46 protein-coding genes and 2 tRNA genes (1 of these 48 running past the window's edge) are annotated in these 57,671 nt (G+C 70.1%); 34 read left to right on the top strand and 14 right to left on the bottom strand.

The genetic code is table 11. The features are described from left to right. The 7 genes in view from ACJ8AN_RS31475 to ACJ8AN_RS31445 are tightly spaced (at most 8 nt apart) and all read right to left on the bottom strand, a layout consistent with a single transcriptional unit that may run on beyond the window. Positions 1-469, bottom strand: partial view of a hypothetical protein gene (locus ACJ8AN_RS31475; RefSeq protein ID WP_407759224.1) — the 5' portion only. Its footprint begins 263 nt before the window's first position; 469 of the gene's 732 nt are visible here — the first part of the coding sequence; the start codon lies at positions 467-469; the stop codon falls past the left edge of the window. Continuing rightward, positions 466-693: a hypothetical protein gene (locus tag ACJ8AN_RS31470; protein ID WP_407759223.1), complete on the bottom strand. Its 228-nt coding sequence runs from the start codon at positions 691-693 to the stop codon at positions 466-468. The genes ACJ8AN_RS31475 and ACJ8AN_RS31470 overlap by 4 nt, the downstream gene beginning before the upstream one ends. Further along, a complete protein-coding gene (locus tag ACJ8AN_RS31465) occupies positions 690-1,487 on the bottom strand; it encodes a hypothetical protein (protein WP_407759222.1) in 798 nt (265 codons plus the stop codon). Before ACJ8AN_RS31465 ends, ACJ8AN_RS31470 begins: the two co-directional genes overlap by 4 nt. Beyond that, the gene (locus ACJ8AN_RS31460) at positions 1,484-2,188 is read right to left on the bottom strand and encodes a hypothetical protein (RefSeq protein ID WP_407759221.1); all 705 of its coding nucleotides are present in this window, start codon (positions 2,186-2,188) and stop codon (positions 1,484-1,486) included. Before ACJ8AN_RS31460 ends, ACJ8AN_RS31465 begins: the two co-directional genes overlap by 4 nt. Then, entirely contained in the window at positions 2,179-3,327 is a 1,149-nt protein-coding gene (locus ACJ8AN_RS31455; RefSeq protein WP_407759220.1) for a TadE/TadG family type IV pilus assembly protein, read from the bottom strand. The genes ACJ8AN_RS31460 and ACJ8AN_RS31455 overlap by 10 nt, the downstream gene beginning before the upstream one ends. An 8-nt stretch (positions 3,328-3,335) precedes the next feature. After that, positions 3,336-5,330 carry a pilus assembly protein TadG-related protein gene (locus ACJ8AN_RS31450; protein ID WP_407759219.1) on the bottom strand — a complete coding sequence of 665 codons (1,995 nt, stop codon included), beginning with the start codon at positions 5,328-5,330 and terminating at the stop codon, positions 3,336-3,338. Beyond that, entirely contained in the window at positions 5,327-6,253 is a 927-nt protein-coding gene (locus ACJ8AN_RS31445; protein ID WP_407759218.1) for a TadE/TadG family type IV pilus assembly protein, read from the bottom strand. Before ACJ8AN_RS31445 ends, ACJ8AN_RS31450 begins: the two co-directional genes overlap by 4 nt. A gap of 278 nt (positions 6,254-6,531) precedes the next feature. Between ACJ8AN_RS31445 and cpaB the strand changes: the two genes are divergently transcribed. From cpaB to ACJ8AN_RS31390, 11 genes are all read left to right on the top strand, one after another. Beyond that, positions 6,532-7,356 carry a Flp pilus assembly protein CpaB gene (cpaB, locus tag ACJ8AN_RS31440; protein WP_407759217.1) on the top strand — a complete coding sequence of 275 codons (825 nt, stop codon included), beginning with the start codon at positions 6,532-6,534 and terminating at the stop codon, positions 7,354-7,356. A gap of 51 nt (positions 7,357-7,407) precedes the next feature. Next, on the top strand, positions 7,408-8,253 hold the full coding sequence (locus tag ACJ8AN_RS31435; RefSeq protein ID WP_407759216.1) for a type II secretion system F family protein: 846 nt from the start codon (positions 7,408-7,410) through the stop codon (positions 8,251-8,253). Between the two features lie 9 nt (positions 8,254-8,262). Then, complete coding sequence (locus tag ACJ8AN_RS31430) at positions 8,263-9,153, top strand: type II secretion system F family protein (protein WP_407759215.1); 891 nt, start codon at positions 8,263-8,265, stop codon at positions 9,151-9,153. Between the two features lie 4 nt (positions 9,154-9,157). After that, on the top strand, positions 9,158-10,933 hold the full coding sequence (locus ACJ8AN_RS31425; RefSeq protein WP_407759284.1) for an FHA domain-containing protein: 1,776 nt from the start codon (positions 9,158-9,160) through the stop codon (positions 10,931-10,933). A gap of 146 nt (positions 10,934-11,079) precedes the next feature. After that, complete coding sequence (locus ACJ8AN_RS31420) at positions 11,080-12,816, top strand: FHA domain-containing protein (protein WP_407759214.1); 1,737 nt, start codon at positions 11,080-11,082, stop codon at positions 12,814-12,816. Next, complete coding sequence (xseA, locus tag ACJ8AN_RS31415) at positions 12,813-14,561, top strand: exodeoxyribonuclease VII large subunit (RefSeq protein ID WP_407759213.1); 1,749 nt, start codon at positions 12,813-12,815, stop codon at positions 14,559-14,561. Before ACJ8AN_RS31420 ends, xseA begins: the two co-directional genes overlap by 4 nt. An 83-nt stretch (positions 14,562-14,644) precedes the next feature. Then, a complete protein-coding gene (gene xseB, locus ACJ8AN_RS31410; RefSeq protein WP_407759212.1) occupies positions 14,645-15,001 on the top strand; it encodes an exodeoxyribonuclease VII small subunit in 357 nt (118 codons plus the stop codon). A 24-nt stretch (positions 15,002-15,025) separates the two neighbouring features. Further along, positions 15,026-15,415, top strand: a complete 390-nt coding sequence (locus tag ACJ8AN_RS31405; RefSeq protein WP_407759211.1) for a PleD family two-component system response regulator — start codon at positions 15,026-15,028, stop codon at positions 15,413-15,415. Position 15,416: 1 nt separating this feature from the next. After that, positions 15,417-16,307 carry a polyprenyl synthetase family protein gene (locus ACJ8AN_RS31400; protein ID WP_407759210.1) on the top strand — a complete coding sequence of 297 codons (891 nt, stop codon included), beginning with the start codon at positions 15,417-15,419 and terminating at the stop codon, positions 16,305-16,307. Continuing rightward, a complete protein-coding gene (locus tag ACJ8AN_RS31395; RefSeq protein ID WP_407759283.1) occupies positions 16,307-18,061 on the top strand; it encodes a 1-deoxy-D-xylulose-5-phosphate synthase in 1,755 nt (584 codons plus the stop codon). The genes ACJ8AN_RS31400 and ACJ8AN_RS31395 overlap by 1 nt, the downstream gene beginning before the upstream one ends. Continuing rightward, positions 18,058-18,798: a TlyA family RNA methyltransferase gene (locus ACJ8AN_RS31390; RefSeq protein WP_407759209.1), complete on the top strand. Its 741-nt coding sequence runs from the start codon at positions 18,058-18,060 to the stop codon at positions 18,796-18,798. Before ACJ8AN_RS31395 ends, ACJ8AN_RS31390 begins: the two co-directional genes overlap by 4 nt. 152 nt (positions 18,799-18,950) lie before the next feature. On the opposite strand, the gene ACJ8AN_RS31385 is transcribed toward ACJ8AN_RS31390, so the two are convergent. Both ACJ8AN_RS31385 and ACJ8AN_RS31380 read right to left on the bottom strand, forming a co-directional pair. After that, on the bottom strand, positions 18,951-20,522 hold the full coding sequence (locus tag ACJ8AN_RS31385) for a hypothetical protein (protein ID WP_407759208.1): 1,572 nt from the start codon (positions 20,520-20,522) through the stop codon (positions 18,951-18,953). Positions 20,523-20,561: 39 nt separating this feature from the next. Next, entirely contained in the window at positions 20,562-22,643 is a 2,082-nt protein-coding gene (locus ACJ8AN_RS31380; RefSeq protein WP_407759207.1) for an OmpA family protein, read from the bottom strand. Positions 22,644-22,828: 185 nt separating this feature from the next. Between ACJ8AN_RS31380 and ACJ8AN_RS31375 the strand changes: the two genes are divergently transcribed. The 9 genes from ACJ8AN_RS31375 (at position 22,829) to ACJ8AN_RS31335 (ending at position 31,680) form a co-directional block, all read left to right on the top strand. Beyond that, positions 22,829-25,330 (top strand): ATP-binding protein, encoded by a 2,502-nt coding sequence (locus ACJ8AN_RS31375; protein WP_407759206.1) that lies wholly within the window; start codon positions 22,829-22,831, stop codon positions 25,328-25,330. A gap of 21 nt (positions 25,331-25,351) precedes the next feature. Next, positions 25,352-27,226 (top strand): tetratricopeptide repeat protein, encoded by a 1,875-nt coding sequence (locus ACJ8AN_RS31370; RefSeq protein ID WP_407759205.1) that lies wholly within the window; start codon positions 25,352-25,354, stop codon positions 27,224-27,226. A 17-nt stretch (positions 27,227-27,243) separates the two neighbouring features. Further along, the gene (locus tag ACJ8AN_RS31365) at positions 27,244-28,080 is read left to right on the top strand and encodes a lysophospholipase (protein WP_407759282.1); all 837 of its coding nucleotides are present in this window, start codon (positions 27,244-27,246) and stop codon (positions 28,078-28,080) included. Between the two features lie 69 nt (positions 28,081-28,149). Further along, entirely contained in the window at positions 28,150-28,494 is a 345-nt protein-coding gene (gene bacN, locus ACJ8AN_RS31360; protein WP_331108085.1) for a bactofilin BacN, read from the top strand. A 48-nt stretch (positions 28,495-28,542) separates the two neighbouring features. After that, a complete protein-coding gene (locus ACJ8AN_RS31355; RefSeq protein ID WP_309888709.1) occupies positions 28,543-28,869 on the top strand; it encodes a polymer-forming cytoskeletal protein in 327 nt (108 codons plus the stop codon). Between the two features lie 3 nt (positions 28,870-28,872). Further along, on the top strand, positions 28,873-29,574 hold the full coding sequence (locus ACJ8AN_RS31350; protein ID WP_407759204.1) for a polymer-forming cytoskeletal protein: 702 nt from the start codon (positions 28,873-28,875) through the stop codon (positions 29,572-29,574). Positions 29,575-29,644: 70 nt separating this feature from the next. Beyond that, positions 29,645-30,487, top strand: a complete 843-nt coding sequence (locus tag ACJ8AN_RS31345) for a ParB N-terminal domain-containing protein (protein WP_407759203.1) — start codon at positions 29,645-29,647, stop codon at positions 30,485-30,487. After that, positions 30,488-31,054, top strand: a complete 567-nt coding sequence (gene pyrE, locus ACJ8AN_RS31340; RefSeq protein ID WP_407759202.1) for an orotate phosphoribosyltransferase — start codon at positions 30,488-30,490, stop codon at positions 31,052-31,054. It begins immediately after the preceding gene. Then, positions 31,051-31,680: a hypothetical protein gene (locus ACJ8AN_RS31335; RefSeq protein ID WP_407759201.1), complete on the top strand. Its 630-nt coding sequence runs from the start codon at positions 31,051-31,053 to the stop codon at positions 31,678-31,680. The genes pyrE and ACJ8AN_RS31335 overlap by 4 nt, the downstream gene beginning before the upstream one ends. 22 nt (positions 31,681-31,702) lie before the next feature. Here the strand turns inward: ACJ8AN_RS31335 and ACJ8AN_RS31330 are convergent, their stop codons facing one another. From ACJ8AN_RS31330 to nadB, 3 genes are read right to left on the bottom strand one after another with little or no spacing between them, the layout of a single operon-like run. Next, a complete protein-coding gene (locus ACJ8AN_RS31330) occupies positions 31,703-32,296 on the bottom strand; it encodes a TIGR00730 family Rossman fold protein (protein WP_407759281.1) in 594 nt (197 codons plus the stop codon). A gap of 2 nt (positions 32,297-32,298) precedes the next feature. Then, positions 32,299-33,027, bottom strand: coding sequence for a rhomboid family intramembrane serine protease (locus tag ACJ8AN_RS31325; RefSeq protein WP_407759200.1), 729 nt, complete (start codon positions 33,025-33,027; stop codon positions 32,299-32,301). 7 nt (positions 33,028-33,034) lie between these two features. After that, a complete protein-coding gene (gene nadB / locus ACJ8AN_RS31320) occupies positions 33,035-34,624 on the bottom strand; it encodes an L-aspartate oxidase (RefSeq protein WP_407759199.1) in 1,590 nt (529 codons plus the stop codon). An 88-nt stretch (positions 34,625-34,712) separates the two neighbouring features. Between nadB and ACJ8AN_RS31315 the strand changes: the two genes are divergently transcribed. The 10 genes from ACJ8AN_RS31315 (at position 34,713) to ACJ8AN_RS31270 (ending at position 48,312) form a co-directional block, all read left to right on the top strand. Continuing rightward, on the top strand, positions 34,713-35,402 hold the full coding sequence (locus tag ACJ8AN_RS31315; RefSeq protein WP_407759198.1) for a transglycosylase SLT domain-containing protein: 690 nt from the start codon (positions 34,713-34,715) through the stop codon (positions 35,400-35,402). Then, a complete protein-coding gene (locus ACJ8AN_RS31310; RefSeq protein WP_407759197.1) occupies positions 35,356-36,885 on the top strand; it encodes a tetratricopeptide repeat protein in 1,530 nt (509 codons plus the stop codon). Before ACJ8AN_RS31315 ends, ACJ8AN_RS31310 begins: the two co-directional genes overlap by 47 nt. 11 nt (positions 36,886-36,896) lie before the next feature. Continuing rightward, positions 36,897-37,586: a CDP-diacylglycerol--glycerol-3-phosphate 3-phosphatidyltransferase gene (gene pgsA / locus ACJ8AN_RS31305; protein ID WP_407759196.1), complete on the top strand. Its 690-nt coding sequence runs from the start codon at positions 36,897-36,899 to the stop codon at positions 37,584-37,586. A gap of 84 nt (positions 37,587-37,670) precedes the next feature. Then, positions 37,671-37,745 (top strand) — tRNA-Gly (locus ACJ8AN_RS31300). Between the two features lie 14 nt (positions 37,746-37,759). Further along, positions 37,760-37,834 (top strand) — tRNA-Gly (locus ACJ8AN_RS31295). Between the two features lie 130 nt (positions 37,835-37,964). Beyond that, positions 37,965-38,744 (top strand): ABC transporter permease, encoded by a 780-nt coding sequence (locus ACJ8AN_RS31290; RefSeq protein WP_407759195.1) that lies wholly within the window; start codon positions 37,965-37,967, stop codon positions 38,742-38,744. Continuing rightward, positions 38,745-40,085, top strand: a complete 1,341-nt coding sequence (locus ACJ8AN_RS31285) for an ABC transporter ATP-binding protein (protein ID WP_407759194.1) — start codon at positions 38,745-38,747, stop codon at positions 40,083-40,085. A 60-nt stretch (positions 40,086-40,145) separates the two neighbouring features. Continuing rightward, positions 40,146-43,952, top strand: a complete 3,807-nt coding sequence (locus tag ACJ8AN_RS31280; protein ID WP_407759193.1) for a glycosyltransferase — start codon at positions 40,146-40,148, stop codon at positions 43,950-43,952. Positions 43,953-44,017: 65 nt separating this feature from the next. Further along, positions 44,018-46,036, top strand: coding sequence for a methyltransferase domain-containing protein (locus ACJ8AN_RS31275; protein ID WP_407759192.1), 2,019 nt, complete (start codon positions 44,018-44,020; stop codon positions 46,034-46,036). Then, entirely contained in the window at positions 46,033-48,312 is a 2,280-nt protein-coding gene (locus ACJ8AN_RS31270) for a glycosyltransferase (protein WP_407759191.1), read from the top strand. Before ACJ8AN_RS31275 ends, ACJ8AN_RS31270 begins: the two co-directional genes overlap by 4 nt. Here ACJ8AN_RS31270 and ACJ8AN_RS31265 read toward each other — a convergent pair. Next, positions 48,309-50,567 (bottom strand): glycosyltransferase, encoded by a 2,259-nt coding sequence (locus tag ACJ8AN_RS31265; protein WP_407759190.1) that lies wholly within the window; start codon positions 50,565-50,567, stop codon positions 48,309-48,311. The two genes, ACJ8AN_RS31270 and ACJ8AN_RS31265, sit on opposite strands and share 4 nt — an antisense overlap. Positions 50,568-50,799: 232 nt before the next feature. On the opposite strand from ACJ8AN_RS31265, the gene ACJ8AN_RS31260 reads away from it, so the two are divergent. Continuing rightward, positions 50,800-52,779, top strand: a complete 1,980-nt coding sequence (locus ACJ8AN_RS31260; RefSeq protein ID WP_407759189.1) for a DUF6020 family protein — start codon at positions 50,800-50,802, stop codon at positions 52,777-52,779. A 14-nt stretch (positions 52,780-52,793) separates the two neighbouring features. On the opposite strand, the gene ACJ8AN_RS31255 is transcribed toward ACJ8AN_RS31260, so the two are convergent. Further along, positions 52,794-53,027 carry a hypothetical protein gene (locus ACJ8AN_RS31255; RefSeq protein WP_407759188.1) on the bottom strand — a complete coding sequence of 78 codons (234 nt, stop codon included), beginning with the start codon at positions 53,025-53,027 and terminating at the stop codon, positions 52,794-52,796. A gap of 42 nt (positions 53,028-53,069) precedes the next feature. Here ACJ8AN_RS31255 and ACJ8AN_RS31250 point away from each other — a divergent pair, with 42 nt between their 5' ends. The 3 genes from ACJ8AN_RS31250 to ACJ8AN_RS31240 all read left to right on the top strand — a co-directional run bounded on the left by ACJ8AN_RS31250 (position 53,070) and on the right by ACJ8AN_RS31240 (position 57,518). Then, positions 53,070-55,289 (top strand): DUF6020 family protein, encoded by a 2,220-nt coding sequence (locus ACJ8AN_RS31250; protein WP_407759187.1) that lies wholly within the window; start codon positions 53,070-53,072, stop codon positions 55,287-55,289. Between the two features lie 135 nt (positions 55,290-55,424). Then, complete coding sequence (locus ACJ8AN_RS31245; protein WP_407759186.1) at positions 55,425-57,266, top strand: hypothetical protein; 1,842 nt, start codon at positions 55,425-55,427, stop codon at positions 57,264-57,266. Positions 57,267-57,317: 51 nt separating this feature from the next. Beyond that, positions 57,318-57,518 carry a hypothetical protein gene (locus tag ACJ8AN_RS31240; RefSeq protein ID WP_407759185.1) on the top strand — a complete coding sequence of 67 codons (201 nt, stop codon included), beginning with the start codon at positions 57,318-57,320 and terminating at the stop codon, positions 57,516-57,518. The last annotated feature ends 153 nt before the right edge of the window (positions 57,519-57,671 follow it).

Genomic DNA, 57,671 nt, shown 5'->3' with positions numbered 1-57,671 from the left:
AGACCTGCTCCAGCGCGGCCTGCCAGGGGCCCACGTCCTCGGGAGTGGCGCCGCGGGACTGCAGCGAGTCGACCATCCGCTCGTGGAGCGCCCGCGTCACCTGGAGGATCTTCAGGTTGGCCGAGTCGGCGGTCCGCCCCGTCACGAGCCCATCGCGGTAGCCCCAGAGGGAGAGCACCAGGGCGCCGAGGATGAGCAGGGAGAAGTACAGCCGGATGCCGCGCCCACGCACGCCCTGCACCAGCACGGCCGTCATGCCCACCAGCGCGGCGAGCGCCGCCAGCACCAGCTCCGGACGAGGGGGCGGTCCGGCGTGGAAGGGCTGCATCTGGGTGCGGACCAGATGCGCCAGCTCGGGCCAGTCCGCCACGAGGCAGATCGCGGTGAAGCCCCCGAAGATGACTCCGTGGAGGACACGGAGCGGAACCGGGGAGGGAGGCCGCGTGGCGGAGGAGGCCCGTTTCTTCACGGGAACGGCAGGTTCAGCACGAAGTAGAACGAGTCGTAATAGACCTGATAGGCGCGCAGGAAGGCGTCGATGACGTTCATCTTCTCCTTCCCGTTACCGATGTCGACGCTCATCATCACGATGAGCATGAAGATCAGGATCCAGTTGAGGAAGGAGTACTCCACCATCGCTTGTCCGCGGGGGTGACGGCGGCGGATCTGGGGGCGGCGGGCGTTCATCTTCATGGGCGATTCTCCTCCGTACCCGAAGCGGTACCAGACTGTGGCTGTAGTTGGAAGTGGGGGGGCAGGTTGCTGGCGGGCTCCAAGGTGATTTTCCTGTCTCCCGGGGAGGGAGGAACCATGCGCGGCCGGGCGTCCAAGCCATGGTCGCGTACCTCCAGAGAGTATCGGATGGGAGGGAGCTCGAGTTTCGCCAGGTGTAGGATGGGGAGCTCGCGGCTGACCCAGTAGCGCTGGAGGACGAGCTGTCGATAGCGGACCTCGAGGGGCTCGGCCATCACCGTGCCCGCGTGCGTCATGAGCGGCGTGGGCGGCCCCCGGCGGAGCGTCGAGCCCTCTCCGGCGGGCAGCCAGGCCGAGGGATTCGGTAGGGCGGGGCGGGGCGGGGCCTTTCCGGGCGGGCCCAGGAAGAAGGGCAGGGCGTTCGTGTCCACCTCCTGCGGCTTCTCGAACCCCTGGGTGACGAGCAGGCGGGAGACCCCCTCCGCGCGCAGCCCCGTGTCGCGAGCCACCAGCATGAGGAACTGCGCCAGGGGGGCCTTCAGCTCCAGGTGCTGGCCAAACTCCAGCTCCACCCAGACGGCGTCCCGGCCCCGGGCGTCCTTCTGCTCGGCGACGACGGCCAGGCGCAGGAAGCCCGGTTGAGGCCCGCCATTCATCTCGTACGTCACCCACTCGCCCACGCGCGCATCCAGCCGCTCGGGAGCGGCCGCGAAGAGCATCCGGCCTTCGGGAGACAGCTCCAGGGGAGCGGCGCCCAACAGGGCCAGCGACAGGACGCAGACGAGCGCGCTCATGGCTTCTTCTCCCGCGCGTCCGCCCCGACCCACGTCTGCGACAGGGCCACCCGAGACGGCTCCAACTCCACCAGCGTGATGAGCGCCTGCTCGGCCGCTCGGGCGTATTCGAGGACGAGGGTGCGCTGTCCATCCAGCCGGCCCCCGGACTCGCGCACCGGCGAGTAGCCCGCGCGGGTGAACCGGGTAACGAGCTCCTGGCGCACCGCCTCCAGACCGCGCTCCACCACCTGCGTGCGGTGCAGCGAGCCTCCATCCGCGTCGCGCGAGCCCACGTCCGCGCTGAAGACCGAGCCCTCCACCTGGATGAAGGGACCCCCACCGGAGCCAGGAGGCTGCTCCTGGAGCCACAGGTCCTTGAGCACGCTGAAGCCCACCGTTCTTCCCCGGTGGGTGCGCAGCACCACGGCACGCTGGAGTCCCTCGCGCGTGTAGAAGGCCGACACCACCGCTTCCTGCGTCAGGTCTCCGTTCACGACGACCGGGTAGCCCTGCTTCGTCCACGAGTCGTGGAAGTACCTCGCCACCTTCACCAGGGAGTCCGTCGTGGTGAAGTAGGCCATGCGGTGGTACTGGCCGCCGATGAGCAGCTCCCTGCCGATGCGCGTGTGCACGGCGCCGGGGTAGACGGCGAGCTCCTGCTCCGCCCGCGACGGAGCCGCCCACAGCAGGAGCAGGAGGAAGAAGGTACCTACTCGCATGGGATCCTCTGCTCGTTCCTGTCGCGGGACAGCTGGGAGTCGAGGCCGGGCATGTTGGGTATGTCGGCCTGGGCGTTCTTGCAGCCCATGAAGAAGGCACCGCGAGCCATGAACATCTTCCGGTAGAGGGAGTGGTCGTACTCCTGGGTGTCGCGGAACGGGGCGGTGTCGAAGCAGCGCTGGGCGGGGTCGTCCAGGCCGGGGTAGGCGTTGAGGTTGTTGAGGCCCATGGGGGCGCCGTGCCGGGTCTTGTTGCAGCCGCGAGCGCTCTCTCCGGGCACGTAGTTATGGGACACCACGAAGGTGCCCAGGAAGTCGGGCATGAGGAAGCGGGCCACCGCGCCGAGCCGGTCCAGCCCCACCCGGTCCAGGTAGTTCCCCACGCCGAGGAACTTCATCCGGCCCACCTGCGAGGACAGGCCATGCGGCGAGCCATCCTCGTGCACGCCGGCCCGTCCGGACCTCATCACGGCATCCTCTCCGTCGGGCAGGTGCCAGCCGTTGGCGACGAGCGTGTAGCGGCTCTTCACCAGCAGGTGGCTCAGGTCCCTGCCGCCCCAGTTGTCCACATCGAAGAAACCGTGCTGCTCCCTCTGAAGGTAGCGCCGGGGCAGCATGTGGCTGACGAGCGTGCTGGAGACCTCCACTTCCACCTGTCCCCGCGTGTTGAAGCGGAACTGCTCCAGGAAGAAGCCGAGCGGCTTGCCCACCGCGGCGGCCGCCTCGGGCCCGGTACCACCCGGGCCACCCGGGAAGACGCGGCTCAGGTCGATACCCGCCACGGGCTGGTTCTGGATGCTCACCTCCGGAGGCGAGGCACGCAGCAGCAAGCCGAACCTGCCCTGGGGCTCGATGGAGTCGAGGTCCTCGTAGCGTTCAGCCGCCTCCTTCACGGTGGCGTTCCGAGCGGTGTCGAAGGCCTTGTCATGGTCCGCCGTCGCGTAGTCGCTCGAGGGGTAGCTGCTCAGCTCCCATGCGACGTACCGGCTGGCTTCCTGGAGCTTGAGCCGGGCCCGGATGACGTCACCCAAGAAGACGCTGAACATCAGGAGCGAGACCAGCAGTGGCACCACGAGCGCGAGCTCGACGGTGGCGGCGCCGCGAGGGACTGCCTTCGAATGCACGAGGAGTCGGAGCATGGCGGATCTCAGTGGGTGATGAGCTGCGCGGGCGAGTCCTGGAGGGCATCCGGCAGTGCGCTCACCATCGAGCCAACGAGCGGCAGCGAGTCCTTGCCCTGCCAGACGGCCGCGAGACGAGGCCGCCAGTACGGGTTGAAGAAATTGGGCTGCTCGGTCCAGTTGCCGGGCCGGTGGTAATACGTCTGGCCGCGCGAGATGACGTTCATCCCCGGCGCCAGCCCGAGCCCTCCGAGCGTCAGCGCCTCGCGGTCGCTCTCGAGGTCCAGCGTCGTGGGGGTCCCACCCAAGGAGAAGGTGAGCCGGCCCTGGGCATTGAGCTGGCCCGGGGTGCCCGGGTGCTTCCCCGTGCGCTTGTTGAGCAGCACCCAGGTGGAGGGCTGATTGAAGTCATCCCGGCGCCCAGCCATGGCGGCCATGCTCGGTGGATCATTCGTTCCTCCCGCGCAGTCCTTCGCGTAGTCGCCCGGCTCGAAGTGGGGGAAGGGGACGAGCCCCGGCCAGGGGTGGTTCTCGTCGTTCGGGTCGATGCGGACGTTGGCCACGTACACGGACATCTCGAAGAGGCACACGCCGGAGAGCTTCGCGAGGCACGGCCTGGACTCGGAGAGGCCCACGTTGCGGTCCTCCGGCTTCGAGGCCTCCCCGGGGAACACCACCCGCCAGTGGATGCCGTTCTCGCGCAGGTCCGTGCGGCTCATGGCCCAGATGCTCGTCTTCAGCGTGTCGTTCTTGTTCCCACGCGGATCGCCCCAGCAATCGCGCCAGGTGCGCGAATCCTTCGCGTCCGGTTGCCGGGGGCAGCGCAGCGGGTTGAAGAGCTGAGCACCTCCGACGTCGATGGAGGCCGGCCCGGGGAACGCGAAGGAGTAGGGGTCATCCGCGCCGAGCACATCCCCTTGCGCGAGCATGCCCATGGGGCGATCGGGCAGGTCGCGCGACTCGCGGAGGTTGTTGCGGCCCCGGGACGCCTTGCCCTGGGTCGCCTCCATGCCGCCCTGGCCGAGCCGGTAGGTGAGGAAGCGCGTCTGGCCCCACTTGGGGAAGCCATCGAGCACCGTCTTCAACGGCTCGAGCCACCGGGGAATGGGCATGAGGTCTCCCAGCCGCCGGTTCGTCACCATCGCCTCCGGGCAGGGGCCGCTCTTCGAGTCGCACGAGAAGCGCGTGGCGTTGGTGATGCTCGCCATCACCCGCTTGGCCCGGGCCACCTTGTCGGACTCGCCATGCTTCGTGGGATCCAACGGCGCGAACGGATTGACCGGGCTCGAGGGCGTACCGTTGGCCGCCTTGTCGTGTGCTCGGCTGTAGAGGCACTGGTTGATGGCCCCCGCCAGCGTCTGCGGCACGAGCGAGTCCACGTCGGGATCATTCGCCGCGATGATGGCGTTCGAGGTGCCCAGCACGTACGACGACGTGGACAGCATCACCGCCGTCGCCGCTCCGGCCATCACCGAGTTGAGCACCCGGTGTCCGGGCACCACCACCCGGCCGATGACCCGGTCGATGGGCTCCATCACCGGCTTCATGAGGAGCAACATTCCCCGGAGCACGGTGAAGACGAGGTCCAACCCCCGCATGATGGCGTGGATGGCGGGGAGGCCATCGAGCAGGGTGCACACGGCCGGCCAGAACACGCCGTTCCGGCTGTCCCGGGGGAAGCACGGGCCGATGGTGCGCATGAAGCCGTAGACGTCCGTGAGGAAGGCCTGGACGGAGAACAGGAACGAGTCCAGCGACTGCCACATCATCGCCGACACGTAGTGGGACACCTGCGTGCGGTTGGTGAACGCGTAGAAGTTGAACGCGCGCGCCTCCATGGCCGCCGTGGAGTACGCCGCCGCGTCCGCCGTGTTCTGCAGGCGGATCCGCTCGTGGACTCCCTGCCCGATGTTGACCGTCGTCACGAGCGCGAGGCTCAACACCAGCATCAGCACACAGGCGAGCACGAGGGCCTGGCCTTCCTGCCGCTCGAAACCGCGGCGCAGGGCGCGGGTCATCATGGCGACACCGCCCCTTCGTCCGGGTCCGGGTGCATCAGCCACTTGGAATAGACGTTCGACTGCATCCGCATGCTGTAGGTGGCCGTCAGCGGGATGAGGTAGTGCCGGCCCGCTCGCCCTGGGAGGAGTGGGAGGGTGCCGGTGGCTAGCCCCCACAGCACGGTCATCTCCGAGCGGTGGAGCGTGTCGTAGCCGCGCTGGCTCCCGAGCCCTCGCACGGGCGCGAGGCCCACCTCGCGAATGCCTCCCCGCCGATTCGTCAGCCGCGCCTTCGAGTCCAACGTCGGCGCGTAGAGGGAGCCTCCCAGCGCCACTCCCGCGTTGGCCGCCCACCACGCGGTGAAGACAATCCACTGGGCGAACGGCACCCGCAGCTCGTACCAGTAGCGCACCCGCACGCTCAGCACCGTGGCCTCGCGGTACGCGCCCTCGTCGCCCCCTCGCTCGGGCCCGTCGAAGTCCAGCTCCTCCCAGCGCCCGCCCGAGCCCGGAGACCTCCCGCCGCGCACCGCCGGGGACCCGGAGGGGCCCACCGTATCCACGCGCACCTGTCCGAAGAGGGGCGCCCCGTTCACCGACTCCGGCACCTGCGCGTCCTTCGTCGGCCAGGCGAGCGCCTGGAGCGCCTCGTCCTGGAGCCGCGCCCGCGTCCACGTCCGGGCCAGCCTCGCCAGTCCGTCCGTGCGGCCCAGCGTGGGCAGCAGCGCCACGAGCGCCGCGTCGTGCATGCGCTCGTTGCTCCCGTTCCACACGATGCCCGCCCGGGCCGCGCAGTACGCCGCGTACTCGGTCATCAGCTTCGCGTGCTGCATCTGCGTGAGCTGCAACAGGCCCAGGCCCAGGAACACCATCAGCGGCAGCACCAGGGCCGTCTCGAGCGCCGCCTGACCCGACTCCCCGGGTGGGTAGGATTCTCGTCTCATGGACGCCGCCCCGTAGCGACGTCCGTGCCAACCCTTACTTCCTCTTGGGACCAGGCAGGCGAGGGTCTCAGCGGGAGGACCGGCCCTCCCGGCCTCGGGACGGGATCCCGCCAAATCGGACCACACCGCCAGCCGAGGGAACGTGACTTTGACTATTTAGGTAAGTGCTGGATAACATCCCACCTGCTGGTGCCCCGGGCCCCCACCTTGCAACGCCGCTGCTCCTCCACCGAGTTACGCCCCCCCGGGCGCCCCCCGATTTTGGAGGTCCTTGAGACATGCTGAAGGGAAAGACTCCGCTCTTTATCGCGTTGGGGCTCGGCCTGCTGGCCGGCATCATCGCGTGGTCCGCCATCAAGAAGAAGGAAGCGGACGTGCGTCGCGGTTGGAACCTGGTGCCGGTGGTCGTGGCCTCCCAGGACATCCCCGAGGGCACCGTCATCTCCTTCGACATGATCAACCAGCGCTCGGTCCCCGAGCAGTTCGTCACCTCCTCCGTGGTGAAGCCGGACTCGGCCACCTACGTGGTGGGCCAGAAGGTCCTGGTGGCGCTGCAGCAGGGTGACCCGCTCCTGTGGAGCCAGTTCGAGACCACCAAGGCCGCCGAGCGCCTGTCCACCAAGGTGCAGAAGAAGGTGCGCGCCATCACCATCGAGTCCAAGCCCACCACGTCCGTGGGCGGGTGGATCCGCCCCAACGATCACGTGGACGTGATTGGCACCTTCCGCGATCCCCAGACGGACGAGAACGTGGCCGTCACGCTGCTGCAGAACGTGATCGTCCTCGCCACGGGCAAGGTGACGGGTACCACCAACGTCAACCTCATCCCCGAGCACCAGCGCGAGTACACCAACATCACGCTGATGGTCATCCCCGAGGAGGCCGAAATCCTCACGCTGGCCAGCGAGCTGGGCAACCTCACGCTCTCGCTGCGCAACGAGGAGGACGTGGACATGATCGAAGAGCGTGGCCGCGCCACCATCAGCACGCTGCTGTCGGGTGAGCGCACCCGCGTGCTCGAGCAGAAGCGCCGCGAGATCATCCAGATCATCAAGGGCGGCACCTCCGAGAAGAGCCCGGTGGGTTCCACGGGCGCTCCGTAACCCTTCCCGCCTCCTTCCTCCCCCCCCCGCAGCTGAAGGAAGTCCCCGCGCATGCTGGCCGGAATCGTCCTCCTCCTCGTCACCGGGTCGGTCTTCTTCTTCAGCCTGGTGATCTTCACCGTCCTGGCGAAGGCCTACGAGCAGTACCAGGAGCGGTACGTCGTCAAGTCGATGAACGACTTGAGCGACATGTTCCTCTTCATCGATGCCCGTCAGCTGCTGGTGCTCAACATCGCCAGCATGTGCTTGTTGGGCATCCTGTCGTACATCATCTTCAACCCCATCCTGTGCGTGGGGGCCACCATCCTCGGCTTCTTCCTGCCGATCATGCTGGTGAAGCACTACCGCAAGCAGCGCATCAAGAAGTTCAACGTGCAGCTGGTGGACGCGCTGCAGGCCATGGCCAACGCGTTCAAGGCGGGCCTGACGTTCCCGCAGGCCATCGAGCACGTGGCGCGCGAGGCCCAGCCGCCGCTGGCCCAGGAGTTCGGCCTGTTCGTGAAGGAAGTGAAGCTGGGCGTGCCGCTGGAGGAGGCGCTCGTCAACATGGGCCGCCGGGTGGGCAGTGACGACCTGGAGCTCGTGGTGGTGGCCACCAACATCGCGCGCCAGCTCGGCGGCAACATGGCGGAGATGTTCGAGACCATCTCCAGCGTCATCCGCGAGCGCTTCCGGCTCGAGGGCAAGATCGACGCGCTCACCGCCCAGGGCAAGCTGCAGGGCTGGGTGGTGGCGGCCATGCCGGCCATCCTCGGCATGGTGCTCAACTACATGCGTCCGGACCTGATGGAGCCCATGATGGACCACTGGTTCGGCTATGTGCTGGTGTCGATCATCGCCGTCATGGAAGTGCTCGGCGTGATCATCATCCGGCGCATCGTCAATATCGATATCTAAGGATCGGCCATGAGCGACGTCCTCACCTATACGTTGATGGGGGGCTCGGCGCTGATGTTCGCGGCGAGCGCGGGCTTCCTCGGCATCGGGGTCTACCAGAACTACTTCTCGGGCTTCGTCTCCGAAATCCGGGACGAGTCGAGCGGTGGCGTCAAGGGCGTGGGCTCGGTGACGATCCGCAAGCTCGGCTCGCTCAACCGGCGCCTGATGTGGCCGGGCTACGAGTCCAAGATGCGCCGCAAGCTCATCAAGGCCGGCGAGCCCCAGAGCTACAAGCCCGAGGACATCATGGCGCTGCAGGAGATTGGCGCCGTGGTGGGTCTGGTGGCGGGCCTCATCCTGTTCAACGCGGTGAACGAGAACCTGGCCTGGGCGCTCGTCATCGCGGCGTTCGGCGTGTGGTACCCGCTCATCTGGGTGAATGACCAGGTGAAGAAGCGCCACCTGCAGATCTCCCGCGCGCTGCCCTACAGCCTGGACCTGCTGACGCTGTCGGTGGAGGCCGGTCTGGACTTCACGGGCGCACTGGCCAAGGTGGTGGAGAAGGGCAAGGCGGGCCCACTGCGCGAGGAGCTGCAGATCGTCCTCAAGCAGTTGAAGATGGGCAAGACGCGCGAGGAGGGCCTCAAGGCGATGATCGTCCGCGTGGACCTGCCGCCGCTCACCACCTTCGTCACCGCGCTCATCCAGGCGGACAAGATGGGCACCAGCCTCGGCAAGGTGCTGCGCATCCAGTCCACCCAGCTGCGCATCGACCGCACCCAGCGCGCCGAGAAGCTGGCCGGTGAGGCGCCGGTGAAGATGCTCTTCCCGCTCATCGCGTGCATCTTCCCCACGGTGTTCATGGTCCTCTTCGGGCCCATCGTGTTCCAGTTCATGTTCGGGAACGTCGGGGGGTAGGACCCTGGGCTTCCAGCTCACCATCGCGAGGGGCCTGCAACAGGGGACGGTGCTTTCCTTCGAGCAGGCCGACGTGACCATCGGCCGCACCGCGGAAAACGACGTGGTGCTTCAGGACGGCGGTGTGTCGCGCAAGCACGTGCGCATCTCGGACCGGCTCGGGCGCTACTACGCCTCGGATCTGGGCAGCTCCAACGGCACGCAGCTCAACGACGCGCCGCTCTCCGGTGAGCACGAGCTGAAGAACGGCGATCGCATCTCCCTGGGGCCCGTGGAGCTCGTCTTCAAGGAGGTCGCGAGCGAATCGGACGCCACCCAGCTCGTGCTGCCCATGGCGCAGGAGGACGCGGACTTCACCCGGCCCATCCGCCGCAACCCCCACACGCTCTCGCGCGCGGAGACGGATGACGACATGCTGGCCCCGGTGTCGGACTTCTCCCCGGTGGAAGACGCGCCCGAGCCTCCCTCGCGCTCCAGCCCGCGTCCCTCGGCCCCACCAGCCCCCAGGGCCATGTCCCGGGCGGCGCTCGCCCGCGCCGAGACGCTGGGCGAGATGGAGATCGTCGTCCCGCCGCAGCCCGCGGCTCCCGTCGTCGAGCCCGAGCCCCAGACGCCGACGAACGTGTCCCGGGTCGAGGCCCGTGCGCCCGTCGAGCCCAGGACTCCGCCCCGTGCTTCCGCACCTGCCTCCCGGCCCGAGCCTCGTGTATCCGCGCCCCTGGCCCGGCCCGAGCCCCGTGCTTCCGCGGCCCCGGTCCGGTCCGAGCCGCGTACGCCGGCGAAGGCGGCCCCGGCTCCCGCACCGGCCGCGCGTGCTTCGTCCGGCGCGGCCGGCCTGTCCGCCGCCGACAAGGCCCGGCGCCGCCGTGAGTTGGGCGACACCCTGGGCGGTCAGCTCGCGCTGTGGTGGGTCGAGCTGCCCCGGGGCGGGAAGATCGCCCTGCTCACCGTGGCGACCTGCTTCCTCGTGGGCATGCTGGGCGCGCTCACCTACGTCTTCCGTTCCAAGCTGGAGCTGCGTTCCAAGGGCCCCGAGCCCGTGGCGCTGGGCCTCCAGGCGGTGCCGGACTCGTTCGGCCTGGGCGAGGGCGTGACGTGGGAGCAGCCGGACATGAAGGCCTTCGACTTCGAGTTCGTCTCGCCCACGCGCGCCGTCGTCGTGCTGCGCTACCAGGCCAGCGGCATCTCCAAGGAGGAGGTCTCCCTCTCCGTCAACGCCACCACCGTGGGCTGGGTACCGCCGGATACCATCAACTCCGCCGAGCGCGAGCTCCAGCTCATCATCTCCCCCACGGTGCTCAAGCGGAACGAGCGCAACCAGCTCGTCTTCGACAACGTGCACAACCCCCCCGGCCAGGACGGCTGGAAGGTGTGGAACCTGCGGCTGGAAGTCATCCCCGTGCCGGCCCTCACCCCCGAGGCGCTCTTGGAGGCCGCGCGCGACTCCGTGGCCAAGGCGCGCAGCTTCTACGACCGCAAGGACGTCGGCTCGGAGAACCTCTCGCTCGCCTGGGAGAACTACCGCTCGGCGTGGATTACGCTCGAGGCCCTGGACGAGAAGCCCGACCTCTACCAGGACGTGCGGTACATGCTGGGCCAGGTGGCGGTGGAGCTGGACCAGAAGTGTGGGCAGTTGTTGCTGGATTTCCAACGGAACATCCAGTTCAAGGACAGGAAGCGAGCGGCCCAGGTCCTCGCCGAAATCAACCGGCGCTTCCCTACACCGGCGCATCGCTGCCACAATCTGGCGGCCGAAAAGGCCAGCGAGTACAGGCTGTGAGGCCCGTACCCGTGCACGCAACGAAGTGGTGATCTGCCATGTCGAACGGTTCTCCTCCGCCACGCCGTCGTCCGACGACTGGCTCCTCCTCGGGCGCTTCCGCCGGCGGTGCCTCCTCCGGTGGTGCCACGGGTCAGCGACCCGCGGTGCGCAGGACCGCCACGGGTGCCATCCCCGCCGCCCGGCCCGAGCCCGCGGCGCCCCTGCCGGCCATGGGCACCAAGCTGGTGGTGTCCGGCGGCCCGCGCGCCGGTGACGAGTTCGCGCTGGAGGATGGCGAGTACGTCGTCGGCCGCGCCAACGACAACCCCATCTGCATCCCGGACACCTCGGTGTCGCGCAAGCACATCCTCATCCGCCGCCTGGGCGGAGGCTGGGAAGTGAGCGACCTGGGCTCCGGCAACGGCACCCTCCTCAACGGCGAGCCCCTCACCGACGCGATGCCGCTGTCGCACGGCGACACCCTCACGCTCGGCGACACGGAGGTCACGTTCAACGATGCCTCCAACGCCACGATGATGATGGCGATGCCCCCGGCGCGTCCGACCCGAGGGGGTGGCCGGGCCGCCCCCGCTCCCGCTCCCGCCGCCGAGGCAGGGGAGGGAGAAGAGGGCGAGGGTGGCGAGCTGGCCGTGCCGCGCCGTCCGCCTCCGCGTCCCGAGGGCCGCGTGCGCACCTCGCGGGGCCGCGCGGCGGCGGCGCCGGTGGATCCGAACGCGCAGAAGCGCAAGAAGCGCCTGCTGCTCCTCACCGCGGCCGTCTTCGTGATGCTGGTGGGCCTGCTGGCCGTCATGAAGATGAAGCAGCAGCAGGAGGCGGAGGCGCTGCGCCAGAAGGCGCTGGCCGCCCAGCAGCACCGCGCGGAGATCGACGCGCTCTTCCAGGACGCCAAGAACCTCATCCGCGACAACAAGTGGGCGGACGCCAAGGCGAAGCTCCTGGAGCTCCAGGAAGTGGAACCCAGCCACGGGCAGCTGCCGGACTACCTGGCGCGCGTGGAGAAGGAGATTCCGAACCAGGAGGCGATCGACGCGGCCAAGGGCGCGCTGGAGAAGGATCAGCTCGCCGCGGCGGCCTCCGCGATCAACAAGGTGAGCAAGGACACCGTGCTCTTCGAGCAGGTGCGCTCGCTGCACACGGCGCTCACCGCCAAGGCCGATAAGCGCGTGCGCGACGCGCAGGCCATGTTGGAGAACAAGCAGCTCGACCAGGCCAAGGCCGTCACCGACGACCTGCTCGGCGCGGTGCCGGAGCACCGTGACGCCAAGGTGATCAAGGAGCAGGTCGAGCGCGCCATCGCCATCCGCGACGCGCCTCCGCCGCCCCCCAGGCCCAAGGAGACGCTCAAGCCCTGGGACGAGGCCGCCAGCCTCTTCCGCGACGGTGATCAGAAGGGCGCGCTCGATATCGCCACCGACTGCGCCAAGAAGGCGTCCCAGTGCAAGGCGCTGGTGGCGCAGATGAAGGACTTCGACAACCTCTACAAGCGGCTCGAGGACCTGGACGCCAAGGGCCTGGGGCGCCTGCTGGACCTGGACAAGCGCATCACCAACGGCAAGGGCAGCAAGATGGCGCGCAACGCGGGCACGCGCGCGGCCAACATCTTCTTCAAGCAGGCCTCGTCCTCGAAGGCGTCGGGCCAGTACGGCCGCGCCATGGAGAACGCCCAGCGCGCCCTCCAGGCCGACCCCAGCCACAACGGCGCCAACAACATCGTCAACGAGCTGCGCGCCAAGGCCAAGGACCTGTACATGCAGGCCTACGCCCTCAAGGACGCCAATCCCGAGGACGCCGTGCCCATGTTCCGTGACGTCATGACCATGAGCACGCCCGACGACGAGACGTACCAGAAGGCCAAGGGCTGGGTCGAGAAGCTCAAGTGACGAAGAAACGTCGAGCCACCGGAGAGGCCCCGCCGGAGCCCGTCGCCGGACAGGGAGACCTCTTCGGCGGCCCGCTCGGCGCCCCCAAGAAGGCAGCGGCGGCCGCGGCCTCCAAGTCGTCTCCGCCTCCCGAGCCTCCACCCCGGCCCGCCGAGCCGGTGCCTCCCTCGGAGCTGCGGGACGTGTCCGCGTCCCTGCCGTCGCTGCCCGGTGCGCCCTCGCGCCCGGCGCCCCCCGCGCGCACGGTGCTCACCGTGGGCGAGCTCACCCAGCAGCTCAAGGCCACGATTGAATCGCGCTTCCCGCGTGTGCTGGTGCGCGGCGAGGTGTCCAGCTTCCGCGGCCCCAACGCCCGCGGCCACCTGTACTTCACGCTGAAGGACGCGGAGGCCTCGCTCGACGTGAAGATGTGGGCCTCGCAGGCGGCGCGGCTGCGCTTCGCCCTGCGCGACGGTCTGGCCGTGGTGGCCGAGGGCAGCGTGGACGTGTATGCGCCCGCCGGCCGCTACAGCCTCATCGTCTCCAAGCTGGAGCCGGAAGGGGAGGGTGCGCTCGCGCTCGCCTTCGAGCAGCTCAAGGCGCGGCTCGCGGCCGAGGGCCTCATCGGCGACAACCGCATCCGCGAGCCCCGTCCGCTGCCCTTCCTGCCCCGGCGCATCGGCGTGGTGACGAGCCGCACCGGCGCCGCGCTCCAGGACTTCCTGCGCGTGCTGCACTCGCGCAACCCACGCCTGTCCGTGCTGCTGTGCGACGCGCGCGTGCAGGGCGAGGGCTCGGCCGAAGAGGTGGCGCGCGGGATTGAGCGCCTGTCGCGCACGGACGTGGACGTCATCGTCGTCACGCGCGGCGGTGGCTCGAAGGAGGACCTCTGGACGTTCAACGAGGAGCGGGTGGCGCGCGCCATCTTCGCCTCGCCCGTGCCGGTGGTGTCCGCCATCGGCCATGAGATCGACTTCACCATCTCGGACTTCGTGGCGGACTGGCGCGCGCCCACGCCCAGCGCGGCGGCCGAGCGGCTCGCCCCGGTGCTGCAGGATCTGGAGTACTCGCTGGCCACGCAGTCGCTGCGTCTGCGCAAGGCGGCCGAGCGCCGGGTGCTGGAGCTGCGCGAGCGGCTGGGCTCGCTGCGCGGTGGGGTCGAGGACCCGCGGCGGCGCCTGTCCACGGAGCGGCTGCGGTTGTCGGACGCCGAGGACGCGATGACGCGGGTGCTGCGCCAGGTGCTCCGCGAGCGGCGCGAGGAGCTGAAGGCCCACTCCGAGCACCTGCAGCGGCAGCGTCCCCAGGCCCGGTTGGCCGAGCAGCGGGCGCGGCTGGTGCAACTGTCCGCGCGGTTGAAGGACGCGGTGCGGGCGGACGTGGCGGAGCGGCGGGCCCGGGCGGCCCAGAGCCGGTTGGAGCTCGAGCGCGTGTCGCCCACGGCCCGGGTGGCCGAGCTGCGCGCCCGGCTGGCCCACCAACAGGCGCGGATGGTGGCCCTGGAGAAGGACACCCTGGCGGTGGCACAGCGGCACTTCCAGCGCCTAGAAGGCCGGCTGGATGCCATGAGTCCGCTGAAGGTCATGTCCCGCGGTTATGCCGTCACCTTCCGTACTCGCGACGGGGGCGTGGTGCGTTCCATCGCGGACGTCCAGCCCGGCGAGGTGCTCGGCATCAAATTCGCCAGCAACGGGGCCAGGACACTCCAGGGCTGCGAGGAGATTGAGGCCACCGTCACCGCGGTGAAGGGTCCGGTGGATTGCTGACGTCCGGGTGCACGTCCCCCTGGCACCCGGGCAGGCCACTCCTCTAGAGTCCCGCGGCTTTTTCTCGTCGAGGTGGACCGGCAGTGGCGAAGGACAGCAAGGGCAAGGCGGCGGAAGAGGTCCCCGAGCAGTACGGGGACGTGGTGCAGCGTCTCGAGGACGTGGTGGCACGCCTGGAGGGCGGCACCCTCACGCTCGAGGAGTCGCTCAAATCGTTCGAGGAGGGCATCAAGCTGGTCCGCCGGGGTGAGCAACTCCTCAACGCGGCGGAGAAGCGGATTGAAGAGCTGCTGAACGAGGACGGCCGGGACACGGTGGTGCCACTGCAGGCGGGCGTGAAGCCGCCGGCGGTGCCCTCGGCTCCGGCCGCTGCTCCGTCGCGGGGAAGCTCGGGGGCCGCCCGGTCCACCCCGCCCCCCGAGGACGACGTGCCGTTCTAGTCCCTCGGGAGTATCCGTATCCCCATGCCGAAGCCCAAAGTCACCATCGTCGACGACGACCGCGATACGCGGGAGTTGCTCTCGCTCGCCCTGGAGTCGGAGGGCTTCGAGGTCAACGCCGCGGCCAACGGGCTGCGGCTGATCTCCTCCCTGCAGCTCAAGCGGCCGGACGTCATCCTCATGGACGTGAACATGTCCTGGATCGACGGCTTCGAGCTGTGCAAGGCGGTGAAGAAGAACGAGCAGTTCCAGGACATCCCCGTCGTCTTCATCAGCGGGCGCGGGGAGCCCGAGGACAAGCGGCGTGGCCGGGAGGCCGGTGCCGCCGACTATTTCGTCAAACCCCTGGATCTCGACGCCCTCATGAAGCGGCTGCGCGAGCTCATCCAGCCCCCCGCCCCCGAGGTGCCCTGACATGTCGTCTTTCGATCTCGACTCGTACCTGCAGACCCAGGTGGCCCGCGTGGAGAAGTTGCTGAGCTCGCGCTCGGACGAGCTGGGCAAGCACGTACCGGCGCGCCTGCACGAGTCCATGCGCTACTCGCTGCTGGCCGGAGGCAAGCGGCTGCGGCCGGTGCTGTGTCTGGCCTTCGCCGAAGCGGTGATGAAGCAGAGCACCGTGTCGCGCGTGGTCGAGGACAGCGCGTGTGCGCTCGAGTTCATCCACACCTACTCGCTGGTGCACGACGACCTGCCGTCCATGGACGACGACGACCTGCGCCGCGGCCGACCCACCAACCACAAGGTGTACGGCGAGGCCATGGCGATTCTGGCCGGTGACTCGCTGCTCACGGACGCCTTCGCCCTGGTGGCGGGCGGCCCCGAGCCGGTGCGTGGCGAGCTGTGCCGCGAGCTGTCCGTGGCCGCGGGCTCCTCGGGCATGGTGGGCGGGCAGGTGATGGACATCGCCGAGGACCGTCCGGCGAGCATCGAGTACCTCACCCAGCTGCACCGGCTGAAGACGGGCGCCCTCATCCGCGCCGCGTGCCGCATGGGCGTGCTCGCCGCCGGTGGGGACGCGGACGCGCTGGCGCGCGCGGATACGTACGGGGACTCGGTGGGGCTCGCCTTCCAGATCGCCGACGACGTGCTGGACGTCACGGGCGATGCGTCCTCCATGGGCAAGCCGGTGGGTGCGGACGCCGCGGCCGGCCGCTACACCTTCCCGGCGGTGCTGGGACTGGAGCAGTCCAAGCAGCTCGCGGCGCGCAAGGTGGCCGAGGCCATCGCCGCCGTGAAGACGCTGGAGCCGCACGATGGCCCGCTGGCGGCGCTCGCGCGCTACTCGGTGGAGCGCAGCTCGTGATGGAGCGGCTCCTGCCGCGCATCCAATCTCCCGGGGACGTGCGAGCGCTCCCCGAGTCCGAGCTGCCCCGGCTGTGCGAGGAGCTGCGTGAGGACATCGTCTCCCTGTGTGGCCGCGTGGGTGGCCACCTGGGAGCCTCGCTCGGCGCGGTGGAGCTCATCGTCGCCATGCACCGCGTCTTCCACTCGCCCCAGGACGCGCTCATCTTCGACGTGGGCCACCAGGCCTACGCGCACAAGCTGCTGACGGGCCGGCGCGAGCGCATGGGCACCCTGCGCCAGGCCGGTGGCATCGCCCCCTTCCTCGAGCCGCGCGAGAGCCCCCATGACGCGCTGGCCGCGGGCCATGCGAGCACGGCCGTCTCCGCCGCGCTGGGCATGCTCGCGGGCAAGCGCCTGCAGGGCAGACCCGGCCATGTGGTGGCGGTGGTGGGGGACGGGGCGCTCACCGGTGGGCTCACCTTCGAGGGGCTCAACAACACCGGGGGCACGCACCTGCCGCTGGTGGTGGTGCTCAACGACAACCAGATGTCCATCTCCGCCAACGTGGGCGCCATCCCCGCGTTGCTGCGCACGCGCGAGGCCCGGGGCTTCTTCGAGGGGCTCGGCTTCACGTACCTCGGGCCGGTGGAGGGGCATGACCTCGGGGCGCTGACGCACGCGCTGCGCGAGGCCCGCGCCTCGACGCGTCCGGTGGTGGTGCACGCGCTCACGCAGAAGGGCAGGGGCTTTCCCCCGGCCGAGGCCGACACGCAGACGCGCGGCCACGCCATGGGCCCCTACGAGTGGCGCGACGGGAAGCTGGTGCGCTCGCGCGGGGGCCAGCGGACGTTCAGCGAGGCCTTCGCCTCGGCGCTGGAAGAGGTGATGGCCCGGGACGCGCGCGTGGTGGCGGTGACGCCGGCCATGCTGGAGGGCTCGGCGCTGGTGGGCCTCAAACAGCGCTACCCCGAGCGCGTCTTCGACGTGGGCATCGCCGAGCAGCACGCCGTCACCTTCTGCGCGGGCCTGGCCGCCACGGGGCTGCGGCCGGTGTGCGCCATCTACTCGACCTTCCTCCAGCGCGCGTACGACCAGGTCATCCACGACGTGTGCCTGCCGGGAGTGCCGGTGCTGTTCGCCGTCGACCGGGCCGGGCTGGTGGGCGCGGATGGCGCCACGCACCAGGGCACCTACGACGTGGCCTCGCTGCGACCCATTCCGGGCCTCACGATGATGGCGCCGGTGACGGGCGAGGACGTGACGGCGATGCTCGCCACGGCGCTCTCCCTGCCCGGGCCCTCGGTGATGCGCTTTCCTCGCGGCACCCTGCCCACGCTGCCTCCGGAGCTGAGCCCGGGCGCGGGGCCGGTGCGTGGGGCGCGCTGGCTGAAGCGGGCGGAGCAGGCGCGGGTGGCCTTCATCACGCTCGGGCCGCTGGGACTGGCGGCGCTGGAGGCCTCGGCGTCGGAGCCGGGCTGGAGCGTGCTGGACGCGCGCTTCGTCACCCCGCTCGACGAGGCGGCGGTGCTGGAGGCGGCCGCGTGCGGGCGCGTGGTGGTGGTGGAGGAGGGGACGACGCACGGCGGGCTGGGCGGCGCGGTACTGGAGCTGCTCGCCGCGAGGGGCGTGTGCGTTCGGGTGAAGCTGCTGGGCATGCCGGACACCTTCGTGCCCCATGGGGACGCGCGCGTGCAGCGGGCCGAGCTGGGCCTGGATGCCGAGGGCCTGCGGCGCGCCGCCCTGGCCCTGCTCGTGGAGGAGGTCCTGCCGTGAAACCGCGCAAGGAGCGCCTCGACGTGTTGGTGGTGGAGCGGGGGCTCGCCGAGTCCCGCACCAAGGCGCAGGCGCTCATCCTCGCCGGCCAGGTGGTGGTGGGGGACCAGCGGGTGGACAAGCCCGGCGCGCTGGTGCCCGTGGAGTCCGAGCTGCGCCTCAAGGGCGAGGTGCTGCCCTACGTCTCTCGGGGCGGGCTGAAGCTGAAGGCCGCCATCGAGCGCTTCGGTCTGGACATGCGCGGCCGGGTGGGCGCGGACATCGGCGCGAGCACCGGCGGCTTCACCGACTGCCTGTTGCAGGAGGGCGCCACGCACGTGCACGCCATCGACGTGGGCTACGGCCAGCTGCACGAGAAGCTGCGCACGGATCCGCGCGTCCGCTCGCGCGAGCGCGTCAACGCCCGCTACCTCACCGCCGAGGACCTGCCCGAGCCGGTGGACGTGGTGGTCATCGACGTGAGCTTCATCTCGCTGACGCAGGTGTTGCCCGCGGTGCTGCCCTTCCTCAAGCCCAGGGGCCTGCTGGTGGCGCTGGTGAAGCCCCAGTTCGAGGTCGGGCCGGACAAGGTGGGCAAGGGCGGCGTGGTGAAGGACCCCGCCGCGCGCCAGGGGGCCATCGACTCCATCTCCGCCTTCGTGAGGGAGCAGGGCCTCTCGGTGCGAGGGGTGATGGACTCGACCGTGCCGGGCCCCGCGGGCAACGTCGAGGCCCTGCTCGTCGCGGACAAACCGTGACGGCAGGGCCCCGTGTTCTCAACGGCTCGGGGTGACGACCGCGCGCCGCCGCCCAGCAGCGGGATGACGAGGTGTTGGGAATGGCTGCGGGGGCCGGTGGCGCGAACCGTCCGCGCACGCCCGAGCCCCCGCGTTCCCTCATGCCCTTTGGCTCAGCGCCGCTCGCGGTACCAGGACGGCGCGAAGGGCTTCACCAGCCGGGGGCCGATGCGCAGCCAGAGCACGCCCGCGTCGTCGAGCGCGCCATACACGCTGCCGCCGGGGACCTGGTAGCGGTACAGCTCGCCCTTCTCCGCCCCGTCCGTGGCGACGAGCTCCACCGGGTAGGGCAGCGGATTGCTGTCCGTGCGGGCGGCGCTGTTGAACATGTAGAAGATGCTGCTGTTGCCCAGGCCCGGCTGCACGAAGCGCGTCACCAGCGAGCCGGTCGGGATGAGCGGCAGATGGTCCTTGTTGATGGGGGCGCGCCCGCTGGTCAGGCCGCTCTTCACATCCAGGAACCAGAACCGGTTCGTGGTGAGCGCCGCCAGCCGCGTGCCATTGGCGTACGGCACCAGCGCGGACATGTTCCCCTGGAGATCCTCGGTGATCCACAGCAGGGTGTCCGTCTCCGGCTGGCACCGGCTCGCCTTGCCGATGGCGCACGCCTTCACGTTCGCCGCCGTGGGCCCCTGAATGGACAGGTACAGCACCGTGCCGGTGTCATCGAAGGCCACCAGCGGGATGTCGTTGGTGAGCTCGATCTCGTCCGGCTCGCCCACTGGGGTGCCGTCCGCGTATTTCAGGACGCCCACCTTGACGAGGACGTCACTCTCCTGGGGCTGGGTCCACACCGGTACCAGCACGGTGGTGTCGGCGGCGGTGGCTCCGGGCTTCACGAACGGCTCGCCGAGCATCTCACCGGCGAACCCGAGCTCCGTGAGATCCCACACGCTCGTCCCGTTGGGGGCCAGGCGCTGGATGCTCCGGCCCTTGATGAGGAAGGCGTTGCCATCCGGCGCCACCGTGAGGGAGTCGATCAGCCGGCCGCTCGTGGCGGTGATCTTGAAGCTGGTGTTGATCGCGAACGCGCCCTTCAGGGGAGTCCACACCCAGCGCGTGCCGGTGGTGTCGGCGGGCTTGCGATCCGTGATGGTCGTGCTGACGTCGCACGGGATGGGCATCTGCAGCTTCTGGTAGTTCGCCGGATTGCTCCTCGGAACCTTGTAGAGGTACGAGAGGTTGCCCTCGCGCCCGCAGCCGATGAACGACGCGTTGGCGCCGCTGCCATCGACGACGAAGTAGTCCGGCACCACTTGCGAGTTGGGGGGCGTCGGCTCCACCACCTCTTCCACCGGGAAGAACGTGGCCGGCTGGGTCTGGGAGATGTTGGAGCGCCCGTCGGCGCAGGTCACGCGCGCGGTGAGCGACAGATCGAGCGTGATGTTCCGCGGAAAGCGCAGGTCGCCGATCGCCAGCTCCACCGCGGTGGGGTTGCCACCGTAGGGCACCTGCTTGACGAGCGCGTTGTTGTCGAGCACTTCCAGGCTCCGCACCTGCTCGCAGCCGGAGACGGCGATGGAGAGCTTGAAGCTGCTTCCCACGGCGTTTGGCTCCGTCACGCTCAGGGTGACCTGGGGGAGGTCGGGCGTGGTGGGCGGCGGCGGGTTGTTGCAGGCGAGCGACAGGAACGACAGCAGCAGTGCCGGGCGTGCGAGGGCCCGGCTCGGGGGGAGGGTGGCCATGGTGACGCCCAGTCTAGCCCGAGCGCCACGCACCGGGCATCAGCGCTCCAGGATGAGGAATTCCATGCGCCGGTTGAGCTCTCGGCCCTTGGGCGTGAGGTTGGGGGCGATGGGGCGGGTGTCGCCGAAGCCCTCGGTCTCCAGGCGCGAGGGCTCCAACCCCGCGTGGATGAGGTAGTCGGCCACCGCGCGCGCCCGCTCCTTGGACAGGGCGAGGTTGGCGTTGGCGTCGCCCTGGTTGTCGGTGTGGCCCTCGATGCGCAGGCGCTTGATGCCGGTGCGCACCACCAGGTCCACCAGCTGCGAGAGCACTGGGTAGCTGTCCGGCAGCAGGGTGGCCTTGCCGTCGGCGAAGTGCACGGGCTGGGTCAGCTCCAGCTTGTCGTTCTCGCGCTTGACCTGCCACTGCTTCGGCTCGGGCTCCAGGTTGAAGGCCAGCTCCAGGGAGGTGCCGTCGGCGACCTGCACGGCGCGCGTCTGGGCGAGGAAGCCTGGGGCGGTGACCTCCACCGTGTAGCGGCCGGCGGGCAGCCGCAGCGAGTGCGAGGCCGCATCGGACTCGGAGAAGGCCACCTGCTTCGTCTCGGGGCCGCCGAGGAAGGCGAGGGTGGCCGGGACGCTCTTGCGCTTGGAGGTGACGGCGAGGGAGAGCAGCGCGGGCTTCACCTCGGGCACGAGCGCCAGCTCCACGGTGGCCGTCTCGCCCGCCTCGAGCATCAGCTCCTTCTCCAGCGGGAGGTAGCCCTCCTTCTGCACGGAGAGCTTCACCGGGCCGCTGGGCAGCGCGTACGTGAGGAAGCGGCCATCGCCCGGAGCCGAGGCCACCGGAGGCAGCGTCGAGTCCACCATGGCCACGAAGACGCCGGAGATGGGCTGGCGCGTCTTCGCGTCCACCACCACGCCGGACACCTGGCCCGTCTGGGGGGTGGCGGGGATTCGCGTTCCCGCCGGCTCGCGCACCACGCGTTCCACGATGCGCGTGCCACCGGTGGCCTGGAGCGAGGGGTCCACGTTGAAGGAAGCGCCGAGCAGCAGGTTGAAGGGAGGCACGGGCTGCACGCCGCGGCCCACCTGGCGCGTGAGGCCGAGCTCGGCCGCCGCGGTGAAGGTGACGTTCTGCACGGCCGTCACCCGCAGGCCCAACCCGAGCGTCTGTGGGGCCACGCCGCCCACGGGCACGAGCGTCCCATCCGGCGCCACGAGCTGGCCGCCCGGCACGCCCAGCGGGGACGTGAGGCCGTACTCGAGGAAGGGCGTGGCCACCGGCAGCGGCGCCTCCAGGCCGAGCCCCACGGTGAGGCGGGAGTAGCGATTGATGCCCAGCGCGTACTCCTCGGAGGTGTTGAGCCGCTCGGCGCTCACCAGCGAGCCGGTGTTGTCCAGCATCAGGCCCACGTTGGCGTGGGCGCGCAGGGGCAGGCGCGGGCCGAGCGCGCGCGCGTCGAAGGTGGCCACCGCGCGGGGCGAGAAGCCGAAGGCGACCGCCTTGTCCCCGACGCCGGAGAAGGACATGACACGCACGTCCGCGCCGGCCCACAGTCCGGGCAGCCACTGCTTCGTGGCGCGCGCGCCCAGCGTCACGTCTCCGAGCGCCTGGATGAGGGTGGGGGTGGAGCGGGTGTTGGTGTTCGTCGAGGCCGTGTAGGACAGCGACACGTCGAGGAACTCGAGCGGCACGTAGCCGATGGCGAAGGTGCCGGCGGTGCGCGTGTTGTCCGCGCCCTGGACGGGGAAGTCTCCGCTGGAGAAGAACTCGCCCATGGCGGAGAAGCGCAGCACGCCGGGGCGGCCGAGGTCCGCGCCACTCACGCGCAGCAGGCCCACGCCACCGGTGGAGGTGGAGGCGTGGCGCAGGTTGTGCGCATCGCTCCAGCCGTTGCCGAGCGTGGCGGGGCTATGGGCCTCGTAGTTCTCATCTGTCGAGAACCCGACGTTTGGAGGCGTTTCCCGAGCGGACGAGGAGGCGAGCGCTTGCGTTCCAGCAGGAGCAGCAGGTGGGGGAGTGGCCGGAGTGGCCGGAGTGGGAGTGCCCCCGGCGCGGGCCGCGCCAGCCCCGAGGAGGGCCGTCAGCAGCAGGGAGCGCAGGGGGACAGAGGGGAGCGAAGCTCGCGGAAGTCGCACGGCGGCCGAGTATACGCGGGGGGCCCTCTCTCACAATTCTTGCCCGGGACCGTCGAGTCCGACACGCTGGCCCCCAGCCAGCTTCATCGGCATGATTCGGACCCGCGCATGATGGTTGACGCTTTCTTGGAATATTTCCGGTCTCTCTACATGGCCACGCCGGGCCAGACGCCTCGAGGCCGCTCGTGAGGGCGGAGCTCGTGGGGCCACGCGGCCGTGTCCTGGTGATCGGCGCGCGGCAGGCCAACGAGGCCACGCTCGCGCTCCTGTCCGACAGCGGCTACCAGTGGGCCATCACCGAGGACATGCAGGAGCTGCCGGGTCTGGTGGAGAAGCTGCGGCCGGATGCCGTGCTCGTGTCGGCCACCGGCAAGCGGGCCACCGAGGCGCTCGCCGCCATCCGTCAGCAGCCGCGGTTGCGCGAGCTCCGGGTGCTGGCGGATCTCACCCGCACCCGCTCGGAGGTGCTGCGCAAGCTGCCCGCGGATGATCAGGTGCGCACCCTCGAGGCGCTCGTCTCGCGGTTGGACTCGGCGCTGCGCGAGCGGCGGCTGATGGAGCGCACCCGCAACCGGATGGAGCGGCTGCTGGAGATCACCCAGGCGGCCACCAGCTCGCTGGAGCTGGAGCAGATCCTCCGTCTGGCGGTGGAGAAGGTGGGCGACGTCATCAACGCCGACCGCTGCTCGGTGGTGCTGGTGGAGGACATCAACTCGCGCACCGCGAGCGTGGTGGCGACGCTGGAGGACCCGGGTCTGTCGCTGGACGTGGACCTGGCGCGCTACCCCGAGCTGCGCCGGGCGCTGGAGACGCGCCAGGCGGTGCTGGTGGAGGAGGCTCAGAGAGACCCCCTGATGGCCGAGGTGCGTCCCGCCATCACGTCGGCGGGCGTGCGCTCCATCCTCGTGCAGCCGCTGGTGTGCCAGGACGAGCTGCTCGGGGCGCTGTTCCTGCGCATTTCGCGCGGCTCCGAGGGCTTCGGCCGGGACGAGCAGGAGTTCGCCCAGGCGGTGGCGGCGGCGCTGGCCAACTGCATCCGCAACGCCCGCCTGCACACCGCGCTCAAGCGGAAGCGCGACGAGCTCGAGCTGGCCTACGTGGAGCGCTACCGCGAGCTGACCGAGGCCAACCGCCGCCTCAAGGATCTCAACCGGCTCAAGGACGAGATCATCGCCGTGTGCAGCCATGATCTGCGCGCCCCGCTGCAGGTGCTGCTGGGCCATGGCCGGCTGCTGCTCGAGGGCGGGTTGGATCCGCAGCAGAAGCAGTCCGCCGAGGCGATGATCCGCCAGGGCCGGAAGATCCTCGGCCTGGTGGAGTCGCTGCTGGAGCGCGGCAAGGGCGACGTGGCGCGGCTGTCCATCGAGCCGCGCGTGCTGGACATGTCGCAGCTGTGCAAGGAGAGCGTCACCGAGCTGGAGATCCTCGCCGCCGAGCGGGGCGTGGCCCTGAAGGCCGAGACCTCCGAGCCGATGATGCTCATTGGCGACGAGCTGAAGCTGCACGAGGTGCTGCAGAACCTCATCACCAACGCCATCCACCACGCGCAGGACGCGGGCGAGGTGGTGGTGAAGGCCTCGCGGCTGGGGCGGCCGGATGGGGACGTGGCGCGCATCGTGGTGCAGGACGACGGCAAGGGCATTCCCCCCGAGGAGCTGCCGCTGGTGTTCGACCGCTACCGCAGCGGCGCCAAGGGCACGGGGGGCACGGGGCTGGGGCTCGCCATCTGCAAGGAGTTCGTGGAGCTGCACGGCGGAGAAATCTGGGCCGAGGCTCCGGCCGAGGGCGGTGCCGCGTTCATCTTCACCCTGCCGCTGGCGCAGGAGGTGGGGCGCGCGGTGCAGAACCTCCCCAACAAGGAGACGGCCGAGCAGCCGCGCGTGCTGGTGGTGGAGGACGAGCCGGAGATCGCCGCGGTGCTGGTGGAGGTGCTGCGCTCGCGCTACCGCGTGGACGTGGCGCGCGACGGCGCCGAGGGCCTGGCGCGGGCCCGCTCCTCGCGGCCGGACCTGGTGGTGATGGACGTCTTCCTGCCCAAGCTGGACGGCCTGGACGCGGCGGTGGCGCTCAAGTCCTCCTCGGACACCGCCAGCATCCCCGTCATCCTGCTGTCCGCCCACCAGGGCGTGGCCGACAAGGTCCGCGCGCTCAACCTCGGCGCGGTGGACTACATGAGCAAGCCGTTCAACGCCATGGAGCTGCTGGCCCGCACCGAGCGCGCCCTCAAGCTGCGCAAGGCCGAGAGCGAGCAGGAGCGCACCTCCACGCTCATGCGGCGCAACGGGAATGATCCCCTCACCGGGCTCTATGACCGGCGCGGCCTCATGCTGCGGTTGGATCACGAGGTGAGCCGCGGACGGCGCTACAGCCGGCCGGTGAGCCTCGCGGTGCTGCGCCCGGACCGGCCCGTGCTCGACGAGTCGCTGCGTGGCATCCCCGACGTGATGCGCGCGCGCCTGCGCACCCAGGACATCCTCGGCCACCTGAGCGAGGGCGTGCTCGCCGTCGTCCTGCCCGAGTGCAATGTTGAAGCGGGGCGCAACGTCATCGGCCGTCTGCTGCCGGACGTCGAGAAGCACACCGGGGTGGAGTACCGCTCGGCGGTGGCGGATGTGAGCCACGACAGCGAGCCCGCGGAGCGCATCCTGGAGCGGTTGGGCGCACCGGCCCCCGTGCCGAAGCTGTAGCCCCCGGGTTAGACTCGGGGCGTGCGCCTGCCTCGAACCCTCTCCCGAGCCGTGTCCCTCCTGGCCCTCGTGGGGCTGGGGGCGGCCGCGGCGCCCGCCTCGCGCCGGCCGGCGGTGGACCGGTCGGCCATGAGCGAGGCCATCTCCGCGGCGGCCAGTGACGACGGCGTCGCCTCGTCGGCCAGCTACACGCACTACCTGCGGGCGAAGTTGCTCAGCCTCCAGGGCAACCACCGGGACGCGGCGGACGAGCTGCGTCTGGCGCTGGCCACCGACGACAAGGATCCGCACCTGCTCACGCAGCTGGGCGAGGAGTACGCGCGCCTGGGTGACCTGACGCGCGCCGAGCGCGAGCTGCGCCGCGTGGTGGAGCTCCATCCCCGGCACTACGCCGGGCGGCTGATGCTGGGGCGGGTGTTGATGGAGGCCGGCAAGCCCGCCCGGGCCCGGGTGCACCTGCGCCGCGCCATCCAGTTGCAGCCCCACGAGCCGGAGGCCTACCTCGTCCTCGCGCAGTTGCACCTGGACGGCCGCGCGAACGAGCAGGCCGTGAAGGTGGTGGAGGCGCTGGCGGCGGCGCTGCCCGGCGAGGCCTCCGGTTACCGGCGCCTGGGACAGGCCCTGGCCGAGCGGGGAGATGCCCCGCGAGCCGGACAGATGCTGGCGCGTGCCGTCGAGCGAGACCCCGGTGACGTGGAGTCGCTGACCACCCTGGCGCAGCTGCACGAGAAGGCGGGGCGGCTCGCCGAGGCCGAGGACGCGCTGGCCCGGGCCCTGGAGCGGGATCCGGACAACCAGGAGGTGCTGCTGAGCGCGGGGAGGATCGCCCTGCGGCTCGGCTCGTCGGTGCGGGCGCGGGCGTACTTCGACCGGCTGCTGTCGCTCTCCGCGGACCCGGAGCTGGCCGTCCGGGTGGCCCTGTCCTTCCTGTCCGCGCGGGACACCTCGTCCGCCCTCGAGCTGCTGGATGCCGCCCGGAAGGGCAGGGGAGCGTCGCCTCGCACCTCGTTCTACGCGGGCCTGGTGCACGAGCGGCTGCACCACTTCGACGCGGCCGCCGCCGCTTACGCCGAGGTGCCCGACTCCTCCGAGCTCTTCTCCGACGCGCGCGCCCGCCGCGCCATCTGCCTCTCCCAGGCCGGCCGGCATACGGATGCGCTCGCCCTGTTGAGCGCGGCGCTCGCCGAGCGGCCCGACGACACGGAGCTGCGCGTGCAGCACGCCCGGGCCCTGGAGCGGAGCGGCGCTGCCGAGCGGGCCCTGGCCACGTTGCAGGAGGCCCTGGAGCGCAAGCCAGACGCGGAGCTGTACGAGGCGCTCGCTTCCGCCCTCCAGCGACAGGGGCGCTCCGCCGAGGCCATTGCCCTGCTGCGCGACGCCATCGACCAGGAGCCCCGCGAGCCGTCGCTGCGCTATGTGCTCGCCACCATGCTGCTGGGGCAGGGGGATGAGGACGCGGCCCTCACCTGCATGCGCGGCGTGCTGGAGGTGGACCCGAACCACGCGGCGGCCATGAACTTCATCGGCTACCTGCTGGCCCAGCGGGGCCGGGACTACGCCGAGGCGGAGCGGTTGGTGCGGCGCGCGTTGGAGCTGCGCCCGGACACCGGCTCCTTCCTCGACTCGCTGGGGTGGATCCACTACCTGCGCGGCGACTACCCGCGCGCCGTGGAGGCGCTGGAGCGGGCGGCGCAGCTGGAGCCCGAGGAGCCCGTCATCCTCGAGCACCTCGGGGACGCCTACCACCGCGTGGCGCGTCCGGGTGACGCCGCGGGGGCCTGGCGGCGCGCGCTCGAGGTGCTGGCCCTCGATCCGGAGGCCGCCGAGCCGAGGGATCAGCGGGCGCTCATCGAACGGAAGCTGAAGTTTCTATCCACCGGTGCGGCGGGTCGCTAATGTCTTCCCCAGACACCATGGCGCGCTTCGACGAGGGTTTCTTCACTGGGAAGGACGGGCTCCGGCTGTACTGGATGTCCGAGCAGCCGGAGCAGCCCCGCGCCCACGTGGCGGTGGTGCACGGCTACGGCGACCACATCGGCCGTTACCGCACGACGTTCGATGCGCTCACGGCCCAGGGCTTCGCCGTCCACGGCTTCGACTACCGCGGCCATGGCCGCGCTGATGGCCGCCGGGGCTTCTGCAACTCCTGGCCCGACTACCTGGATGACCTGGCGGGCTTCTGGGAGCGCGTGCGCAGCGCCGCGGATGGGCGCAGGGTCTTCGTGCTCGCGCACAGCCATGGCGGCCTCATGGCGGTGCACCTGCTCGGGCGCGGCGGGCTCCAGGGCGTGAGCGGCATGGTGCTGTCGGCACCTTATTTCAAGCTCGCCATCACGCCGCCCGTGCTGAAGTTGGTGGCCGCCCGGGCGGTGGGCAGGGTCCTCCCGTGGATGCCCATCAAGACGGAGCTCTCGCCCAAGGACTTGAGCCGCGACGAGGCGGTGCAGCAGGCGGTGCGTCAGGACCCCCTCTACAATCACATCGTGACCCCGCGCTGGTTCATCGAGTCCACCCAGGCCCAGGCCCGGGTGATGACGCTCGCCTCGGAAGTGAAGGTGCCGCTCTTCCTGCTCAGTGGCGCCGAGGACGGCGTGGCGAGCGTGGAGACTGGCCGTGCCTTCTTCGAGGCCGTGGGCTCCAAGGACAAGCTGTACAAGGTGTATCCGGGGATGCGTCACGAGCCGCTCAACGAGCTCGGAAAGGAAGAGGTCCAGCGCGACATCTCCAACTGGATCTCCGCGCATCTCTGACGTAGGTTCCCCTTCCTTTTCCTGACAGAGCAGACTTCGATTCTCGAGGGCGCTTCCGAGGGTCACCGCATGGCACAGAGCGAGCAGACGGGCATCATCGGCAAGGGCATCATCATCCGGGGCAACCTCACCGGCGGTGGGGATCTGGTCATCGAGGGACGGGTGGAGGGGCAGATCGCCCTGAAGAACCACCTCACCATCGAGGGCACCGGCAAGGTGCAGGCGGACATCCGCGCCGAGGAGCTGACCATCAACGGCGAGGCGAGCGGCAACATCGACGCCTCGGGCCGGGTGGCCATCAATGCCTCGGCGAAGGTCGCGGGCGACATCAAGGCGCCGCGCGTGGTCATCGAGGACGGGGCGGTCTTCAACGGGTCCATCGAGATGGACGTGAAGCTGCCGGACGACATCTGAACGGGCCTCGCGGCCCGCTAAACCCTTCGGGAGGGGTGGACAACACTCATGGCGAATACGGTCATTGGTTCGAGCATTGTCATCGACGGTGAGATCTCCGGCGACGAGGACCTGGTCATCCAGGGCACCGTGAAGGGGAAGATTTCCCTCAAGGAGAGCCTCTACGTGGAGGGCAGTGGCGTCGTCGAGGCGGACATCGAGACGCAGAACGTGGAGATCGCCGGCCGCGTCACGGGCAACATCGCCGCGAGCGACAAGGTGGAGCTGAAGACGGACTGCCGCGTGGTGGGCGACATCAAGGCCCCGCGCATCCTCATCGCCGACGGTGCCTCCTTCAAGGGCAACGTCGACATGGACATCCCGAAGGAGCGTTGATCCTTGGCCACCGCGAAGGAACTGGTCCCAGGGACCGTCAACAACACCGTGGTGGGTCAGTCCATCCTCATCAGCGGCAAGCTGACGGGTGACGAGGACCTCACCGTGCAAGGCCGCGTGGAGGGCGAGCTCACGCTGAGCCGCACCCTCATCGTGGAGCCCACGGGCGTAGTGAAGGCGAACGTGGCGGTGAAGAACGCCATCGTCAGCGGCGTGGTGGTGGGCAACATCAACGCCACCGAGAGCGTGGAGCTCACCCGCGAGGGCCGCATGGTGGGCGACATCCACGCCCCGCGCGTCATCATCGTGGACGGCGCGAGCTTCCGCGGCCGCGTGGACATGGGTGAGGTGGAGCCGGGCCGCATCCCCTCGGATCGTACGGCGCTGCCGCGTCCGGCCACCGTGCGTCCCGCGGTGCGTCCTGGCGCCAACGTGCCGGCCCGTCCGGCCCTGCCGGGTGCGCGTCCCACGACGCCCGCTCCGGTGGCGACCCGTCCGGCCGCTGCCCCGCCCGCCCGTCCGGCGCCTCCGCCCGCTCCGGGAGCCACCGTGGCGGCCCGTCCGGCGCCCCCCGCTCCGCCCGCCGCCAGGGCTGGCGAGGCGACGCGCCCCGAGCCTCCCCGCCCGCCCGCCGCCGCGCCAGTCCCGCCGACGATGGCCGAGGGAGCCCGTAAGAAGGTCGTGGTGAAGAAGAAGGGTCGTTAAAGCGTTGTGGTGGCGCCGTCGCGCCGCCGCATCGCCGTCCGGCGCTACGACGGGCCGACCAGGGGTGCCGATGAACGCCATGAACGCCGACAACAGAATCGACGAGGTGGACGCGAAGCCGAGCACCCCGGCGGAGGAGTCGTCCGGGGACACCGCTTCCGAGGCGTCCGCTGCTTCCTCCGAGCAGGGGGGGACGGCGGAGGCTTCCGCGTCCGGGGCCGCCGAGCCGGCCACGGGTGAGCAGCAGGGGAGCGAGCAGCCGGCGACTCCGGCCGAGGCCGCCGCGGAGACCGTGGCGCCGCGCCGCCGCGGCAACGTGGCGCCCGCTCACATCCCGTTGGAGCGCATCGACGAGGACACCACCTTCCAGGTGCGCCCGGTGGGGGAGCTGTCCGCCCTGGCCACGGACCTGGCCCGGTTGGGCCAGCTCTTCCCCGTGGACGTGCGCTTCAAGCCGCCGGACCGCTTCCAGGTCATCTCCGGCTTCCGCCGGGTGGCGGCGCTGCGCTTCCTCAAGCGGGACAGGGTGCTGGCGCGCCTGCACACGGACCTGTCGGACGAGGACGCGCTGCTGATGGCGCTCGCCTCGGCCATCCATGACGCGCCGGTGAGCCGGGAGGACCTGGAGGCCCAGCGCTCGCGGCTCGAGGCCGAGGGCCGGTTGACGCCCATCGCCCGGGACATGCTGGAGAAGGCGCTGGCCGAGGACGACGGGCTGGCGTCCGAGACGGTGGAAGAGGAGGTCGACGCGGACGAGCTCGCCGCCGAGGCCACCCAGCGGCTGGTGGACCTCAACCAGGACCTCGCGCTGCTGGCGGACGTGTTCGCTGACCTCGATGAGACGCGGAAGCAGGAGCTGCTCACGCAGCTGCGCTACTCCTCGGATCTCGTGGCCTGGCTGGAGAGTCTGTGAATGGTGGACGCGCTCGCGCGTGACAGGGCCCGCCTGCTGGAGCTGCTCACCGAGCGCTCCTTCGAGCGGCGCAAGGTGGTGTTGTCGTCCGGCAAGGAGTCGGACTTCTACATCGATTGCAAGCGCACCGCGCTGCTGGCCGAGGGGCACTACCTCATCGGCCGGCTGCTGCTGCAGGCCGTTCGGCGCGATGCCTCCGAGGCGGTGGCGGTGGGCGGTTTGACGCTCGGAGCGGATCCGCTCGCCTCGGCCGTCAGCCTCACCAGCTACCTGGCGTGCACGCCGCTGCAGGCCTTCATCGTCCGCAAGGAGCCCAAGGGGCATGGGACGGGCCAGTGGCTCGAGGGCATGAAGGCGCTCGCTCCCGGGGCGCCCGTGGCCATCCTCGAGGACGTGGTCACCACGGGCGCTTCCACGCTCAAGGCCATTGAGCGGGCGCAGCTGGAAGGACTGAAGGTGCTCGGGGCGTTCGCGCTGGTGGACCGGCTGGAGGGCGGCCGCGAGGCCGTGGAAGCCGCCGGTCACCGGCTCTTCACCCTGTACACCCGCAAGGACTTCATTCCATGAAGATGCAGTTGCGGCTCGCGGCGCTGATGATGGCGCTCGCGGGCTGTGTCTCCACGCCTCCCACGCTGGGCGATCCGGCTCCGGTGCTCAAGGACGAGCGCCAGGAGCTCGCCTACCACGAGGTGCTGGATCGCTACACGGACCGGGCCGAGATCTACAGCGGCTTCGACACCATGCTCTTCGCCGCGGCCACGCTGCAGACGCCCGTCTTCCGCGAGGCCCGCCTGCACCGGGCGGCCACCTTCAAGTCGCTCAGCCAGGAGCGTGCGCAGGAGCTGCTCACCCAGGAGCTGGCCGAGGCGGTGAAGACGCACGAGTTCTTCCTCGGCGTCCACGTCTACAACTACCGGTACGAGGATTTCGATCGGCCCGCGTCCATCTGGAACATGGTGATGGTGACGCCCTCGGGCGAGGTGCGGCCCCTCAGCGTGGAGCGGCTGGGCCGGGCGGACATGGAGATGCGCGCCTACTACCCGTACATGGGCACCTTCTGGGTGGGCTACCGCGTGCGCTTCCCCACCACGTTCCCCGACGGCAGTCCCGTCATCCTCCCCGAGACCGAGCGCGTGGTGCTGCGCATGTCGTCCTCGCTGGGCAAGGTGGAGATGCGGGTGCACGCGCACTGAGGCGCGCGCACCCCCTCGCCGCTCAGGTCTGCTCGGGCCGCAGCACGGCCTTGTCCGGCGCGAGCGGCTGTCCGAGCCTCAGCATCGCGTCGAGCAGCACCCCCGGCGAGGCCTCGCAGGCGAAGGGCTGGGCGCGCGCCTCGGGGATGAAGCCCTCGTCCACCGCGCGCCGCATGAGGGCCAGCAGCGGCGCGTAGAAGTCCGCCACGTTGAGCAGGCCGATGGGCTTGTGGTGGATGCCGAGCTGCGCCCAGGTGGTGATCTCGAAGAGCTCCTCGAAGGTGCCCACGCCGCCGGGCATGGCGATGAAGGCATCCGCGCGCTGGGCCATCATCGCCTTGCGCGTGTGCATGGAGTCCACCAGGTGCAGCTCGGTGAGGCCCTTGTGGGCAATCTCCCGGTCACTCAGCACCTGGGGCAGCACGCCCACCACCTTGCCGCCCCCGGCGAGCACCGCGTCCGCCATGGCGCCCATCAACCCCACGCTCGTGCCGCCGTAGACGAGCGTGAGCCCGCGCCGGGCCAGCTCCGTGCCCAGCGCCCTGGCGCCCTCGAGGTAGTCCGGCCGGGCCCCCATCCGCGAGCCGCAAAAGACGCATACCGACTTGATGTCCATCGTCATGGAGTCCCTCGGAAACGTTCCGGGTGGGCCACCACGTAGGAGACGGCCACGGAGATGGCGAGCACCAACGGCGCGGTGCGGGCGAAGACGCGGGGCCCGGAGCGCAGCGCGACGCCCATGGGCAGGCCGAAGAGGAAGCCGCCGAGGTGCCCGGCCCAGCTCACTCCCGGCAGCAGGCTGATGATGGCCACCTGGACCAGCCAGGTGGAGAGACCCTTGCGGGACTCGCGCGTGGAGGTGACGAACATGGCCCCCGCCCAGCCGAGGATCATCCCCGAGGCTCCCACTGTGGGCATGTCGAAGTCGAAGAGGAGGGAGAAGGTGGATGCGCCCAGCGTGGTGACGAGGGAGACGAGCAGGAAGCGCCCGCTGCCGATGGCTCGCTCCAGGGGCATGCCCAGCGAGTACACCACCATCATGTTGAAGAGGATGTGGAAGGGCGAGCCGTGCGAGAAGACGCAGGTGAGCACGCGCCAGTACTGGCCGCTCTGGACGAGGGGCCCGTAGAGGAAGAGCCACCGGAAGACGGGGCCCAGGAAATCCCTGCGGTCCGCGCCCGGCAGCAGGGCATTCAGCACGTACAGCACCACCGAGCCCGCGATGATGGTCGCGCACACCGGAGGCCAGGGGCGGCGCCGGGCGGGCTCGACGACGGTGTCGGGGCCGGGACCGGGGGTGGGGTTGGGTGTTTCGGACGTTCCGGGTGGCTCGAAGGGAGTGCTCACGGGGGGCTCACAGCTCGCGGCGCAGGACGGTGTTCCGCTTCCCGCGGTGGTCGTCCGTGTTGGGGTAGTCCAGCGTGAAGTGCAGTCCGCGGCTCTCCTTGCGCCGGCTGGCGCAGTCCACGATGAGGGTGGCCACGTCGCAGATGTTGCGCAATTCAATCACGTCGCGCGTCACCTTGAAGCGCCAGTAGTAGTCGCGGATCTCCTCGCGCAGCAGCTCCAGCCGGCGGCGCGCCCGCATCAGCCGCTTGTCCGTGCGGACGATGCCCACGTAGTTCCACATGAGCCGGCGGATCTCATCCCAGTTGTGGGTGACGACGACGCTCTCGTCCGAGTCCACCGCGCTGCCCTCGTCCCACTCGGGCGGATCCTCCTTGAGGGGGGCGAGGGTGCGCGCCTCCTCGGCGCAGACGGCCGCGGCGCGGTGCCCGAAGACGAGCCCCTCCAGCAGCGAGTTGGACGCGAGCCGGTTGGCGCCGTGCAGGCCGGTGTGGGCCACCTCGCCGATGGCGTAGAGGCCGGGCAGGGTGGTGCGCCCCTGCAGGTCCGTCACCACGCCGCCGCACATGTAGTGGGCCGCGGGCACCACGGGGATGGGCTGCACGGCCATGTCGATGTTGAAGGCCTTGCACGTGGCGTAGATGTTGGGGAAGCGCTCCATGAGGAAGGCGCGCCCCAGGTGCGTCATGTCCAGGTAGACGCAGTCGTCACCGGTGCGCTTGAGCTCGGCGTCGATGGCGCGCGCCACCACGTCGCGCGGGGCCAGCTCCGCCAGCCGGTGGTAGCGGTCCATGAACTGCTGGCCATTCTTCAGCCGCAGCTTGCCGCCCTCGCCCCGCAGTGCCTCGCTGATGAGGAAGCTCTTGGCCTCCGGGTGGTACAGGCACGTGGGGTGGAACTGGTAGAACTCCATGTTGGCCACCTCGGCCCCCGCCCGGTACGCCATGGCCACGCCGTCGCCCGTGGCCACGTCCGGGTTGGAGGTGTAGAGGTACACCTTGCCCGCGCCTCCCGTGGCCAGCACCGTCACCTTGCCCACGAAGCGCTCGATCCGCCCCGTGGACATGAGCGCGTACACCCCGAGGCACCGGCTGGGGATGCCCGGGCCCGGCCTCCGGTCCAGGATCAGATCAATGGCCGAGGTATTGGGGAAGAAGGTGATGTTGGGCTCGGCGTCGCAGGCCTCCACCAGCGCCCGCTGCACCTCGCGCCCGGTGATGTCCCCCGAGTGGATGATGCGCCGCGCCGAGTGGCCTCCCTCTCGCGTCAGATCGAACTCGCCGGAGGTGCCCCGGTTGAACGCGGCGCCCAGCTTCACCAGCTCGCGGATGCGGTCCGGACCCTCGCGCACCGTCACCTCCACCGCGTCCTGGTGGCAGAGGCCCGCCCCCGCTTCCAGGGTGTCCTGGATGTGCGCCTCGAAGGTGTCCGTGGGCGACAGCACGCTGGCGATGCCTCCCTGGGCGTAGGCGGTGTTGCTCTCGTACCGCTCGCGCTTGGTGAGCACCGCCACCGTCCCATGCCTGGCCGCCTGGAGGGCGAAGGAGAGGCCGGCGACACCACCACCCAAAACGAGGAAGTCGAACCGATGGGGCATGTCGCACAGCCTTAATGGCTGTAAGTGCTGGAAACAAGGCGATTTCTTGAGGACTTTCGGGCGGAGATCTAAGGTTGGGGGGCCCGATATGCGACCCCTTTGCCTCCTGCTCCTGCCCTTGCTGCTGCTTGCCCCCCTGGGAGCCCAGGCCGCCGAGGGCATCTACAGGTACGTGGAGAAGGACGGGACGATCATCTACACGAACGTGCCGCCCCCGGGCGCGAAGAAGGCGAGCAAGCTCAAGGGCACCTTCACCGAGGCGCCTGCGCCCACCGCTCCCGTGAAGGGCCGGGCGCGCACCCCGGACGAGCTCGAGCCGCACATCACGGCGGCCGCCACGCGCTACCGCATCCCCACCGCGCTGGTGCGGGCCATCATGCACACGGAGAGCAACTTCAACTCCAACGCGCTGTCCTCCAAGGGCGCCAGTGGGTTGATGCAGCTCATGCCGGGCACGGCCTCGGACATGTACGTGAAGGACATCTTCGACAGCCGGGACAACATCGAGGGTGGGGTGCGCTACCTGCGGGTGCTGGCCAACCTCTTCGAGGGCGACATGGTGAAGATGGTGGCCGCGTACAACGCGGGCCCCGACGCCGTGCGCAAGTACGGGGGCCAGGTGCCTCCGTACCCGGAGACGCAGGCCTACGTGCGCAAGGTGCTCCAGCTCTACTTCCATTACAAAGAGCGCGAACGGCTCTCCAAGGACGAGCCCCGCGGGACGGATTCCGATGCCGACGACGCGCGTGACGGGGCGGGGTCAGAAGAGCCCCGTTGACGAGGAGTTCCTCAAGCAGCTCTACCAGGGCGGCGAGCTGCTGGCGCAGGGCCGGGTGGACGAGGCCCGGCAGTTGCTCGAGCGCGTCCACCAGCTGCAGCCGAGGAACGAGAAGGGCCGCAACCTGCTCGGGCTGGCCTACTTCAAGCTGGGCCTGTTCGACCGGGCGGCGGAAATCTACGAGGCGCTGGTGCGCGACAACCCGGTGGACGCCACGCTGCGCGTCAACCTGGGGCTCGTCTACCTGAAGACGAACGCGCTCCAGCGCGCCATGCGCGAGTTCGAGGCCGCGACGGACCTGCAGCCCGACCACCAGAAGGCGCACAACTACCTGGGGCTGGCGCTGGCTCAGGCCGGCGAGTACGGCCGGGCCCGCGAGCACTTCCTCCAGGCCGGCAGCGACGTGATGGCGGAGAAGATGGCCAAGGCGATCGCCGGGGAGAAGTTCCCCCAGCCCGCCCGGACGTCCTTCACCCCCCGGGCTCCGGCGCCCGCCGCGCGTCCGGCCTCCGCTCCCTCCGAGGGCCAGTGGGGCGCGCAGTTCGGCCTGGATGAGTCACCGTCCGCCGCCGGCCCGGCCGCCTCCGACGGCTCGGACGACGAGCTGCGCTTCGCCGACGACGAGGGCCCGGGTGCCATGACGGAGACCCCGCCGGACGCGGCGGCTGGGGAGGGCGGGCAGGAGGCGGAGGGGCGTCCCGGGGCGGACGGCGCGGCCCTCGCGGAGCGGTCCTCCTCGGAGCCGGCGGACGAGCCGCTGCCCCAGTCGCTGGAGGATGCCACCCCGGAGCTGCCCTCGAAGGTGTCGGCCTTCCGGCCGGGCACGCAGGTGCCGGTGCTGACCGAGCTGGCCTCGGCGGTGGCGCTCGCGGGGGCGAACCCGTTGCAGACCCTCCGGGTGGGCACCCACAGCTTCTCCGCGTACGTGGAGGGCGAGCTGCTCACGCGGCTGGAGGGACTGGTGGCCTTCTCCGGGCAGCTCCAGTTCCAACCGGAGATGAAGCGCTACCGGGGCCGGCCCACGGAGGAGTTCTTCGGCGAGGGGGACGCCCAGCTGGTGCGCGCCACGGGCACGGGGGTGCTCTTCGTCGAGTCGCCGCCGTCGCGCTGCTTCCTGGCGGTGGACCTCGGGGACGAGGGCGCCTACGTGCGCGAGGAGTGCGTCTTCGCCTTCGAGGAGGCGGTGGCCTTCGACAATGGCCGGGTGCCCTCGGACGTGGCGCCGGACCTGGAGCTGGTGCACCTGCGCGGGCATGGCCGGGTGGTGCTCAGCCTCACCGGGGCGCTGCGCTCGGTGGCCGTGGCGGCGCAGCGCCCGGTGACGGTCCCCCTCTCCCACCTGGTGGGCTGGCAGGGCAAGGTGGAGCCCCGGGTGGTGCTCCTGCCCGGAGAGAGCCTGCCCGAGGAGAGCGAGCCCCCGCGGCGCGTCGCCGTGGAACTGAGCGGTGAAGGATTTGCCCTCATCTCCCTGCCAGTCCGGTAGAAGGCCCCCTCATGGATCGAGCTGAGCGAGCGTTGCGGAAGCGGCAGAAGAAGGAGGAGCGGGCGCGGCGTCGGGCGACACGCCAGCCGAGCGTGCTCATGCAGGAGTTCTGGAACCTGCCCAACATCCTCACGCTGGGACGCATCGTCCTCATCCCCGTCTTCGTGTGGCTCACCTACGACGCGGATCCCTACTCCTCGCTGCTGGCGGCCGCGGTGTTCGCCGTGGCCTCCATCACGGACGTCATCGACGGCTACCTGGCGCGGCGCTGGAACCTCATCACCGTGGTGGGCAAGTTCATGGATCCCCTGGCCGACAAGCTCATCGCCATGGCGGCCCTGGTGATGATGGTGCGGCTGGGGCGCATCGCCGCCTGGGTGGTGATCGTCCTGCTGGCGCGCGAGTTCATCGTCAGCGGCCTGCGCACCATCGCGGCGAGCGAGGGCATGGTCATCGCCGCGGGGCAGGAGGGGAAGTGGAAGACGAGCCTCCAGCTCGTGGGCATCATTTCACTGTGCGTCCACTACGAGCACGTGGTCGACGTGGGGCTGTACGCGGCCCCCGTGGACTTCAACAAGGTGGGTCAGTTGTTGGTGTACTTGTCGGGGGCGTTCTCGGTGTGGAGTGCCGTCGTGTACTTCCGCGCCTTCCTCTCCATGCTGGCCAGGCGGGGAAGCGGAGCGGACGCACAGAAGGCTTGACGCATCTGGGACCGAATTGTATATCCCCCCTCGCTTTCGACGTCGCCGCGAGGCAACGCCGGGGGCAATCAGGAGTCGGCAGACGCGGGAATAGCTCAGCGGTAGAGCATCGCCTTGCCAAGGCGAGGGTCGAGGGTTCAAATCCCTTTTCCCGCTCCACACTCCGGCCTGATGCGGGAATAGCTCAGCGGTAGAGCATCGCCTTGCCAAGGCGAGGGTCGAGGGTTCAAATCCCTTTTCCCGCTCCAGAAAGAAGGCCCCCTGGGAAACCAGGGGGCCTTTTGTTTTTGGGGCTCGCTCCCGAGTGCTCCTCCAGGGAGCGGGCGGCCGTGGCTGTCCTCGCCTCGGGGTGCGGCTTTGCTGTATGGATACCGCCGCATGATTCGCCACTTCCGGGAGCTCTACCAATACCGGGGGCTCCTGCTCAGCCTGGTCCAGCGCGAGTTGAAGGCACGCTACCGGGGCTCGGTGCTGGGCTTCTTCTGGACGTTCCTCAACCCCATGTTGCACATGCTCGTGTACGGGTTGCTCTTCGGCGTCTTCATCAAGAACCAGATCGAGCACTACCCCTTCTTCATGTTCGTGGGGCTGCTGCCGTGGATCTGGTTCTCCACCTCGGTGACCACGGGCGCCAGCTCCATCAGTGATCGCCGGGATCTGATGACCAAGGTGCGCTTCCCGGCCCAGGTGCTGCCGGCCACGGTCGTCACCACCAACCTGTGCAACTTCGTCTTCTCGCTGCCGTTGATGGTGGCGCTGGGAGTCATCTTCGGGGTCTGGCCCTCCTGGCACATGGTGCTCTTCCCGGTGGTGGTGCTCACCCAGCTGTGCTTCACCCTGGCGGTGGTCTACGTCGTCTCCGCGCTCAACGTGACGTTCAGGGACCTCCAGCACATCATCACCAACCTGATGATGCTGTGGTTCTTCATCACGCCGGTGCTCTACCGGGTGTCCACCATCCCCGAGAAGCACCGGATGCTCATGATGCTGGCCAACCCCATGGCCATCCTCATGAGCTCGTATCAGGCCATTTTCTACGAGCACCGCCTGCCGGATGCGCTGCCGCTGCTGGGGCTGTTGGGCGTGTCGGTGGTGCTGCTCTGGGGTGCCTCGCAGCTCTTCGAGAGCCGTCGTGAGGAGTTCGCGGAGTCCATCTAGATGTCCACCCACGACAGTCAGGACGCCATCGTCATCCAGGACGTGGTGAAGAGCTTCCGGAAGAAGACCATCCGGGGCGAGTACACGACGTTCAAGTCGGAGCTGGTGCGCTGGCTGCGCGGCCAGCGCCAGCCCAAGCAGAAGCAATTCATCGAGGCCCTGCGCGGCATCAACCTGCGCATCCCCCGGGGCAAGACGATGGCCATCCTCGGGCGCAACGGCTCGGGGAAGAGCACCCTGCTCAAGCTCATCACCGGCATCTACTCGCCCACCACGGGGACGATCGACGTCCACGGCCGCATCTCCGCGCTGTTGGACCTGGGCGCCGGCTTCCACCCGGACTTCTCCGGGCGGGAGAACATCCTCATCAACGGCATCATCCTCGGCATGTCGCGCGCCGAGGTGCGGGCGAAGATGGACACCATCATCGCCTTCAGCGAGCTGGGCGACTTCATCGACGAGCCGGTGCGCACCTACTCCAGCGGCATGTACATGCGGCTGGCCTTCTCGGTGGCCACGCACGTCGACCCGGACATCCTCATCATCGATGAGATCCTCGCCGTGGGCGACGAGCACTTCAGCAAGAAGAGCCTGGCGAAGATGCTGGAGTTCAAGCGCCAGGGGAAGACGATCGTCCTGGTGACGCACGACCTGAGCACCGTCGAGCGCTGGTGCGACCTGGCGGCGTGGATCGACGGCGGGCGCATCCGCCGCGTGGGCACGCCCGCGGAGATCGCCCAGGAGTACCGTCAGGCCATCGCCCTCGCCGAGGCCCGCTCCACCACCTTCACCCCGCCCGCGCTCGCCGAAGGGGACACGGGACGTCTGCCCGACGTGCCCTCGGCGCAGCAGGCCTCCGAGCTACCCGCTGCTCCCGCGGCGCCCGCTCCCGTGGTGCTCTCGCGCGTGCGGTTCGTCGATGGGGCCGGCGCGGAGCTGAGCAGCCTGTCGCCGGAGCAGCCGGCGGAGGTCCACATCGACTACACGGCGCGCGAGGGCACGGAGGGCGCCGAGCTCGAGCTGTCCATCGAGTCGGCGGATGGCAAGCCGCTCTACGTGACGAGCACCCGCGCGGACGCGGTGGCCCTGCCGGCGCGGCTGCCCGAGGAGGGCAGGGTGCGCTTCCTCATCGAGCGGCTCGGGCTGCTCGGCGGGGAGTACGTGCTGTCCGTGCGGGCCCGGGTACCGGGCGCCTCGTTCACGGGCCCCAAGGCCCAGTGCCGTTTCGCGGTGGTCTCCGAGCGCGAGGACCACGGCATCTTCCGTCCGGCGCACCGGTGGGTGGTGGAGGAGTCCCCCGCCCGCGCCCGGCCGGAGCTCGCGCGCGTTTCGGGCTCCTGAGCGGGCGCGGCCTCCACGCCGCCCCGGGCGGAGGCCCCCCAGCCCAGAAGGTCGTTCCAGGTGAGCACGGTACTCCATTCGCTTCTCGAGGATTCGCGCGATCCCGCCGCCGCGCCGGATGCGGCGGCGCTCGCCGAGATGATCGCCTTCCAGCGCACCCTGCTGGAAGAGCGTCGGCCCTGTCTGCCGGAGCACTGCCCCGAAATCTCCGCGCTCGAGCGGACGCTGCGCCTGCTCACCGAGCAGCTCCAGCGCGCCGTGCCCCAGGGCAACAGCCCCCTGTCCTCCCTGCAGCTGGCGGCCCAGCTCGTCATCCCCTACGAGTTCTCCGTGCCGCCCTCGCACCGCTCCCGCGGCGGGCAGGTGGTGACGGCCACCAAGCGCGCCTTCGTCGAGGGCCTCAAGCCCTTCCACGTCGAGGCCCTGCGGCCCCAGGAGGGTTTCAACCGCAGCCTCGTGCGCGTGCTGGAGTTCCTCTCCGTCCACCGCAGCCTCGGCCTGCGCGAGGACCTGGAGGGGTGGATCCGCTCGCAGCTGGAGAAGGGCGTGTCGCCCACGCGCTGGCAGCAGGTGCGCTCGCACCGCACGGGCTCGCTCGCGTCCCTGGTGGGCCTGGCCAAGCGGTCCTGGCTCACCGCGCTCGGGCCGGTGCTCGAGGCCGTGCTGCGCGGACAGGCCGAGTGGAACGCCGCCATGCTCGACGTGCTCGTCGCGGCGGCCCGGCCCGGCGCCCTCGACGAGGCCGAGGCCACGCGCCATGTGGCCCGGTTGGATGTGCTGAGCGATCCGCTTCGCCGCGAGCAGCTCCCGTTGGGCGTGCGCGCCACCTCGCCGCTGTGGCGTGAGGTGCTGCGGCGCCAGGCCCGCTTCAACAGCGAGGCCGTCATCGCCCTGGCCAACGTGCTCGGCGTGCGCACGCCGCCGCCCCAGCCGCCCTCGCTCGCGGACTTCGACGCGTGGTGCGAGCGCCGGGAGCCGGGAGAAATCGACGCGGCCCGCACGGCGGTGGCCCGCCTGGTCCATCCTCCGCTCGTCTCGCTGGTGGTGCCGGTGCGAGACACCCCCGAGGCCCTGTTGCGCGAGTGCCTCGCGTCGGTGGAGGCGCAGGTGTATCCGCAGTGGGAGCTGGTGCTGGTGGACGACGCGAGCACCGCGTCCCATGTCGCCCGGCTGCTGTCGGAGGCCCAGCACCGCACGCCGCGCATCCGCGTCCTCTCGCGCCCCTCGCGCCAGGGCACCGCCCGGGCGGTGTGCGCCGGCATCGAGGCCGCGCGCGGAGACCTCATCGGCTTCCTCCAGCCCGAGGACACGCTCGCCCCGCATGCGCTGGCCGAGGTGGTGTTGGCGCTCGCGGCCGACGGCGGCAAGGGGCCCGACATCGTCTACGCCGACGAGGATTGGGTGGACGCCGAGGGGCACCGGAGCGCGCCCTTCTTCAAGCCGGACTGGTCGCCGGACCTGCTGCGCTCGGTGGACTACTTCGGGCCCTTCGTGGTGGCGCGCCGTGCCACGTTGATGAAGGCCGGTGGGCCGCGCGAGGGCTTCGAGGGCGCGGAGGGCTACGAGCTGCACCTGCGCCTGATCGAGGCGAGCGAGCGCATCGGCCACGTGCCCCGCCTGCTGTGCCACCGCCGGAGGGGGGTGGAGTCCTCCACGCGCGAGGCCGTGACGCGCGCCGGTTGCCTCGCCCTCTCCGAGCACCTGTCGCGCCGGGGTGAGCAGGCCGAGGTGAGCAGCCCCACGCCGGGCAGCTACCGCGTGCGCTACCCCGTCCGGGGCGAGCCCAGGGTCTCCATCATCGTCCCGTTCAAGGACCGGCCGGACCTGCTCGACACGCTGGTGACGAGCCTCCTGTCGCGCACCACCTACCGCAACTACGAGGTGCTGCTCGTCTCCAACAACAGCACGAAGCCGGCGACGTTCGCGCTGCTCGCGAAGCTGACGGACCCTCGGCTGGTGAAGCTGACGTGGGACTTCCCCTTCAACTACCCGGCCATCAACAACTGGGCGGCGAAGCAGGCCACGGGCGAGCTGCTCCTCTTCCTCAACAACGACATGGAAGTGGTGGACCCGGGCTGGCTCGACGAGCTGGTGGCCCAGGCGCAGCGGCCCGAGGTGGGCGCGGTGGGCGCCAAGCTGCTCTTCCCCGAGGGCACGGTGCAGCACGCCGGCGTGGTGGTGGGCATCACCGGTATGGCCGGGCACCCCTTCTGGCGCCTGCCCGAGGGCCCCATCTCCACGCCCTTCGGCCACGCCGAGTGGACGCGCAACTGGCTCTCCGTCACCAGCGCGTGCGTGATGGTGCGCCGCCAGGTGTGGGAGTCCCTCGAGGGCTTCGACGAGCGCTTCCAGGTGTGCGGCAGTGACGTGGAGCTGGGCCTGCGCCTCAACGAGCGCGGCCTGCGCGTGGTGTACACGCCCCACGCGCGCGTCATCCACCACGAGTCCGCCAGCCGCCGCTCGGACGCCATCCCCGAGTCCGACTACTGGCTCTCCTACGCGGCCTACCGCCCGTGGCTGAAGCGGGGCGACCCGTTCTACAACCCGAACCTCTCGCTGCTGTCCGTGGACTGCGATCTGCGCCGCCATGAGGAGGACGGTGAGGCGCTCGCGGTGCGCACGCTCGCCCGGGACGTGCCGAGCGCGCGCGACGTCCGGGTGGAGAAGCTCGCCCGCGAGCAGCGCCACCTCATGGAGCACCTGGGCGAGCTGGACTTCTCCGAGTCCCGACGCCAGGAGCACCTGCGCCGCGCTCCCGAGGCACTCGCCGCGCTCCGGGCCCGCGGCCGCGTGGAGACGGCCACCTGGTTCATCCCCGCCTTCGGCCACATCTTCGGCGGCATCCAGACGATCCTCCGCTTCGCGGACCATATGCGCCGCCGCCACGGGGTGAAGAGCACCTTCATCATCTACGACAAGCCGGATGCGCGGGCGGCGGACTTCGCGGCCAAGGCCCTGGTGGCCTTCCCCGAGGGAGTGGGGGAGTTCCAGGTGATGCGCGGCCGCGAGGAGCTGGCCGCGCTGCCCGCGTGTGACCTGGCCATCGCCACCTACTGGACCTCCGCCTTCCCGGTGCTGCACCACCCCCGCGCGGCGGTGCGCGCCTACTTCGTGCAGGACTACGAGCCGCAGTTCCTCGCGGCGGGCACGCAGTCCGCCCTCGCCGAGCAGACGTACGGCCTGGGCCTCTACGGCATCTTCAACACCCAGGGCCTCTACGACTACGTCGTGCGCCAGTACGGCATGCGGGGGTGCGCCTTCGAGCCCGCCGTGGACGGCACGCTCTTCCACGACCAGCGGCCCGCCCGGAAGGGGCCCGTGCGCGTCTTCTTCTACGGACGGCCCGGCAACGAGCGCAACGGCTTCGAGCTGGGACTGGCCGCGCTCGCGGCGCTCAAGCGCGAGCTCGGTGCCGCGGTGGAGATCCTCTCCGCCGGCGCCGACTGGAACCCCGAGTCCTATGGCGTGCGCGGACTGGTGACGAACCTCGGCGTGCTCCCGGCCGAGCGCACCGCGAGCCTCTACCGCGAGTGCGACGTGGGGCTGTGCTTCATGTTCACCAAGCACCCCTCGTACCTGCCGCTGGAGATGATGGCGAGCGGCGTGACGGTCGTCACCAACGACAACCCCGTCAACCACTGGCTCCTCAAGCACGAGGAGAACTGCCTGCTCGCCGCGCCCACGCTCACGTGCGTGCTGGAGCAACTGCGCCGCGCCGTGCGCGAGCCGCAATTGCGCGCGAGCATCTCCTCGCGGGCCGCGGCGCGCATGCGTCAGGGCTCCTGGGAAGCGGCGGTGGATGGAGTGATGGATGCGCTGCTGGGCCGCACGCAGCGTACACAGGACAAGCGTTTCGAGGTCGGTTGAGCCGGGACCGACCCTTTCCGTCAACCGAGGCGCTCCCGGAATCCGGGGTGCTAGGACGAGCAATCATGAGTGAGACAAACAACCCATTCACAACCTCCCCGTCCGGGCCCGCCCTGGTGCCCGGCAGTGTCCACGACTGGAAGGGCACTGACGGTTTCAGCTACCAGGAGATGATGCGCTCGCGGACCGGCCAGGGGACCACCGCCTACAGCCAGCAGGAGCGCTTCCTCGTCTCGCTCATCCAGGCCGAGCAGCGGCGTCTGGGCCGCCCGCTGGAGGTGCTCGAGTTCGGCTGTGGCTTCGGCCACCATGCCTCGTACCTCGCCGGTCTGGAGGACGTGCGCTACCACGGCTACGACATGTCGGAGGCCATGGTCCGCCCCCTGCGCCAGTCTCCTCCGGTGGGGATGCGCCCACTGCCCGAGCGGCTCTTCGTCGGCGATAGCCCCCTCTCCGTGCTGGGCTCGCGGCGGTTCGATCTCGTGTTCACGGCGTCGGTGCTGATCCACAACCCCATCGAGGCCATCCCCGGCCTCCTGGACACCCTGGGTCAGCTCACGCGGCCGGAGGGACTGGTGTGCCTGGTGGAGAACCCGCTCGTCCCCTTCGGCGTGTGGGAGGACACCTGGCAACAGGGCTGCTGGCTGCATGCCTATGCCGACGCCATGCCGCACGGGTGGGATCTGCACCATGGGACGGGCTTCACGGACACCCATGACATCTACGTGCTCAAGCGCAACGGGGGCGAGCAGCGCCGGTACTTCGAGCTGAAGGGCCCGGAGCAGGCGCGCGACGAGGGCCAGCCGCTCACCCTGGAGGCGCTCCAGGCCCGGGCGATGCCCAGGCTGAAGGCGTGGGCGAACAGGGCCGCGCATGCGCTCCAGCACGCGGCCATCAGCGACGGGGGCCGGACGCAGGAGCTCCAGGAACGGATGCAGGTGGAGTCCGAACGCTACCAGCGCCGCCAGCAACTGTTCGCGCTCGCGGAGGAGCTCGCCGGTCTGCGCAACCGCCCCGTGAAGACGGCCCCCGTGTCCGAGCCCGAGAAGGCCCCGGTGCCCCATCCGGGTGTCCTCTTCGACGATGCCCTGGATACCACCTGGGCCCACAAGGTGCCCAGCCTGTCGCACGTGGTGCATGTTTTCCACCAGCAGTGGCACGGCATCCGCGCTGCGGCGGGCTACTCGCCCGGGCGCAAGCTGGCCATCACCGCCGAGCGCTCTCTCACGAGCAAGGAGCTGCGCCAGGCCGTGGAGTTCTGCGCCAACTCCGTCTCCCCCGTCGTCATCGTCCACAGCTTCTCGGCCGTCGCGCACGAGTTCATCGTCGCGCTGCGCAAGCTGCTCGGGCGCAAGGTGCGCATCCTCTGCGTCTGGCACGGCTCGACGGCCCAGTTCCACTACGACTACGAGTTCGAGACGTTCGCCCACGTGATGGAGCTGTGCGAGCGGGGCCTCGTCGACTCGGTGGGGTGCGTGAAGCCCGACATGCACCTGGTGTCCGGCCGCATCTACCCCAAGACGCTGCTCAACCTCCCGCCCCGGGTGGAGGCGCGGCAGCGCAGGGCGCTCAGCGGCCCGTCGCACGCGGCCCTCATCCCCACGCCCAATGACTGGCGCAAGAACTTCTACACCAACCTCTACGCCTGCATGGCGTCCCAGCACATCCGCCAGGTGTACGTGACGGCCCGCTTCATCTCGCCCCAGGGCCTGCAGCCCTCCAAGCCCGTCCACCACCTGCAGCGCCCGGGCCGCGGCGAGCTCTTCGAGGCCATTCGCAACGTGGACGTGGTGCTCAATGCCTCGCTCTCCGAGTGCCAGCCCATGACGGCCCTCGAGTCACTCGCGCTGCGCGTGCCGTGCATCACCGGACCGCTAGGGCTTGGAGCGCTGGACGAGCACCCCTACCAGCGCCTCACCCAGCTTGCCCGCGTGGACCTGGTCGGCGCCGTGCGCGACGCCATGGATGGCGTGCTGGAGCTGCGGCGGCGTTCCCCTGAAAAGATGATGGAGATGATGGACAGCTACGAATCCGCTCTTCGCTCCGAGGCCATCCGCCACTACGAGGAGTTCATCCACTCATGAGCTACAAGCGCGTCTGCCTCGTCACGGACGAGCTCTACCCCTTCACCTCGGGGGGAATCGGCCGGTTGCTGCACAACCTCATCCGGGACTCCCACGCGCGGCGGGCTCCCGTGGAGTTCCACCTGCTGGTACCCGCGTACGCCTCCCTGGACGCGGCGATGGTGGAGGCCTACTTCGGCCACGGCGTCCGGTTGCACGTGGCGCAGCCGCGGCCCACCTGGGAGCCGTCCTACGACGAGGATGGCGTCTATCCGCCCGCCGGCGCCTTCACCGACTCCGCCTGGCATGCGGAGTCCATGGAGCTGATGCTGCACCTCAAGCTGCTCGTGCGTGAGGGGCACCGCTTCGATGTCATCGAGTTCGGTGACTACAAGGGCTGGGCCTTCTGCACGCTGCAGGAGAAGTACCTGGGCCGCGCCTTCGCCGGGACGGAGATCGCCGTCCGGCTCCACTCCACCATCGGCATCATCTCCCAGTACGAGCCGCACCTGCAGGACCGCGAGGCACTCGGGCGTTTCGAGTTCGAGCGCAAGGCGTTGCTCGATGCCGAGCGGGTGATTGCCCACCTGCCCGGCATCGCCGAGGTCAACCAGCGCTTCTACGGCTTCCCGGAGTCGTGGCTGGACAAGGTCAGCCTGGAGTTCCCTCCGGTGGTGGAGGCCCAGCCGGCGCGGCCCGCGGTGGCGCACGAGGCGGAGCGCGACCTGCTCTTCTTCACCAAGGTGCAGTGGGTGAAGCGGCCGGACCTGTTCGTGCGGGGCGCGGCGCTCTTCATGCGCCAGAATCCCGGGTACCGGGGCCGGGCGCTGGTGGCGTGTCATGCACCCTTCCCGGAGTACACGGCAGCGCTCAAGAAGATGGTGCCCCGGGAGCTGCGCGAGCGCTTCGTCTTCTGCGGCTCCTTCCCGGAGCGCGAGGCGATGATGGCGCGGGGCATCGTGGTCATCTCCTCGGATCACGAGGCGCTCAATCTCACCGCCTACGAGGCATCCGTGGCCGGGGCCACGCTGGTGCTCAACGCCGCCTGCCCGGCGTTCACCCCCCAGTCGCCCTTCGTGGAAGGGGAGAGTTGCTACACCTTCGACGGGACGGTGGAGGGGCTCGCCCGCGCCCTGGAGCGCGCCTGGAGGGCTCCACGGCTGCGCCCCGTGAGCTGGACGGTGGCGGTGCCCTACTGGGAGCGGGCCGAGGTGCGCCCGGCTCCCGTGGCGCCCGTGCGGGAGCGGCCTCCCCGCGTCTCCGTGATCATCACCAACCACAACCTGGGGCTCTACCTGCCGGAGACGCTGGCGAGTGTGGCGGCCAGCGGCTACGCCGAGGTGGAGGTCGTCCTCGTGGACGATGCCTCGACGGATCCGTTCGATCACCAGGTGCTGGAGCGCCTGGAGCGGCAATCCGGTGAGAAGGGGGCCGTGCGGCTCATCCGCAATCCGGTCAACCGGGGGCTGCCCGTGTCGCGCAACATCGGCATCCAGGCGGCCACGGGCGATTACATCCTCCCGCTGGACGCGGACGACTGCATCTCCCCGACCTTCCTCGAGCGGGCCGTGGAGGCCCTGGAGCGTCATCCGGAGTTCGACGTGGTGGCGCCCGCGACGGGCTACTTCCTGACCGACGAGGCGCTCGAGTCGCGCCAGTTCTGCGACTACGCGATCTTCCTGGGAGACGCCCCCTCGCTGGGTCTGGTGGCCAACCGCTTCTCCTGTGCCACGTCGCTCATGCGCCGCCGCCTCTTCGAGCACGTGCGCTACAACGAGCGGCTGACGAGCTACGAGGACTGGGACCTGTACCTGCGGCTCGCCCTGGCGGGACACCGCTTCCTGGTGACCAATCAGATCCACTTCCACTACCGGCGCCGCCAGCGGTCGATGATCACCGGGGTGAACCCGCGCCGGCACCTGGAACTCGTCAATCAGATCTACCGCGCGCTGCCCAAGCCGCTGCCCCCCACGGTCCGGCTGGAGTCCTTCTTCACGCTCGCGGGCAAGCTCCCGGAGGAGGGCGTACAGCCGGTGTCGGGGACCCTGTCCTGGTCCGAGGAGTCCGGAGACCGGCCGCTGCGCTACGGCGTCATCGACATGATGAACTCGGCGCTCAAGTCGATGCCGGGCGTCCACCTGCTGCTCAAACAGGCCGCGCTCCGGGTCAGTGACGCGCTGGTGGAAGAGTCGGCGGGGCAGCCATTGCGCTACGTGATGGCGGACCGGATGAACGGCGCGCTCAAGCGCGTGCCGCTCGTGCACACCGCCCTCAAGCGCACGGCACGCCGCGATTAGTCCGGAGGGCCCCGGTGTCTTCCGGGGCCGCCCTGGCCGTGGCCCTGGCGGCGCCCGCGGCCCAGGCGCTCCGAGAGCCGCTGGAGGCGCTGGGTGAGGCCCCCGGAGGACGCACCCAGTTCCGCCGTGAGGCGCAGCGCGTGGTGGACGAAGCCGATGCGCTGCTTCACGGCCTCGTTCACCTGGTCCACCAGCCGGTAGCGCAGGGGCTTGTCCAACGCCTGGTGGAGCCGCTCGTGCTGCCGCCGCAGCTCCCCGAGCTGGATGCGCAGGGCCCGGTTGGCATCCGCCGGCAGTCCCGGGTGCTTCTGGAGCAGATGGGCGATCAGCGCGTGACGGGACTGGGTTGCCTCCGTGCGCGTCATCGAGTCCGGGCGCAGGCGGTAGTGGAAGAGGAACTCGGGGATGACCATACCCTCGTAGCCGCGCTCCGCCATGGCGCAGAAGACGTCCCAGTCTTCGAAAGAGGTCAGCCACTCGTCGTAGCCGCCGAGCTCCTCGACGAGCCCGCGCTCCATGAGCGCCGTGCAGGTGGAGGCCACGTTCTCCACGCAGAGTGCGTCGCGCGCCATGCCCCAGGGCACCCAGCCGCCAATGGGCTGGCGCGGATCCTCGGTGAAGTAGGACACCAGGGCCGTCGTGTAGCCGAGCCCGGGCGAGCGGCTCATCACATCCACGGCCTTCTCGAGGAACGTGGGGGCCAGCAGATCATCCGGGTCCACTGGGAGGATCCACCGGCCCCGCGCCTCACGCAGGCCCGCGTTGCGCGCCGAGCTCAGCCCGCCGTTGGGCTTGCGGATGATGCGCAGCTTCGGCGTGCCTTCCAATTCCTCCACGAGCCGCTGGCTGGCGGGGTCCGTCGAGCCGTCGTCCACGAGGAGGATCTCGTAGTCCTCGAAGGTCTGCGCGCGCAGCGAGCGCAGCGTCTCCGGGAGGTAGCGCCCCATGTTGTAGTAGGGGACGAGGATGGAGACGTCCGGCGCCTGTCCCGGAGCCTTCCGGGGAGAGGGGCGCGGGGGCCGGGGCTCGCGGCAGGAAGCCAGCCGCGCGAGGAGCTCCTCGGTCCGCGCGACGAAACGCTCGGGCGCGCAGCAGGTGGCGAGGCGCTGCGGAGCCTCCTCGCGCACGGTCCGCCGCAGAGGCTCGTCCGTGAGGGCCCGCTCCAGCACCTCGGCGAGCCGGAGCGCGTCCCCCGAGGGGAAGAGCAGCCCGCTCCTTCCGTCCTCGAGGAGCTCCCCCAGGCCGCTGGCGGTGCCGCCCACGACGACGGCTCCCTCCGACATGGCTCGTAGGCACTCGTCGGGGAAGTCCTCCCGGAGGGTCGGGAAGCAGCAGACCGTGGCCTCGCGGAGGGCGGAGCGCGGCGGGCCGTGGGGGCCCGGAGGCTCGAAGTGGAAGCGGTTGCGCCACGCGGGCGGGATGCGGCGCTCCAGCCACTGCTTCATCGAGCGCCCAAAGGGGCCGGTGGAGGTGTCGGCGCCGATGAGCCGCACCTCCACGTCCAGCTGTTTCTCCAGCAGCCGCACGGCCGCGTCGATGAGCACCTGGAGTCCCTGGTGGTACTCGAGGCGGCCGGAGAAGAGGATGCGCGCCCGGCCCGTCCGCTCGCGTGGGGCGCCGCCGTGGGGGCTCCCGGTCTCGGCGATGAAAGGGCAGGGGATGACCACGCCGGGCCGCTGGAGCCCCAGCCGCCGCGTCACCCGCTCCAGCAGGGCATGCGTGGGGGACAGCACGACGTCCGCCTCCCGGATGGACACCTCCTCCTGGTACTCCTGGCAGGCGCTGTCCATGTCGAGCCCTGCCAACCGGTTGAGTGCCCGGAGTTCGGCGCTCGGCGTGTGGAGCCGCACGGCGAGCACGGCGGATTGGAGGGCTCCGAGCGTCCGCTTCGCGCGGAGGGCGAAGGCGCCCTCGCCGCCGAGCTCGGGGAACTCGATGAAGTCGAAGGGGTGGCACGCGTGGAGCGCCTGGAGGGAGTGGTAGACGGCCAGGGCATGCCGCATCGGCTCGTTGCGGCACGCCCCCATGCGGCCGGGACCTTCATCGCACTCGGCGACGTGCACCCGCACTCCGGGAAACAGCTCCCGGGCCCGTTCCAGGCCCGGATGCGGGAGGGTGAGGACGTGGACCTCGTGTCCGGCCGTGGCGAAAGCCCGGCAGGCCTGTGCCACGTAGGTACCAACACCTCCCTCGGAGAAGGGGGCGAGCTCCTTGGATACGAGACACAGACGCACGTCGACCTCGGATGGGCGCATGTCGCCAGCAAGCGGCGGAGGCGAATGCCGCGCACCCTAGCAAGGAAGTTTTCACGCCACCCTGGGCGAGCGCTCCGGTGGGTGATTCGCCTGTCTGGTGGGGCGGGGGGCTGGTGAGTAGCCGGGGAGTCCCGAGGTCCGTGGCGGGACGGGACAGGCCGGTATCCTTCAGCAGCGCCTGCGCTATATACGCGCGCGCCACTGCCTCGCTTCCGCTGGAGATTCGCACCCGATGCGCCGACTGTCTTCTGTCTTCCGCTCGTACCTGGCGCGCGGGTTGGAGCGATACCTCCTTTCGGTGGTGCTGGCTGCCGCGTTGGCCGTCTCGGCCACGCTGCGCCTGGGGCCGGCGGAGCTGCGCGTCTCGCCCTGGCGGTGGGCGGTGATGGCGGTGCTGGCGCTGCTGCTCGTACTCCCCGTGCTGCGCCTGGTGTCGCGCGGGGTGGAGCCCCGGCTGCGGGCGTACTCGCGGCGGGGGCGTTACGGCTGGGTCCTGGGCTCGCTGGCGACGGCGGCCCTGCTGAGCATCGTGACGCCGATCGTGACACCGCCCGTGCCGATCGCGCCGGCGAGCGCCCAGGAGGAGCGGGAGCCGACGGCGGCGTCCTCCGCCTCCGATTCGAGCCTGGAAGCGAGCAACCCGGAGCCCGCCCTGTCGGTCTCGGCCGCCCGGGTGTACCGGCGGGTGCTGCGGACCGCGGACTTCCTGGGACTTGGCTTTCTGCTGCTGGTGGTGGGCCTGTCCCTGGCGTCCTGGCCGGGGCCGAGGCGCGGGCAGGCGCCCCTGTGCTGGGGTTGGCTGGTGGCGAGCGGCTTCTGCGCTTCCGTCTGGTCCATCTACGTGCTGGCCTTCTGGCCGGCGTTCATGTCCTCCGACTCGGTGGACCAGTGGAGCCAGATGCTCCATGGCCCCATCATCAATCACCACCCGGCCTTCCACACGATGCTCATCTGGCTGCTGACGCGCGTGTGGGAGTCTCCCGCCGTGGTGGCATTGGCGCAGGTGCTCGCGCTGTCCACGGTGTTCGGTCTGGCCGTGAAGGAGCTGTCTCACTGGGGCGTGCCCCGCTGGCTCCTGGCGCTCATGACGGTGGGGGTGGCGCTCTCGCCCGTTCATGGCTCCATGGTCACCACGCTCTGGAAGGACATCGCCTACTCCATCGCGCACCTGTGGCTCTTCACGCTGTTGCTGACGCTGGTGCGCACGCGTGGAGAGGCGCTGCGCTCGACGCCCTTCCTGGTGCTGCTGATGGCGAGCCTCTCCCTGGTCGCGCTGCTGCGTCACAATGGGGTGCCGGTGGCCGCCCTCACGTTGCTCCTCCTGGGCGTCATCGCTCCGCGCGCCCTGCGCCGCCGCGTGCTTTTCGGGGCGCTCGGGGTCGTGGGCGCCTACGTGCTCGTGGTCGGGCCCCTCTTCCGCGTGCTGGATGTGAAGCCACCCAGCTCCGCTTTCCTGCACTCCATCCAGATCCACCAGATGGGGGCCATTGCCCATGCGGAGCGTGAAGCCCTGCCCTTGGAGGATCGCCAGTTGCTCGAGGCCATCCAGCCCTATGAGATCTGGCGCGACCAATACACCTGCTACGCGGTGGATCCCCTGCTCTACAGCGGCAAGCTGAAGGGAGCTTTCTTCACCTCACCCGCCCAGAAGGACTTCATCCGCATGTGGCTGCGGCAGGTGAGGGAGCACTGGCGGCTCATCTTCGAGCATCAAGCGTGCGTGAGCTCGCTGGTGTGGAGGATCCGGCAGCGCGCGGACGGCTACCTCTACACCTTCAACCCCAGCGGTATCGCGGCCAACACGCTGGGCTTGAAGATGGAGTCGAAGTGGTCCTGGATGCAGGAGAAGCTCTGGAGCCTCCTGTTCGCCACGCGTGAGCCGGAGCTGGTGTGGTGGGTCTGGCGTCCGGCCCTGTACCTGTACCTGGCCCTCTTCGCCTCCGCGATGTTCGCGCTGCGCCTGCGCCGGGCCTGGGGGCTGGTGCCGGTGGTGCCGGTGCTGCTCAACTCGCTGAGCCTGCTGGCGCTGAACGTCGTGCAGGACTTCCGCTACCAATACCCGGCCTATGCCGTGTCTCTGGTGGGCCTCGGGCTCCTCTTCGCCCGCCGCGACGCGTGGGCCGTGGAGGTGGCGGCGCCTTCCGCCTCCCACCTGCCCTCCAGCGAGCCCGTGGGCGCGCGCGAGCAGTCCAGTCACGCCGCTGCCTCCTGAGGCAGCCGGGCCGGTCAGTCCTTCTTCTCCAACCGGGCGAGCCGCTCCTCCAGCTCCTTGCGCCACAGGGCCTGGGTGCGGGCCTGGACCTGCTGGTGCTCGTAGACGGTGGCCAGCGAGTCGAGGATGGCTCCGGTGGGAAACGTGCCTGTCTGGTGGTCGGGGGGACGGGTGGGCAGGAGGGTTGTCCCGGAGCCCTGGCACCACGGGGGCTGCCTATGGCCTCCCTCGGCGCTTGCGCTATACACGCGGGCGTCACTGCCTCACTTCGCGCTGGAGCTTCGCACCCGATGAGCCGACTGCCCTCTTCCTTCCGCTCGCACCTTCCGCGCGAGTTGGGGCGATTCAGCCTGGCGGTGGTGCTGGCCACCGCGCTCGTCATCGCGGGGGGGATGCACCTCGTGCCGGGGGCGTTCCAGTCGGCGGGCGGGAGTGCGTGGGGGGTGGCGGCGTTGGCCGTCGTGGCGTTGTCCTGGCTGCTGTACCGGTGGGTCCTGGGGAGGCTGGTTTCCCAGCTCCAGCCGTACTCCCGGTGGGGCCGGCGCGCGTGGGGGCTCGGCTCCCTCCTGGGGGCGGCGTTGTTGATCCTGGCGATTCCGCTGGCCGCACCGCGGCTCCCCTGGAGGTTCACCCTGGAGGTGGCGGCGATGGGAGAGAAGAACGCGGCCAGCCAGGGCTCCGAGGTCTGGGTGCTCGGGCTCGAGGACGAGACGAGCGGCAAGCCGCTCCCCTTGGAGCCCACGCGGCGCTCCGGCTCCTGGGAGGTGAAGGACGGCGGGCAGATGTCACTCGGGCGGCCCGAGGCAACGCTGCGCTGGGAGGGACGGTTCGAGGGGGATGCGGTGCTGAAGCTCGTCCGCCATCCCTGGTCGGGTCTGGCACGTGTCACGCTGAATGGAGAGAGCCAGACGGTGGATCTCTTCTCCCCGTCCAGCGAGATGTGGGTGCTCCCGCTGCGGGCGGACCCCCACGCGAATGCGTCCCTCGTCGTGCTCGTCCGGCTCTCGGAGCTGCTGAGCATCGCACTGCTGCTGCTGGGAGTGGGCCTGGGGGTGGCGGCGTGGCCGGGACCGGAGCGCACGGTGGAGCAGGGCCGCTGGGGTGGGTTGATTCCTCCGGGCGTGTGCGCGGCCGTGTGGAGCCTCTACCTGCTGTCCTTCTGGCCGGGCTTCATGACGAGCGATTCCATGAGCCAGTGGGCGCAGATGACGCGCGGGCCGCTCGTCAACATCCATCCCCCCTACCACACCTTGACGAATTGGCTCATCACGCGCCCGTGGGAGTCTCCCGCCGCCGTGGTGCTGGTGCAGATCCTCGCACTGGCGCTGGCGTTCGGCCAGGCCCTTCGGGAGCTGTCGCGGTGGGGCGTGCCCCGGTGGATGCGGGGAGTGCTGACGGTGCTCTTCGCGCTCTCTCCCGTCAACGGCGCCATGGTCATCACGCTGTGGAAGGACATTGCCTATTCCATCGTGCACCTGGTGCTCTTCTCCCTGCTGGCGAAGTTGGCGCGTACCCGCGGGGAGGCGCTCCGCTCGACGCGCTTCCTGCTGGGCCTGGGGGTGACGCTGCTCTACGCCGCGCTCGTGCGCCACAATGGCGTGCCGCTGAGCTTCGCGCTGTTGGCGATCCTGGTCGTCATCGGCCCCCGGGGGCTGCGGCACCGCGCGGGCCTGCTGGCGCTCGGGCTGGCCAGCACCTTCGTGCTCATGACGGGCCCGCTCTTCAAACTGATCGGGGTGCGGCCCATGAGCGGGGCCTACGCCAGCGCCTTCCCGATCCATCAGATGGGAGCGATTGCCCATTTCTCTCCGGATTCGCTGGGGCCCTCGGAGCGCAAGGTGCTCGAGGCGTTTCAGCCCTGGGAGACCTGGCGGGACGCCTACAACTGCTATTCCATCAACCCGCTCCTCTACAACGACCAGTTGAAGACGAACCTCTTCGAGACGCCCCTGAGGAAGGACCTCGTCTCGCTCTGGCTGCACGAGGCGCCGAGGCATTGGCGCGAGATGCTCCGGCACCAGGTCTGCCTGAGCTCGATGGTGTGGCGGATCCAGCAGCCCGCCGACGGCTATCTCTATCTCTTCAACTTCGACATGGAGCCCAACACGCTCGGGCTCGTGCAGGAGCCGAAGCTGCCGGCCTTGAGGCAGGAGCTGGTGCGCCTGCTGACGAGCTCCTTCGCGCCGGAGCGGCTCTGGTGGGTGTGGCGGCCGGCGTTGTACCTGTACCTGAGCGTCTTCTTCGCGCTCATCGCCGCGGCACGCCAGCGCAGCCCGTGGGTGCTGCTGTCCATCCTGCCGGTGGTGCTCAACTCGCTGATCCTCCTGGGGCTCAACGTCGCGCAGGACTTCCGCTACCAGTACCCCGTGTACGTGGTGGCGCTGTTGAGCTCAGCGTTGCTCTTCGTGCGTCGCGGCGTGCTGGCCCGCGAGGAAGTGCCCGCCCCCTCGGTCCGGGGTGAGGCGGCGCCCGTGGGAGGGCAGTCCTCCCCGGAGGTGGCGAGCGCCTGAGGAGGGTTGTCGTCACCCCCGAGCACTCCGCCTTCTCTCGGAGCACGGTGACGTGTATGACGTCATGCTGGGGGGTGTATTCTCAGAATCGACGTCGGGGCCGGCTACGTCGGACGCATCCTCCTCGGGAATGCCATGACCCTTCGACATCTTCGTTCTCTCGCCCTCTGTCTCGTCCTCGGCAGCGCCTGCCACGAGCCGTCAGAGGGCCCGCCGCAGCCGCCGCCAGAACCCGTCTCCTTCGACACGCTGGAGCTCCAACCGACCGGTCCCGTCGCTTCCCCGAACCGGCAAGAGCCGCTGTGCGAGGTGCGGCCCTCCAGCCCTCCGAATGTCACGCTGTTCGATGTCTGGGGTTCCTCTCCCCAGGATGTCTGGGCCGCCGGCATCGCGGGGACCCTGCTGCACTGGAATGGGACGGAGTGGTCGCTCGTCGACGTCGCGCTCCCGACGAAAACCATTTCCACCCTCTGGGGCAGTGGTCCCGACGACGTCTGGGCCGGGGGAAATTTCAACTTCCTGCTGCACTGGGATGGGCAGGCCTGGACGCGCTGGCCCCTGCCCAATGTCGTCACCGGTATCACCGACATCCATGGCACGGGGCCCGCGGATGTGTGGGCCGTCGCCGATGGCCATGTGCTGTACCACTTCAATGGCATCGTCTGGACCTCGGAGACCGCCTTCGACCGGGGCAATACCTTGTGGTCCAGCCCGGACTCCCTCTGGCTGTCGGGCTTCCCGGGCTACGCGTATTACCGGCAGGACTCGACGTGGCACTGGTTCGAGCAGGTCCCCCTGAATGTCCGGGGCATCTGGGGCAGCGGGTCCGGGGATGTGTGGCTGGCCGGCACGAACCTCCACCACTGGCATGACGGCGCCCTGGAGGAGCTGAGCCTCGCGCCAGCACATAATCTGACCGGGCTGCACGGCACGGGAGCCAACGACGTCTGGGCCGTGGGGGCCGCGGGGCGCAGCCTGCACTGGAATGGCTCGGCCTGGTCGGAGGTCCCCACCGGCGTGGCGTACAACCTGTACGGTGTCTGGGCATTCGCTCCCCAGGACGCCTTCGCCGTGGGCCAGGAGGGTGCGGAGATCCTCCACTGGAACGGGAGCACCTGGCGTCCGCAGCTGACGCCCCTCAATGCCTCCTTCCAGGGCCTGGGGGTCTCGGCCCAGGAGCACGCCTGGGTGGTGGGGCTGCACGGACGGCTGCTCCGCTACGATGGCACCTCGTGGGTGCTGGCCGAGAGCCCGGTGCGCAGCGCGCTTCGCGCCGTGTGGACCCGGAACGACGACGAAGCCTGGGCCGTGGGCGACTCCGGCGTCATCCTCCGGTGGGATGGGCACTCCTGGTTGGTGGAGCCGAGCCACACCACCGCGAACCTCCTCGGAGTCTGGTCCGACGGTGGCGACGGGGTGTGGGCGGTGGGGGCGGGAGGCACCGTGCTGCGCCGCGGCGGTGGGGTGTGGAGCGCTGTCCCGAGTGGTACCGAGGCCGACGTCCGGGCCCTCTGGGGCGCCAGTGCCTTCGACCTCTGGGCCCTGACCTCGAGCGAGATCCTGCACTGGAACGGAGAGAGCTGGAAGACCCGGGTCCGCGACGCCCACTCCCTGACCTGGCTCGCGGGCTCGGGGGCGAACGATGTCTGGGCCACGGGCGGTCTCAAGAACGAGCTGCTGCACTGGGATGGGCAGGCCTGGAAGCGCGTCTCGTCGCCCTGGTCCGAGGGCCCCACGAGCGTGGAGTTCAGCCGAACGCAGTCGTTGTGGGTCAAGGGTCCGGACGACGTGTGGCTGGGCGCCAATTCCTTCGTTGGCGGCGAGGTCCCGAGCTCCTCCTCCTCGCTGCTGCACTGGGACGGGCACGAGTGGACCCGCACGGGGCTCGGCGGAGCGATGCTGGACGCGATGGCGGGGCAGGGGGCGGTGCTGTGGACCCTCCAGACCAATGGGCGCGTGCTGCGGAGCTGCCCCTGAGCCCTCAGCCCTTCTTCTCCAACCTCCTTCCGCTCGCACCTTCCGCGCGAGTTGGGGCGATTCAGCCTGGCGGTGGTGCTGGCCACCGCGCTCGTCATCGCGGGGGGGATGCACCTCGTTCCGGTGGCGTTCCAGTCGGCGGGCGGGAGTGCGTGGGGGGTGGCGGTGTTGGCCGTCGTGGCGTTGTCCTGGCTGCTGTACCGGTGGGTCCTGGGGAGGCTGGTTTCCCAGCTCCAGTCGTACTCCCGGTGAGGCCGGCGCGCGTGGGGGCTCGGCTCCCTCCTGGGGGCGGCGTTGTTGATCCTGGCGATTCCGCTGGCCGCACCGCGGCTCCCCTGGAGGTTCACCCTGGAGGTGGCGGCGATGGGAGAGAAGAACGCGGCCAGCCAGGGCTCCGAGGTCTGG

Origin of the sequence: Archangium sp. (assembly GCF_045802675.1) — a bacterium.
Taxonomy (GTDB): Bacteria; Myxococcota; Myxococcia; order Myxococcales; family Myxococcaceae; genus Archangium.
This window is presented reverse-complemented; position numbering and strand designations above follow the sequence as displayed.

What these genes read in the sequence shown, in the direction of transcription:
- ACJ8AN_RS31315 (WP_407759198.1), top strand. Translation starts at nt 34,713, where the DNA reads ATGCGACCCCTTTGCCTCCTGCTCCTGCCCTTGCTGCTGCTTGCCCCC.
- ACJ8AN_RS31465 (WP_407759222.1), bottom strand. Translation starts at nt 1,487, where the DNA reads ATGAGCGCGCTCGTCTGCGTCCTGTCGCTGGCCCTGTTGGGCGCCGCT.
- ACJ8AN_RS31265 (WP_407759190.1), bottom strand. Translation starts at nt 50,567, where the DNA reads ATGCGCCCATCCGAGGTCGACGTGCGTCTGTGTCTCGTATCCAAGGAG.
- ACJ8AN_RS31355 (WP_309888709.1), top strand. Translation starts at nt 28,543, where the DNA reads ATGGCGAATACGGTCATTGGTTCGAGCATTGTCATCGACGGTGAGATC.
- pyrE (WP_407759202.1), top strand. Translation starts at nt 30,488, where the DNA reads ATGGTGGACGCGCTCGCGCGTGACAGGGCCCGCCTGCTGGAGCTGCTC.
- ACJ8AN_RS31455 (WP_407759220.1), bottom strand. Translation starts at nt 3,327, where the DNA reads ATGCTCCGACTCCTCGTGCATTCGAAGGCAGTCCCTCGCGGCGCCGCC.
- ACJ8AN_RS31450 (WP_407759219.1), bottom strand. Translation starts at nt 5,330, where the DNA reads ATGATGACCCGCGCCCTGCGCCGCGGTTTCGAGCGGCAGGAAGGCCAG.
- ACJ8AN_RS31275 (WP_407759192.1), top strand. Translation starts at nt 44,018, where the DNA reads ATGAGTGAGACAAACAACCCATTCACAACCTCCCCGTCCGGGCCCGCC.
- ACJ8AN_RS31435 (WP_407759216.1), top strand. Translation starts at nt 7,408, where the DNA reads ATGCTGGCCGGAATCGTCCTCCTCCTCGTCACCGGGTCGGTCTTCTTC.
- ACJ8AN_RS31400 (WP_407759210.1), top strand. Translation starts at nt 15,417, where the DNA reads ATGTCGTCTTTCGATCTCGACTCGTACCTGCAGACCCAGGTGGCCCGC.
- nadB (WP_407759199.1), bottom strand. Translation starts at nt 34,624, where the DNA reads ATGCCCCATCGGTTCGACTTCCTCGTTTTGGGTGGTGGTGTCGCCGGC.
- ACJ8AN_RS31310 (WP_407759197.1), top strand. Translation starts at nt 35,356, where the DNA reads ATGCCGACGACGCGCGTGACGGGGCGGGGTCAGAAGAGCCCCGTTGAC.
- cpaB (WP_407759217.1), top strand. Translation starts at nt 6,532, where the DNA reads ATGCTGAAGGGAAAGACTCCGCTCTTTATCGCGTTGGGGCTCGGCCTG.
- ACJ8AN_RS31470 (WP_407759223.1), bottom strand. Translation starts at nt 693, where the DNA reads ATGAAGATGAACGCCCGCCGCCCCCAGATCCGCCGCCGTCACCCCCGC.
- ACJ8AN_RS31335 (WP_407759201.1), top strand. Translation starts at nt 31,051, where the DNA reads ATGAAGATGCAGTTGCGGCTCGCGGCGCTGATGATGGCGCTCGCGGGC.
- ACJ8AN_RS31260 (WP_407759189.1), top strand. Translation starts at nt 50,800, where the DNA reads ATGCGCCGACTGTCTTCTGTCTTCCGCTCGTACCTGGCGCGCGGGTTG.
- ACJ8AN_RS31290 (WP_407759195.1), top strand. Translation starts at nt 37,965, where the DNA reads ATGATTCGCCACTTCCGGGAGCTCTACCAATACCGGGGGCTCCTGCTC.
- ACJ8AN_RS31385 (WP_407759208.1), bottom strand. Translation starts at nt 20,522, where the DNA reads ATGGCCACCCTCCCCCCGAGCCGGGCCCTCGCACGCCCGGCACTGCTG.
- ACJ8AN_RS31270 (WP_407759191.1), top strand. Translation starts at nt 46,033, where the DNA reads ATGAGCTACAAGCGCGTCTGCCTCGTCACGGACGAGCTCTACCCCTTC.
- ACJ8AN_RS31365 (WP_407759282.1), top strand. Translation starts at nt 27,244, where the DNA reads ATGGCGCGCTTCGACGAGGGTTTCTTCACTGGGAAGGACGGGCTCCGG.
- ACJ8AN_RS31445 (WP_407759218.1), bottom strand. Translation starts at nt 6,253, where the DNA reads ATGAGACGAGAATCCTACCCACCCGGGGAGTCGGGTCAGGCGGCGCTC.
- ACJ8AN_RS31405 (WP_407759211.1), top strand. Translation starts at nt 15,026, where the DNA reads ATGCCGAAGCCCAAAGTCACCATCGTCGACGACGACCGCGATACGCGG.
- ACJ8AN_RS31285 (WP_407759194.1), top strand. Translation starts at nt 38,745, where the DNA reads ATGTCCACCCACGACAGTCAGGACGCCATCGTCATCCAGGACGTGGTG.
- bacN (WP_331108085.1), top strand. Translation starts at nt 28,150, where the DNA reads ATGGCACAGAGCGAGCAGACGGGCATCATCGGCAAGGGCATCATCATC.
- ACJ8AN_RS31430 (WP_407759215.1), top strand. Translation starts at nt 8,263, where the DNA reads ATGAGCGACGTCCTCACCTATACGTTGATGGGGGGCTCGGCGCTGATG.
- ACJ8AN_RS31245 (WP_407759186.1), top strand. Translation starts at nt 55,425, where the DNA reads ATGACCCTTCGACATCTTCGTTCTCTCGCCCTCTGTCTCGTCCTCGGC.
- ACJ8AN_RS31395 (WP_407759283.1), top strand. Translation starts at nt 16,307, where the DNA reads ATGGAGCGGCTCCTGCCGCGCATCCAATCTCCCGGGGACGTGCGAGCG.
- ACJ8AN_RS31330 (WP_407759281.1), bottom strand. Translation starts at nt 32,296, where the DNA reads ATGGACATCAAGTCGGTATGCGTCTTTTGCGGCTCGCGGATGGGGGCC.
- ACJ8AN_RS31250 (WP_407759187.1), top strand. Translation starts at nt 53,070, where the DNA reads ATGAGCCGACTGCCCTCTTCCTTCCGCTCGCACCTTCCGCGCGAGTTG.
- ACJ8AN_RS31460 (WP_407759221.1), bottom strand. Translation starts at nt 2,188, where the DNA reads ATGCGAGTAGGTACCTTCTTCCTCCTGCTCCTGCTGTGGGCGGCTCCG.
- ACJ8AN_RS31345 (WP_407759203.1), top strand. Translation starts at nt 29,645, where the DNA reads ATGAACGCCATGAACGCCGACAACAGAATCGACGAGGTGGACGCGAAG.
- pgsA (WP_407759196.1), top strand. Translation starts at nt 36,897, where the DNA reads ATGGATCGAGCTGAGCGAGCGTTGCGGAAGCGGCAGAAGAAGGAGGAG.